This is a genomic window from Acidovorax sp. GW460-11-11-14-LB4 (genome assembly GCF_059423685.1).
Genome location: NZ_JBWKYJ010000038.1, coordinates 1 through 42,059, shown reverse-complemented (window position 1 = coordinate 42,059; position 42,059 = coordinate 1). Strand labels below are relative to the sequence as shown.

The window sequence follows — 42,059 nt, the reverse complement described above, 5'->3', positions numbered from 1 at the left end:
CCCGAAGGAAGCCGCCCCCATGACACCCGCCCGCGACGAGCACGCCATCGACACCCTGCCACGCCTGGAGGCCCTGCTGGGCACGCTGAGCGATGCCTCCGTCCACAAAGAGCTGCCGTATGTGCACCCCGCCTACCGCGCCATGATCGCGGCGTCGCCCTTTGCCGTGCTGGCCACCACCGGCCCCGGCGGGCTGGACGCCTCGCCGCGTGGCGACCCCGCCGGCTTTGTGCAGCTACTGGACGACAAGACCCTGCTGCTGCCCGAGCGCCGTGGCAACAACCGCGCCGACAGCCTGCGCAACATCGTGGCCGACCCGCGCGTGGCGCTGCTGTTCCTCATCCCCGGCGTGGGCGAGACGCTGCGCGTCAACGGCCACGCGCGCATCAGCGTCGCGCCCGACCTGCTGGCGCGTTTCGTGGTCAACGGCCAGCCGCCAAAGTGTGTGATCGTGGTCGATGTGCAGGCGGTGTACTTCCAGTGCGCGCGCGCCATCCAGCGCTCGCGCCTGTGGCATGCCGTGCCGCCCGGCACCCCGCGCCCCGTGCCCACCCCGGGCGCCATCCTGGCGTCCATCACACAGGGCGCATTTGACGGCGCCGCCTACGACCGCGAACTGCCAGCGCGCCAGCGGGCCACCCTGTATTGAACCGGCACCGCGATCCGTCGCCACAGCGTTGCCCCTGCTGCCAGCGCACACAATGGCGGCTGGATGCGCAGGGCTTGCGCTTCATGGACTCACGGGCCGAACGCGCAGATGCGTGAGGAGCGTGGAGCTCCGTGGGGCGTGAAGCCCACTCACGCGCACGTTCATACCAAGTGAGGGGGAGACATGGATTCCGTGTTGTTGATCGTGGCCCTGGGCGCAGTGGCCGCGGGGTTTGTGCAGGGGCTGTCGGGTTTTGGTTTTGGTATGGTCGCCATGTCGTTCTGGGCCTGGACGCTGGAGCCCCGCCTGGCCGCGCTGCTGGCGGTGTGCGGCGCGCTCACCGGCCAGCTGGTGGCGGCGGCCACCGTGCGCCGGGGGTTTGACCGGGTGCGCCTGCTGCCCTTTGTGCTGGGTGGCCTGGTGGGCATCCCCATCGGGGTGGCCGTATTGCCCCGGCTGGACATGGACGCGTTCAAGGTCATCCTCGGCACGCTGCTGGTGCTGTGGTGCCCGGCGATGCTGATGGCCAAGCAGTTGCCCCGCATCACGCGCGGCGGGCGCGTGGCCGACGCGCTGGTGGGCATGGCGGGCGGCGTGATGGGCGGCCTGGGCGGCTTCACCGGCGTGCTGCCCACCCTGTGGTGCACCTTGCGCGGTCTGGACAAGGACGTGCAGCGCGCCATCATCCAGAACTTCAACCTGGCCATGCTGCTGGTGACCTTCATCACCTACCTGGCCACCGGCCTCGTCACCCGCGAGGCACTGCCGCTGCTGGCCATTGTGGTGCCCGCCATGCTGGTGCCCGTGCTGCTGGGAGCGCGGCTGTACCACGGCATCAGCGATGCGCGGTTCCGGCAGATCGTGCTGGGCATGTTGACCTTGTCGGGCGTGGCGATGCTGGTGGCCAGCCTGCCCAAGGTGCTGGCGCGGCTCGCGTAGGGTTCCATTTGCGTGGGCCGCGCCCGGTGGCCATCCTGTTGTCGACTTGCCGCACATGCCCCGTTACATTGGGAGGGGCATGCACCAAAAAGATGACACCACGCGGCCACCGGACGCGGACGACCGTCTTGAGGCCGGGGCCCCGCGTCGCCGCTATCGCCTTGTCACGCCGCTGAGCCTGGCGATTGCGCTGGGCTGCATCGTTGCCGTGGCGGGCTTGTGGCTGGTCACGCTGCAGCGTGTGGCGTTCGAGCGCGAGCAGGCCGTGGCCTCCGCCATGCAGTCCAACGCCAACCTGGCCATCGCCTTCGAGCAGCAGGTGTTCCGCACCCTCAAGGCGGCCGAGCAGGTGGCGGCCTTCGTGCGCGAGCAGTACCTGCAGCAGGGCACCGACATCAACCTGCGCGACTGGGTGGCGCGCGGCGTGATCCGCGAGCCCATGTTCACCATCATCAGCGTGGTGAACGAGCAGGGCGACATCGTCAGCAGCAGCCAGGAGACCGGGGCCGTCAACTACAGCGACCGCGCCTTTTTCAGGGCGCTGCGTGCCAGCGATCGCGATGACCTGTTTGTGAGCGAGCCTGTGCTGGGCCGTGTGTCGGGGCAGTGGCGCATTCCGATGGCCCTGCGCATCGTGAGCGAGGGAGGCCGCTTTGGTGGTGTGGTGGTGATGTCGGTGGACCCGACGAACTTCACCGACTTTTACCGCCAGGCCGACCTGGGTGCACAGGGGCTGCTGGAGCTGACAGGGCTGGACGGCGTGGTGCGCGGCCGCAAGGCAGGGGGCAAGATCAGCTTTGGCGGCGATGCGCGGGGCCTGCCCTGGTTTCAGCTTCGCGCGCAAGACCCTGAAGGCGAACTGATCGATGAGAACGGCGCGGTGGACGGTGTGCCGCGCATCCTCAGCTACCGCAGCATGGCGGGCTACCCGTTGATGGTGACGGTGGGATCGACCTCCGACGAGGTGCTGGCGCCGGTGATGCAGCGGCGCGTTGACTACCTCGCCCTGGCGGCGGGGGCCAGTGTGGCGTTGCTGTGTTTTGGCGCGCTGCTCATTGTGGTGCTGGCACGCCAGCGGGCCGTGGCCGATGCACTGGCGTCGAGCGAGGGCCTGTTCCGCGCCACCTTCCACCAGGCGGCCACCGGCATCGCCCACATCACGCCCGAAGGCCGCATCCTGCGTGCCAACGACAAGTTCTGCCGCATGCTGGGCTATTCGCTGGAGGAGCTGCGCCAGCGCGACCTGTTTGCGCTGAGCGACGAGGGCGAGCGTGAAGCCCTGCGCCGCTTTCTGGCGCGGCGCCTGGTGGCGCACTCACCCGTGTTCTCCCCCGAGATGGAAAAGGCCTACCGGCGCAAGGACGGCGGCCTGTTGTGGGTGTACGAAGCGCTGGGCCTCGTCAAGGACGCCCAGGGTCACCCGGACTTTCTGGTGGTGGTGACGCAGGACATCAGCGCACGCAAGGAGCTGGAGATGCGCCTGTCGCACGATGTGCTGCACGACGCGCTCACGGGCCTGTCCAACCGCGTGATGTTCCATGACCGCCTGGCGCGTGTGCTCGAAACGGCCCGGCGCCACGGGCGGCACGCCGCAGTGCTCTATGTGGACCTGGACGGGTTCAAGTCCGTCAACGACCAGTGGGGCCATGCAGCAGGCGACCTGCTGCTGCAGCAGGTGGCTCGGCGGCTGGAAGACTGCGTGCGCGCCGAAGACACCGTGGCGCGCCTGGGCGGCGACGAGTTCGGCATCGTGCTGGCCACCATCGAGCGGGCAGACCACTGCGAGGTCGTGGCCAGCAAGGTGCTGTCTGCGATGGAGCAGCCTTTTGTGCTGGAGGGGGCTGTTGCGCACATCTCGGCCAGCGTGGGCGCGGCGCTCTACCCGCGCCATGGCACCGATGCCGATGCGCTGCTCGCCCAGGCCGATGCTGCGATGTATGCGGCCAAGCAGGCAGGCAAGAACCGCTTCAACATCGACACCGCACTGAGCCCGCTGACCGATGACGGTGTTGCAGATCCACCGGGCTGACGAGGAGCCAGCCATCGAGGGATGGCCCTGGCGTTTTACTCCTCATTTGGGAGCATTGAACGCATTATTTATAGGCGCTAGCGGCCTGTTTCATACGAATCACCGCGTCATGATCGGAAAATCACGCACCGGCTTGTCCAGCATGCCCATCAGCTGCCGCAGGGCCTGCGCATCGCCTTCCATGCGCAGCGCGCCAGAGCCGGCCAGCTCCTGCGGTGTGGCCTGGCCGTTCATCAGGCGCAGGAAGGCGGGTTTGGTGAGCAGCAGCGTGGCGTCTGCGGGCCAGGGTGGTGTGCCCGGGCGGTGGTACAGCACCGCGTTCTCAATCCACAGACCATGGTTTTCTTCGGTGTCGGTAAAGCGCAGTGCCACCGCCAGGCGCACGCCGTCCGCGCTCGGGCCGTGGAGCGAGGCGGCCATTGCATCGAGGAACTGCGGGATGGGTGTCTGCATGAGCATGTCGGCCACCGCAGCGCGCGGGCCTGAAGCGTTGCGCGGTGCAGTGCCATGCCGCAGTTCCTGCGCGCCGCTCAGGTAGAAGTTGCGCCAGGGTGCGGATTCAGCGGCGTAGCCCATCTGCTCAAAGCTGCGCGCCATCAGGTCTTTGGCCGCTGCGTTGTTGCTGTCCGCGAGCAGCACATGGCGCAGCAGCTCGGCCGCCCAGCGGTAGTCGCCCGCGTCAAAGGCCTGGCGCGCGGCGACCACCGCAGCGTCCGCGCCGCCTGCCAGGGCCACGTAGCGGCGCGCGGCCTGCACGGGTGGCAGCGGGTCGAGCGTGGAGGGGTGCGCGTCGAACCAGCCCAGGTAGAACTGCGCCACCGCGCGCACGTTGTGTTTGACGGTGCCGTAGTACCCGCGCGATGCCCACTGCGCCGCCAGCGTGGAGGGCAGTTGCACGGCCTCGGCGATCTCGCCGGGTGTCAGCCCGGCGTTGAGCAGGCGCACCGTCTGGTCGTGCAGGTAGCGGTAGGTGTCGCGCTGCGTGGTCAAGAAGGTGTCGATGCGCTCGCGGCCCCACACCGGCCAGCCATGCTGCAGGAAGACCACATCCGCACGGCGTGCGTGCGCAATGGCGCCGTCGATGTAGCGCGACCAGGCCAGCGCATCGCGCACCTTGGCGCCGCGCAGGGTGTAGAGGTTGTGCAGCGTCTGCGAGACCAGCTCGGCCGCGCCGAATGCGCGCAGGTCGGGCAGCTCGAACACCATCTCGGCCGGGGCTTCGGAGCCTGGCACGTTGTGGAACACGAAGCGCACGCCATCAATGTCGAGCGCCTGCGTGGGCTGGTCGATGAGCACGGTGGGCGGCAGGATGCCGATGCGCCCGACCGCCACGGCCATGCCCAGGCCGTTGTCCACCACGCCGCGCGCATCGCGTGGCAACTGGCTGCCATACATGAAGCCCGCGCGGCGCGACATGGCGGGGCCGAGCAGCAGGTTCTCGCTGGTCGCCTCCTCCATGAAGCCCACCGGTGCCACGATGGGCACGCTGCGTGCCTTGGCGTCCTGCGCGGTCAGCACGCCCAATGCGCCGCCGAAGTGGTCCACATGGCTGTGCGTGAACACCAGGCCCGACACCGGTTGCGCGCCCAGGTGCTGGCGCGCGAAGGCGAGGGCGGCCGCCGCCGTCTCCTGCGTGGTGAGCGGGTCCACCACGATCCAGCCCGTGCGGCCCTGGATGAGCGTGAGGTTGGCCAGGTCGAAGCCACGCAGCTGCCAGATGCCCTCACGCACCTGGTACAGGCCGGGGGTCTGGTTCAGGCGCGCATGGCGCCACAGGCTGGGGTGCACGGTGGCGGGGGCCTCGCCCTGCGCAAACTGCAGCGCATCAAAGTCCCACACCACCTGGCCCTGCGCGTTGCACACCTGGCCGCTGGGCGTGGCGATCAGGCCCCGGCGCGCGTCCTCGAAGCTGGCGGGCGCGTTCACGTCCAGTGTGCCCAGGGACGCGGTCTGGCGCGCACGCGTGGCGGCGGTTGCGTCCTGCCGGACATCGGCCACCTGCGCAAAGGTTGCAGGTGCCAGGCCCAGCAGGAGTGGCAAGGCGAGTGCCGCGAGCGTTGGGAGGTTTCGCATGGGGGGGAACCTTTTTTAAGATGAAAAAGGCCTCAAGCGCACAATTTATATGCGCTGGCAGCTATCAAAATTTAAGTAATGCGTTGCCTGGTACGGACGGGTAGGGCCCGCGCACGTGGGCGCGTTCACCCCTTCGCGCCATCACATCGGTTCCAGCCTGATGCGTTTCATCATCGCCTCGGTGAAGCCGATTTCCTTGCCGAAGGCCCGTGTGAAGGTCTCGCCGTCTTGCGGGTTGACCATGCCGCCTTGCTCTTCGAGCGCGGTCACCACGGCGGGTTGGCGCAGGGCGGCTTCGAACGCGGCGCGCACGCGGGACACGATGGCATCGGGCGTGCCGGTGGGCACGGAGACACCGCCCCACGAGGTCAGCTCCACCCCGGGCAGGCCTGCCTCGGCCAGCGTGGGCACACTGGGCAGCTTGGGATTGCGTGCGGGCCCGGTCACGGCCAGTGCGCGCAGCTTGCCGGCCACGATGTTCGAGTACGCCACGGCGGTGATGGGCGCGCCAAAAGTGACCTGCTGGCCCAGCACCGCGTTGACGATTTCCGACGCGCCCTTGTACGGCACATGCGTGGCCTGCGCCTGGCTGACGCTGAGCACCATCTCCACCCCCAGGTGCGAGGGCGTGCCGACACCGCCCGACGCGTAGTCCAGCTTGCCGGGCTGCGCACGCAGGCGCGTGAGCAGGTCGGCCAGGCTGCGGATGTCGCTTTGCGCGTTGACGATGACCACCGTGTCCGAACTGGTGAGTCCGATCACATGGCGGAAGTCCTTGAGGACGTCATAGCCCGGCTGCTTGTACATGCGCATGCTGGCCGCCATGGGCGAGCCGGCGTAGACCCAGGTGTAGCCGTCCGGCGCCGCCTTGGCCGCCTGGCGCGCACCCAGGTTGCCGCCTGCGCCGCCCTTGTTTTCGATGACCACGGGCTGGCCCAGCTCCTTCGACACGGCCTCGGCCACGATGCGGGCCGTGGTGTCCGGGCCCGTGCCCGCGAGGTAGGGCACGACCCATTTGATGGGGCGCGCAGGCCATGCCTCGGTGGCCAGCGCGGGGGCGCCGGCCAGCAGCGGCAGCAAGCCCGCAGCGATCAGTGCGCGGCGGCGCAGGTGGGGGATGGGTTGCTTGGTCATGTCTTGTCTCCTTGTCATTTTCTATGAGGGTTGTTTTGGCGCGCGGTGGGCGGCGTAGCCGCTCAGGGGGATGCCAAAAGCTCTTTCGCGATGGTGTTGCGCTGGATCTCGCTCGTGCCGGTGAGCACGCGGTACATGCGCAGCATGCGGAACAGGAACTCCACGCGCCGGCCCTGCACGATGCCCTCGCCGCCGTGGATCTGCACCGCGCGGTCGGCGATGCGAAAGGCAGCCTCCGAGCAGAACAGCTTGGCCATGGACGACTCGGCGCGCGGCTCGGCGCCCGCATCAATCGCGCGGGCCGTGGCCAGCATCAGCCCGCGCGCGGCTGCCCAGTCGGTCGCCATGTCGGCCAGCATGTGCTGGATGGCCTGGAACTGCCCGATGGCACGGCCGAACTGGTGGCGCTGCTGCGCGTAGTCGCGCGCATCGCGCAGGGCCACCTGCGCCAGGCCCAGCATGGCCGGGCAGTGCAGCAGGCGGTTCACGCTGATGCGGCCCAGCGCCAGCGCCAGGCCGCGCCCGGCCTCACCGATCAGGTTGGCGGCGGGCACGCGCGTGCCCTCCAGCACGATGTTGCCCGTGCTCGTCTGCCCCGCCATGGTCTTGTAGCCCGACTCCACGCGCACCCCGGGCGCATGCAGGTCCACAAAGAAGGCCGTGACCTCGCGCTTTTTCGGGTCGGGGTCGTCGTGTGTGGCGGTGGACGCCAACAGCACTGCGTAGTCGGCAAACGGCGAGCCCGAGATGAAGCGCTTGGCACCCGTGATGACGTAGTCGTCGCCCTCGCGCACGGCGCGCGTCTGCACGTTGCCAGCGTCCGATCCGGCCTCGGCCTCGGTCAGCGCGAAGCAGATGGCCATTTCGGCACGCGCGACCGGCAGGATGAACTGCTGCATCTGGTGCGGCGTGGCCATGCGCGCCAGCGCGCCCACGCGTGGCGGGCCACTGAGCTCGCCAAACACATGGGGAGCGAATGGCGAGCCGCTGGCGTAGATGGCCTCCTTGACCAGCACATGGTCCAGTGTGGACAGGCCCAAGCCGCCCATCTTCTGTGGCAGCGTCATGCCGTAAAAGCCCAGCGCGTGCGAGCGCTTCCACACCTGCTGCAGCAAGGCCTTGTCGGGCGCGTGCTCGTGGTCGATGCCATGCTCGCGCGCCAGCGCGGCCAGCTCGCCATACAGAAACTCGTTGATGCGAGCAATCAGCTCGGCCGCCTGTGGCGAGCCTTCAAAAGGCATGCCGGGAAACAGCGGCGCGGGAAGGGGGGATGCGATGTCATTGTTCATGTCTGGATTCCTTGTCGTTGGCTGTGACAGCGGGCTCTGGAAACTGGCGCAGGCCCAGGCGAGAGACGCCGAGCAAGGGCCGCCCCGCAGCGATGGCGTCGTCCCCCTTCCCGCAGCGCGCAGCGATGCGAGAGAAGGGGGAAGGCGCGCAGCGCCTCAGGGGGATGTACCTAATTCACCATCCGCCCACGCCCTTCCCAGTACGGGGCCTGCACGGCACGGCGCATCACCTTGCCGTTGGGGTTCTTGGGCAGGGTGGTGACGAACTCAATGCGCCGTGGCCGCTTGAACCCGCCCAGGTGCTGGGCGCAGAACGCGTCGATCGCAGCGGTGGTGTCGGCACCGGCCGCACGACCGGGCTTGAGCACCACGTGCGCGGCCACGGCCTCGCCCCATTTGTCATCGGGTACGGCAAATACGCAGGCATCGGCAATGGCGTCGTGCTGGTACAGCACGGCCTCGACCTCCGACGGGTACACGTTGAAGCCGCCGCTGATCACCATGTCTTTCTTGCGGTCCACGATGTAGACGTAGCCCTCGTCATCCATGCGGGCCAGGTCGCCCGTGTGGTACGCGCCGTCCTTGAGCACCTCGGCCGTCAGCTCGGGGGCGCGCCAGTAGCCCGCAAAGATGTCATCGCCACGCACCACGATCTCGCCGATCTCGCCGGTGGCCACGGGCTGGCCGTCGTCGCCCAGGATCTGCACATCGCATTCCAGAAACGGCCGTCCGCACGATGCCAGCCGCTCTTGCCGCGCAGCGCGGGCAAACAGATGGTCTTCCACCGACAGGCCGCACACGCCCGAGGTCGTCTCGCCCGCGCCGTAGCCTTGCTGCAGGATGGGCCCGAACACATCCATGGCCTGCAGGATGCGCGCGGGCGCCATGGGGGCGGCGCCGTAGCCCAGGCGCAGCAGGTCGGGCAGGGGGCGGTACTGGCCCTCCAGCTCGGTCAGCAGCATGTTGATCATGGTGGGCACCATGAAGGTGTGGGTCACGCGGTCGGCCCGCATGTCGGCGATGAAGCGCGGGGGCTCGAAGCCGTTGAACAGGCGGATGGTGACCCCCTGGCACAGCGCCGGCACCATCTGCATGCCCGATGCGTGGGTGATCGGGCCCACCAGCCCCAGGATGTGGCCGGGCTGCTGCCCGTCCGAACGCGTGAGGAACTTGCGCAGCTGCGCAAGGCGGTTGCCGAAGGTCTGCATGGCCGCCTTGAGCACACCCGAAGAGCCGGAGGTGTAGTGCAGCACGGCGACTTCGTCCTCGCACACGACCACCGGGGTGAAGGTGTCACTGGCCAGGGCCAGTGCCGCTTCATACCCTGCGGGGCCCGCATCGTCGGTCAGCAGCAGCCGGGGCATGGCGCCGGGCATGCATTGCGCCACATGCGGGCGGATGGTCTCGGCACGCTCGGCGGTGGTCACGATCAGCGCCGCACCGCTGTTGGCGGCAATGGCGCCGACCTCGGTGGGCGAGAGCCGGGCGTTGAACGGCGCCTTGATCAACCCGGCCTTGTAGCAGGCGATCTCGATCTCGACGACCTCGACACAGTTGGGCAGGTAGATGCCCACGCGGTCACCGCGCTGCAGGCCCAGGCCGAGCAAGGCGTTGGCCAGGCGGTTGGTGCGCTGCTCCAGATCGGCATAAGTGATGCTGCGTGCGGGGCTCTTGACCGCCATGCGGCGGGCATGGGCACGGGCGCTGCGCGCCACGAGGGCGCCGACGTTGGCGACCACGCGCGGGGGAATGGGGGGCGAGGTGGTAATGGCTGTCTCCTGAAACACCGGCCCCGTCGAGCGCGGGGCATGGGGTCACTGTTCCAGAAGAAGGGGTATCAGGGAAATACCGATTGCTGATGGGCAGGCATCACTGAAATTGATGCCCTTGCCATAGCGTGCCTTCCGCACACACTGCGTGTACGGCTGCGAGCGAGCTACGCAGCCTTCGTACGAGGGGGCGGCTTTTTTGCGGAGGATCTGGCCGGCTTGGCGGCGTTGAGTGCCACTGCCGCGCGGATGAGCGACTTGAACGCCTCCGCATCCACCACGTCGCCCTCGTGAATGTCGATGGCGCGCCGCGCATTGCCGTCCAGGCTGGCGTTGAACAGCCGCGCCGGGTCCGGCAGCGAGGCGCCCTTCAAAAAAGTGAGTTTCACGGCGGCCTTGTAGCTCTCGCCGGTGCAGAGGATGCCGCCCAGCGACCATACGGGCGTTCCCATCCACTTCCACTCCTCCACCACGCCGGGGGCGGCCTCATGGATGAGCGCACGCATGCGTGCCAGCACCGGGCCGCGCCAGTCGGCCAGGTCTGCGATGCGCTGATCAATGAGGGTGGAGGCGGGTTGGGGCAATGCAGTGGTTGTGGATGCCATGGCGGTGTCTCCTGAAGCGGAATCGTTAGAGCCTTTATGGGAATGTGATCAGTCGGCACCCAGGGGCTTGCCCGCCGCCTGCAGCACCTGCGCGATGAAGCGGGCCTTCTCCTCGCGGTAGCGGTCCATCCCCTCAGATGCGAATCGCTGCTTGAGCCGGTTGTACTCTGCCACCAGGGCGGGGTCGGCGCGCAAGGCATCGCGAAAGTGCAGAAAGCATTCGAACGGCGAGCCGCAGGCCACCACCTGCAGTGCAACGTCCATCGTGGCGCCGGGCCACAGCAGCATGCACAGATCAGGCGCGCGCAGGGTGTCGGCCTTGGCGCTGCAGCCTGCGGCTTCGAGCGCTGCCACGCCCGGTGCATGGTCTTGCGGCGGCACCAGCACGCAGATATCGAGGTCACCCTTGGAGACTGCACCGGGAATGGACGAGGCGCCGATGTGTTCGATGCGCGCCTGCGGCACGATTGCAGCCACCTGGGCAGCCACCGCGGCAAACGTGGCTGCGGCGTCGTCCTGGTACTGCGCGGATTCGAGCAAGGTCACTGCGGTCACTCGGGTCACACAGCGGCCTCCCACCTGCCCGATATCACCAGCTCCCGCACCACGGCCTCCAGCGCGTCCATCACCACCTGCATCACCCCGTCCACCTCGCGGTCCGCAGCGGTGGCCAGGGTGTAGCTGCGCGTCATCTCCGGGTTGACCACGCGGGCCACCATCCAGTCGGTACCGGAGGCAGGGGCATCCCCCAGCGCGCAGGCAGGGGTGAAGGTGAAGCCGCCCCCGCACGCATACAGCGAGCGGATCACCCGCGCGGAGTCGTGTTCGTGGGCGATGTTCAGGGCCACACCGCGCGCGGCGGCGGCTTCTTCGACCCGCTGGCGGATGGTGTAGCGGCGCGACTGCAGCACCAGGGGCTGTGCGGCCGCATCGGCAAAGTCGATGGTGGGGCGCATGGTGGGGATGGCGGCGCGCGCTGCCGTGGCACGCGCGCCGGCCCGGCGCACAGCAGGCGCTTGGGCCGTGGCCGCTGTGTCAGGCGCTGGTCGCAGCAGCGCACGCACCGTGCCGCCGGGGTCGTGCCCGCAAAAGTACATGGCCTCGCGCACCAGGGGCCGGCAGTGCAGGCCCTCCACCTGCGCAGCGTCGACCAGAACGCCGATGTCCGCACGCCGGTCCAGCATGGCTTTCCTGACCATGAGGCTGAGGTCGTCGAGCACGAACACCCGAATGCGCGGGTGCGTGTCCTTCAGGTGCGCCAGCAACGGGCCCATGAGCAGCGATGACAGCAGAAACGGCACGGCAATCGTGACCGATCCCTCTGGCCCCTGCGGCAGGCGCTGGATGCGCTCCCGCATGGCCGAGGCGTCGCTCAAAAGCCGCCGGGCGTCCTGGTAGAGCTGCACGCCAGCCTGCGTGGGCGTGACGCCCGCGTGCGAGCGTTCCAGCAGCTGCGCGCCCAGTTCGGACTCCAGCTTCTTGATCTGGGCGGTGAGGGCGGGCTGCGCAATGTAGAGGCTGCCCGCCGCCCGCGAGAGGCTGCCGGCCTCGACCACGGCGATGAAGTAGCGCAGGCTTCGGAGATCCATGGGGCAAGACTGTAGCGGGGTCCGTCCTTGGCGCGCGCCATGCCCGCCCAGGCGGCCGCGCATTCGGCGCGAAGCCCCGTGGTGGGCCGCGCAGGGCAGGCTTTCAGTCGCCCATCACCACGCCCTCGCGGCGTGGATCGGCCCCGCCCATCCACAGCTTCTTGCCATGCGCCTGGCCGCGTGTGATGGCTTGCAGGCCGCTGGTCATGTTCATCTCGCGCACCTCGGCACCCCGGGCGCGCAGGGCCTCGACGGTGGCGGGTGGGAAGCGTTTTTCTTCCAGCAGCGTAGGGCCGTTCATCGAGCCGAAGTTGGGCAGATTGATGGCCTGCTGGGGCATCAGGCCCCAGTTGAGCACGCCGTAGAGCGTCTTGGCGGTGTAGTGGATGATGGCCGCGCCGCCGGGGCTGCCGCCGCTCATCAGCAGCTCGCCCGTGGCCTTGTCGAAAACGAGGGTGGGCGACATGGACGAGCGGGGGCGTTTGCCGGGTTGCACGCGGTTGGCTATCGGCTGGCCTTGGGCGTCGGTGGGGGCAAAGCTGAAGTCGGTGAGTTCGTTGTTGAGCAGGAAGCCTTTCACCATCTGCCGCGCACCGAACTGGTCTTCGATGGTGGTCGTCATGGCGACCGCGTTGCCGAAGGCATCGACGATGCTGATGTGGCTGGTGCCGTATTCAGGCTGGTCGGGCATGGCTCCGTGGTTGATGCGGATGACGGCCGGGTTTCCGGGCGCTGCGATCTTCATGCTCTGCGTGCCGATGAGCTTGGCGCGTTCGGCCAGGTAGGCGGGGGCCAGCATGCGGTCCCAACTGTCGCCGGGCGGCTGCACAAAGTCGGGGTCGGCCACATACAGCGCGCGGTCGGCAAAGGCCAGGCGAGCGGCTTCGGTGTACAGGTGCAGCCAGTCGGCCGATGGGATGCCGTCTTGCAGGGGCTTGGCGGCGGCGTCGGTGTTTTTCAGGATGCCCAGGATCTGCCCGATGGCGATGGCCCCAGAGCTGGGTGGTGGAAAGCCGCACACGCGGTAGTCCTTGCTGGCCACCTGGTAGTCGTGGCACAGCGCCTCGCGCTTCTTGGGCTGGTAGCCCGCCAGGTCGGCCAGGCTGAGCTTGCCGGGGTTGGTGGGGTGCTTTTGCACCTTGTCCACGATGGCCTGGGCGACCTCGCCTTCGTGCAGGGCCTTGCTGCCTTCAGCGGCAATCTTACGAAGCACGGCGGCCAGCTCGGGGTTGCGCAAGTTCACACCCACATCGCGCGCGTCGCCATCGGCCTTGTAGAAGTAGGCGGCGGCCACGGGGTCCTTCTTGAGGTGGGCGTCGGCCTTGACCAGCGTGTTGAGCCGAGCGCTGACCTTGAAGCCGCCTTCGGCCAGCGTGATGGCGGGCTGGAACAGCGTGGCCCAGGGCAGCTTGCCGTGCTGCTTGTGCGCCAGCTCCAGCATGCGAACGGTGCCGGGCACACCCACCGAGCGGCCGCCCACCACACCGTCGTAGAACGGCACGGGCTTGCCGTCGGCACCCAGAAAGAGTTTTTCATCGGCGGCAGCGGGCGCGGTTTCGCGGCCATCGTAGGCCTCCACCAGCTTGCCGTTGCTGTGCAGCAGGAAGGCGCCGCCGCCGATGCCGCTGGACTGGGGCTCCACCAGCGTCAGCACCATCTGCACGGCAATGGCTGCATCGACGGCCGAGCCGCCGGCCTTGAGGATCTGGTAACCCGCATCGGTGGCCAGCGGGTTAGCAGCAGCCACGGCAAACTTCTCCGTGGCCCAGCCCGGTTTTTCGGTGTAGCCGGACGAGCCTTCAGGCTGGGCGGGCACGGTGTAGGCGAACTGGGTTGGCGCACCGGCGCAGCCTGCCAAGGCCATCAGAGTGGCGAGGGCCGCAGGGGCCAGCAGGTTGCGACTGAACGGGCGGCGCAGGTGCGACGTGGCAGGCAGGGCAGTGGGTGACATGCGGGTCTCCTGTGGGTGCAAGCAGCGAAGCGGCCATGGTAAGGGGCCTTGCTGCAGCCTGCGAGGGCGTGCAGGAGGCTGCCCCTGGGGTTTGTGCTCCGATTGAAGGTGTTTTGCGGCGGTAGCGCTAGTGCAATATGCCTGAGCAGCTATCAAAAAGATAGTTGTTACCGACCGTCAGCGGCGGTTCACAGGCCATCCCTGGGCCCTGGCGGGGCGCAACGACTGGGGGCTCGCCTGCCCGGCGGGTTGGGTCACGCCTTCCCAGGTTGCCTCAGGCCGCCTGGGGCCCCGCGCGGCCGTCTTCCACCACAAACCGGGCGAGCGTGGATGCGCCACTGTCAGCGCGCAACGGGTCGTCCACCACACGCAGCGTGGTGGACCAGCGCGTGGGGGTGATGTCGGCCAGGCCGTAGCCGCGCTGGTCGCAGCGTGCCAGCAGCACATGCGGGTTGTGGCGAACGATGGCGTCCACCTTGGCCTGCGTGGTGCCCGACCGCGAACTGATGGACGTGCCACAGAACTCGCTGGCCACCACGGCCGAGTCGGCGCGAGCGGCATCGGCATGCACGCGGCAGACGTAGTTTTGGTGGATGTCTCCGCCCAGCAGCACCGTGTTGCGCGGCGTGTGCCGGGCCACCGATTGCAGCAGACGCTGGCGTGCGGCGGGGTAGCCATCCCAGGCGTCGGTGGGCACCGTGCCAGAGGGGTAGTGGCGTGGCGAGAACAGCGTCTGCTGTGCGATCACGCTCCAGCGTGTGGCCTGTGCGCTGGCTGTGTCGGCGGCCAGGCCCGCGTCCAGCCAGCGCTCTTGCGTGCTGCCCAGCAGGGTGCGCTGTGGCTGGGCCAGCTCTGCGCAGTCGGCGAGGCGCACGGCGGGTGCGCTGCTGGCCTCGGGTGTGCGGCAGGCCTGCCAGCTGCGGTACTGGCGGCTGTCGAGCAGGTGCACGTGCGCCAACCGGCCCCAGCGCAGGCGGCGGTAGATCTGCAGCGTGTCCCAGCCGGTGGCGGACGCGGGGCCCCGGAGGCTGGTCGTGCGCAGCGGCATGTTCTCGTAAAACGCCTGCCAGGCCGCGCTGCGCTGGGCCAGAAAGGCGGCGCTGCCCGGGCTCTCGCCACGGCTTGCCTCGGCGGCATAGTCGTTTTGCACCTCGTGGTCGTCCCAGGTCACGGCCCACGGGCAGGTGGCGTGGGCCAGCTGCAGGGCCGGGTCGCTCTTGTGCAGGGCGTACCGGTCGCGGTAGTCGGCCAGCGTGGTGGCGTGGCGCAGGCTGTGGGTGCGCGCCAGATCGGTGGTGGTTTTGGGTGTGGCGTATTCGTAGATGTAGTCGCCCAGGAACAGCACCAGGTCCGGCTGGTCAGCAGTCAGATGGCGCCACGCCGCGTAGTGGCCATGCTCCCAGCGCTGGCACGAGGCAAACGCCACCCGCAGCGCCCCGGGCATGTCGCCCGCCGCAGGCGCCGTGCGCGTGCGGCCGGTGGCGCTCACCGCATCGCCCAGCATGAAGCGGTAGTGGTACCAGCGTGCGGGTTGCAGGCCTTGCAGCTCCACATGCACGCTGTGGCCCAGCGCAGGCAGCGCAGTGGCCTCGCCCTTTTGAACGATCTGGGCAAACCCAGCGTCGTGCGCCACCTCCCACCGCACGGTGTGGGTGCTCAGCATCTGCGCTGGATCGACGAGCAAGAGCCGCGTCCAGAGCACCATGCCATCAGGCGCCGGGTCACCACTGGCGACGCCAAGGGCAAAGGGGTTGTTTTGCAGCGCGGGCGGATTGCTCCAGGCCCAGCGGGGGAGGGTGGCGACGGAGGCAGCCAGGGCTGCGTTGCGCAGGAACTGCCGTCTTTGCTCGGATGTCAATTCAGCTGCCCTTTGCGTCGGGCGCCGTGCTCAGAAACTGACGCAACCCAGACCAGTGGCCGCCGCACAAGGGCCGCCCCGCGGCGCTGGTGGCGTCCCCCTCCGGGGGGATGGCGCCGAAGGCGACACAGGGGGGAGGTGGTCACGCCGCCATCACCCGGTTCTTGCCCGAGCGCTTGGCCAGATACATCGCCTGGTCGGCCCGCACGATGGCGTCGGTGGCGCTCTCGCTTTCAACCAACTGGGCCACGCCTGCGCTGAAGGTGATGAGCACCTTTTCGGTGCCTTGCAAGAAGAAGCGCGTGGTCAGTTCGCGCTGCAAGCGGGTCATGGCCGCCACGCCGGCTTCGACGGTGGTGTCGGGCAGCACGATGACGAACTCTTCGCCGCCGTACCGTGCCAGCAAGTCCTGCGGCCGCATGACCTCGCGCGTGACCTGCGCCAGGTGCACCAGGGCAGCGTCGCCCCCCGCGTGGCCCAGCCGGTCGTTGATGGTCTTGAAGTTGTCCACGTCCAGAAGCGCCAGGCACAGGGACGAGCCCAGGCGGCGGGCGCGGGCGATCTCGCGTTCCACGGCCTCGTCCAGGCCCTTGCGGTTGAGGCTGCCGGTCAGCGGGTCGTGGCGGGCCTGGGCGCTGGCGCGGTCCAGTTCTTCCTGCAGCTTGGCGACCTCGGCGCGCTTGGCCTCGGTGCGCTCGCGCAGGTCCTGCAGCTCATCGTGGGTCACGCGGCTGTCGAGCGCCATGGCGCGGGTGGCGCTCATCACCTCCTGCAGCACCGGGGCAATCTCTTGCAGCGTACTGGCCTTGCCGATCAGGTCCGCGCAGCGCTCCATGGTGCCCTGGTAGCTGGTGCTGGATGCGGTGATGCGCGCCAGCCGCTCGATGAAGGTGGCCAGCATTTCCTTCATCTGCTCTTGCGCCTCCAGCGACCGCGCCTTGGCTTCGGTCTGCTTGAAGATCACGTCCTTGAGCCGGCGCTGCACATCGTCCAGCCGCCGCAGCGTCAGGGGCGGGGTCGAGGCACTCATCAGCGCCTCGGCCTGGCCCTGCAGCCAGCGGTCGTCCACGCTGAGCACGGCGATGTTCTCGAAGATCATGTGCAGCAGCTCGAGCAGGCTCGCGCGGATGGAGGCTTGTTCTTCGGTGGCGAACGACAGGCGGTAGCTGAAGTTGCCCAGCATGAGTTGCGCGGTGGTCACCAGGGGCGTGGGTTCGCGCAGAAAGGTGATGAGCTGCTGCGCCATGTCGATGACGCGGGGATCGTCGTCACCCAGGGCGGGCAGGGTGTTGTCGATGAGGCGGGCCAGGGCTTCGGCAAACTCGGCGGGCAGTTCGCCCAGTGCGGTGGGCGCATCGGCCACCTCGATGGGTTTGGAGGCAGTGGCCGGGTGCAAACCCAGGTTGGCGTAACCCACCATCACGCTTTGCAGCGATGTCCAGTCCTTGGTGATGATGGCGCGTTCGAACTGGCCCAGCAGGCGTTTTTGCGCAGGTGTCTGGCCGGGCAGCACACGCTGGATGCTGCTCAGCGGTCCCTCGGGGAAAGGCTGCGGGCTGCGGATGCCCGCTATTTCATCGTAGATCGCGAGGTAATTGTCTGGCGTGGGGGCCAGTCGGCGAGCGGCCAGTTGTTTGAGCGTCTCGCGCGCGATCTCGGAAGGTGGTCGGTCGGCCATGGGCGGGCACCAGTGTCAGGAGGCTGGAATGCACAAGTGTGACACAGGCAAGGCGCTGTGCGTGCTGGCACACCGGGCCACACGGGTATGCCAGCCAGGAACATGGGGAGGACCCCTTGCGAGATCTGCCCACACGTTCCAAAGGGGGCGGCTGGCCGTCAGTTCACCATGACCAGCTTGCCCATCACCCCGCGCGAGCCCATGTGGGCGTAGGCGGCGGGCAGCTCGGCCATGGGCATGGTGCGGTCGATCACGGGTTTGATCTTGCCCTGGGCATACCACTGTGCCAGCTCGCCCATCATGGCGGCGTTGGCCTTGGGTTCGCGCTTGGCGAAGTCGCCCCAGAACACGCCGACGATGGACGCGCCCTTGAGCAGCGCCAGATTGAACGGCAGGGCCGGGATGGGGCCGGACGCAAACCCGACCACCAGATAGCGGCCGCGCCAGGCGATGGAGCGGAACGCGGGCTCGGCAAAGTCGCCACCCACGGGGTCATAGATCACGTCGGGGCCCTTGCCGTCCGTGAGGGTCTTGATGGCCTCGCGCAGGTTGTCCTTGCTGTAGTTGATGGTCGCGTCGGCTCCGATGGAAGTGCACAGCGCGCACTTTTCGTCGCTGGATGCGGCAGCGATCACACGTGCGCCCATGGCCTTGGCGATCTGAATGGCGGCCGTGCCCACGCCCCCGGCAGCGCCCAGCACCAGCACGGTCTCGCCCGCCTTGAGCTGTGCGCGGTCCACCAGCGCATGGTGCGACGTGGCGTAGATCATGATGAAAGCGGCTGCATCGACATGCGAAAAGCCGTCTGGCAACGGCATGCACAGGGCTGCGGGGGCAATGGTGTGGGTGCCAAAGCCGCCGGTGCCCGACAGGCAGGCCACGTTCTGGCCGACCTTGAGGTGCGTGACGCCTTCGCCTACGGCAGCCACCACGCCCGCGTATTCCGAGCCGGGCACAAAGGGCAGTGGCGGCTTCATCTGGTACTTGTTCTGCACGATGAGCAGGTCGGGGAAGTTCAGGCTGGCGGCCTTGATCTCGATGAGCACCTCGCCCGCCTTGGGGGTGGGGGTGGGCAGCTCCGTCCAGGTGAGCGCTTCGACGCCGGTGGGGTTGGTGCAAAGCCAGGCATGCATGGGGAAGTCTCCTGTCGGTCGGTCTTGTCAATGATGGCCCGCATGATAGGTGGCGCGTCGGTGTGCTGGATGTCCCACGAGCGACGGGCGCCAGGGGTGCCGTCGGCGCAATGTGGTCAACGGGCGTCCCTCCGCGGTGCAGCAGTCCGGCCACCTACAATCCGTTGCAACCGCTACCCAGACCATGAAGATCCTGATATCCAATGACGACGGCTTCCAGGCCCCCGGCATCGTGGCGCTGCATGATGCGCTCAAGACCCTCGACGGGGTCGAGGTGGAGGTCGTTGCGCCAGAACACAACAACAGTGCCAAATCCAACGCGCTGACGCTGCATTCCCCGCTGTACGTGCACAAGGCAGCCAACGGCTTTCGCTACGTGAATGGCACCCCGGCAGATTGCGTGCACATTGCGCTGACCGGCCTGCTGGGCTACCGGCCCGATCTGGTTGTGTCGGGCATCAACAACGGCGCCAACATGGGCGACGACACCATCTATTCCGGCACGGTGGGAGCGGCCATGGAGGGATATCTCTTTGGCGTTCCGGCCATCGCTTTTTCGCAGGTGGACAAGGGCTGGGCCGAGCTGGAGGCCGCCGCGGCCAAGGCGCGTGAACTGGTGGCGCAGATGCGTGCGCAGCAACTGGTCAACGAAACCCCCTGGCTGCTCAATGTGAACATCCCCAACATGCCGCTGGAGGCCTTGCGCCCGGCCAAGCTGTGCCGCCTGGGGCGCCGCCATGCGGCGGAACGGGTCATCGTGCAGGAAAGCCCCCGGGGCGAAGCCATGTACTGGATCGGCGGTGCTGGTGCTGCCAAGGACGATGCAGAAGGCACGGACTTTCATGCCACGGCCCAGGGCCATGTGTCCATCACGCCCCTCAAGGTGGATCTGACCGATCACGACAACCTCGGTTACTGGGCGCAGACCGCCGCCCGTTTGGCGGCGGGGGCGGCTGCCGCCCCCGGGGCGTGATGCAGCGCCGCCCGGGTTTTCCGGCCAGGCTGCCGGTGTCCGGTAACGCCGCCATGGGCAAGCCGGCGGTAGCGCCGTCTTCCCCCGCACAGCGGAAGCCGGCGGTGGCCGCGGCACCTGCCGGAGTGGGGCTGGATTCGTCGGCCGTCCGGGCGCGGATGGTGCAAAAACTGGCGGCGGGCGGCATCACGTTGGCCCCCGTGCTGCAGGCCATGGGTGCTGTGGAGCGCCACCGGTTTGTGGACAGTGCCCTGGTCAACCAAGCCTACGAAGACACCAGCCTGCCGATAGGCTTGGGCCAGACCATCTCCAAGCCCAGCGTGGTGGCTCGCATGTGTGAGCTGCTGCTGGGCGCAGAGAGCGCCCGCCATGGCGGGCTGGGCCGTGTGCTGGAAATTGGGACGGGCTGCGGCTACCAGGCTGCGGTGCTGAGCCTGCTGGCCCGCGAGGTGTACACGCTGGAGCGCCTGCGTGGCCTGCACGACAAGGCACGCGACAACTTGCGGCCGTTCCGCCTGGCCAACGTGCACCTGCTGTTTGGCGACGGCATGCTCGGCTATGCCAAAGGTGCTCCGTACGCGGCCATCATTGCCGCAGCCGGGGGCGATGCCGTGCCCCTGGCCTGGTGTGATCAACTGGCCGTGGGGGGGCGCCTGGTGGCACCCATGGCACTGACGGGCGGGCAGCAAATGTTGCTGGTGATCGACAAAACCCCGCACGGATTGAAACAAAACGTGCTCGAACCCGTGCATTTTGTCCCCCTAAAATCGGGGATTGCGTAAAGGGAATTGCTTATGTTCGTATCGCGTGGTCTTGTGGTGGGTTTTACCGTGGCAATGGCGGGGCTGGTGCTCTCCGGCTGTGGCACCCGCATGAACAAGGCTCCTGTGGAAGATCGGGGCACCTCTTCGTCGTCTTCTGCCCCAGCGCCCGCAGCACAGCCGGGCGTGGTGGTGGGTACCCCCGTCAAGCCTCTGCCTGGTGCAGAAAACGCCGGCAAACCGGGTTACTACACGGTCAAGCCTGGGGATACCCTGATTCGCATCGGCCTGGAGTCTGGGCAAAGCTGGAAAGACATTGCCCGCTGGAACAATCTGGAAAACGCCAACCTGATCGAAGTCGGTCAGGTGCTGCGCGTGCTTCCTCCGTCCGCTGCCCCGGCGGCGGTGGCCTCTGAGAGCGGGGTGGTGACACGCCCGGTCACATCATCCTCCGTCGCTCCAGCCAGCACGCCCGCTGCGGCTCCTGCATCGGCAGCCAGCGGCGCCAAGCCTGCTGCCTCTGCTGCGTCGGGCACGGTGGTGGCGGTGGCGCCAGCCACGCCGGCACCTGTGGCAGCGCCAGCGGGCGAGGATGAGTTGGCGTTCATCTGGCCTGCATCGGGTTCGCTGATTGCCGGGTTTGACGAGGCACGCAACAAGGGCTTCGACATTGCCGGCAAGGCGGGTGACCCGGTACTGGCGGCGGCGGATGGCCGTGTGGTCTATGCCGGTGCCGGTCTGCGCGGCTATGGCAACCTGGTCATCCTGAAGCACAACAACACGTTCCTCACCGCTTACGCACACAACCAGACCCTGTTGGTCAAGGAAGACCAGGCGGTGCGCAAGGGCCAGAAGATCGCCGAGATGGGCAACACCGACGCAGACCGCGTCAAGCTGCACTTTGAAATCCGCCGGCAGGGCAAGCCTGTCGATCCCACACGCTATCTGCCATCCCGTTGAGTCCGATGGCGGATCACTCGCCGGGCGGTGGTCCCGAAGCGTCTGAGGCGACGACAGCGCAGGAGGGCGATTCCCTCCTGCTGGCCGATGAATCGGAAGCCCTGGCCGACGCGGACAGCGAGCTGCGCTCGTTGCAGATGGGCCCAGGCCAGCACGCCGAGCGGCTGGATCGTGCGCTGGTGGAGCTGGTTCCCGAGTTCTCCCGCAGCTATCTTCAGCAATTGCTGGCCCAGGGGCTGGTCAGTCTCAATGGGAAGCCTGCTTTCAAGGCAGCCGCGCGGGTCAAGGCTGGTGACCTGGTGGTGCTGGAGATGCGGCCCACCCTCCAAAGCCAGGCCTTCCGGCCTGAGCCCATGGCGATTGATGTGGTGTACGAAGACGAGCACTTGCTGGTGGTGAACAAGCCCGCAGGCTTGGTTGTGCACCCTGCGCCAGGCAACTGGAGCGGCACCCTGCTCAACGGCCTGCTGGCCCGCGACGACAAGGCACTGCGGGTGCCACGGGCTGGTATCGTTCACCGTCTGGACAAGGACACCAGCGGTCTCATGGTGGTCGCCCGGGACCGTGCGACCATGGACGCCCTGGTGGCGCTGATTGCTGAGCGCAAGGTCAAGCGCCAGTACGTGGCCATGGCGCATGGTGCCTGGACGGGGGGAGCGACCCGCTCGGTGGATGCCCCCATCGGGCGGGACCCTCGCAATCGCCTGCGCATGGCGGTGGTGGACTTGGCGGTCCACCCTGGCAAAACCGCCCGCACGGATTTCCTGTGTCTGGAGGGATGCGAGCGTGGTTGCTGGGTGCAGTGCACCTTGCACACCGGGCGCACGCACCAGATTCGTGTGCACATGGCATCTCTGCGCCATCCTTTGGTGGGCGATGCCTTGTACGGTGGCGCGCCGGTCGGGGCCTTGCAACGCCAGGCCCTGCACGCCTACCGGTTGGCTTTTGCGCATCCGGTGACGGGGGATCCTCTGGAGTTCCGTGCCCCTGTACCCGACGATATTCGCTGGGCGCTGTCAGAATGGGGCCTGGGCTACAATGCGCCCTGAACGGCCGTGACGGCCCTAGCCCGCAGCCGGAATCCCGCCGGGCTCTACCAACGCACCGGCGCCATTGCGCGGTGCACCAATGATTGCCCCTGCTGTTGATGTGACACCCGTTGCAACGCGTGGCACTTTTCCAGGAATCGCTGAACCATGAACACGGTGGATGCCAAAAGGGTCCTCGAAACTGCGTTGATCTGCGCGCAGCAGCCCGTGCCCGTGCGCGAGCTGCGGGTGTTGTTCAATGACGCGCTGGGGTCCGACACCCTCAAGGTGCTGTTGCAGGAATTGCAGCTTGATTGGGCGCAGCGTGGGGTGGAGCTGGTACAGGTGGCGACGGGATGGCGCTTCCAGAGCCGTCCTGAAATGCGTGAATACCTGGACCGTCTGCATCCCGAAAAACCGCCCCGCTACACCCGGGCCACCATGGAAACCTTGGCCATCATTGCCTATCGGCAACCGGTCACGCGCGGGGATATCGAGGACATTCGGGGTGTGACGGTCAACAGCCTGATCATCAAACAGTTGGAAGACCGGGGTTGGGTGGAGGTCATTGGCCACCGCGAAACGGTGGGGCGCCCGGCGTTGTTCGCCACGACCCGCCAGTTTCTGGACGATATGGGCCTGCAGTCTCTGGACCAACTGCCGGTGCTCGATGACCCGACAGGCAATGCGAATGTGCTGGAAGCCATGGCCGCCGCCGCCCAGGGAGCCATTGGGGGTGAGCCTGATCTGCTGGCGGTTTTGCCGCACGAAGCCGGTGGGCAAGAGCCGGTGGAGTCTGTGGAGGCTGTGACTGATACGGGTGGTAAGCGGCCCGTGGATGATTTTTTTCAGAATGTGGAGACTGATCTCCACGACGACCATGCTGATACCCCGGGTGGTATCCAGGGAAATACTTGATGAACGACTCGACCTCCGAAAATCCGGCCGAAGTGCCTGGGTTGAATGCTGCTGATACGGTGCCCGCTGCCAAAAAGCCGGCTGCCAAGCGGGCTCCTCGCAAAAAGGCGGAAGCTGTCCTTGCTGAGGAAGCGGTGCCTGAAGCTGTGGTGGCGATGCAGGTCGGTACTTCGGTGCCTGTGTCGGAAGCTGCGGCGCCAGAGGTGCCTGTGGCCCAGGTGCAGGCGGTCGTCATGGACTCGATATCTCCTGAGGCGGTCGTATCGGCAGCCGACGGCGAGGGCAATACTCGGCATGCAGGGAGGCCCCCTCGTGGCGAATCTCGTGAACGGCCTCAGCGTCCTGATGGGGCAGGGCGCGACAAGCGCAGAGCTGCCCCTGTCGTGGAGGGCTATCAGTTTGAGGATGTAGTCTCCGGTCGTTTCGACGAAGAAGATGCCTCCGCAGACGCGGTGCCGCAGAAGCGGGTGCTGCTGCCGCAGGTCGAGACACCTAAACTGCACAAGGTGCTGGCCCAGGCAGGGCTGGGATCGCGGCTGGAGATGGAGCAATTGATCCTGGAGGGGCGGATCTCGGTCAACAACGAACCTGCTCACATCGGACAGCGCATTCAGTTTGGCGATCAGGTCAAGGTCAACGGCAAGCCGATCCGCTATCGCATCGACCCCCCTCCGGCGCGCGTAATCGCATATCACAAACCCGTGGGCGAGGTCGTGACCCATGACGATCCCCAGAATCGACCCACCGTCTTTCGCAAGCTGCCCCGGCTCATGCAGGGCAAGTGGCAGTCGGTAGGACGCCTGGACCTGAACACGGAGGGTCTCTTGCTGTTCACCAGCTCGGGCGAGCTGGCGAACAAACTGATGCATCCACGCTTTGGGTTGGAGCGCGAGTACGCCGTTCGGGTGCTGGGTGCTCTGAGCAACGAGGAAAAACAAAAACTGCTGGACGGCGTGCGCCTGGATGACGGTATGGCATCGTTTGGTTCCATCGAGGACGGTGGTGGAGAGGGTTCCAACTGCTGGTACCGGGTCACCATCTCTGAAGGCCGCAACCGTGAAGTGCGCCGCATGCTCGAGTCGGTGGGTCATGCGGTCAGCCGCCTGATCCGCATCCGCTACGGTGCCATGGTGCTTCCGCGCGGCCTCAAGCGCGGAGCCTGGCTGGAACTGGACGAGAGTGATATCCGCGCACTGGTTCAGGCCGCAGGTGCTGGGCGCCCCGAGCCTGTTGAGGGACGTCCTGAAGGGGCTGGTGCTGGCGGGCGCAATGGCAAGCCGCGCAACCGTGGCCGTGGTGGACCACGCGGTGATGGCTCGCGTCGGGACATGTCGCAGCCAGCCGTCCCTGGTGGTCCCCGTGGCCAGAAACCGCGCCGCGATGGCGGCCAGGGCCCTGCCCGTGGCAACAACGCTGCAGGGGGCGATCGCCAGCGTGGGGGCTCGGCACAGCCCGATCCGATGAAAACGTCGGTGGGCTACATCGGCATGGACAGCCTCTCGCGCCACCGCCAGGACAAACGACGCCCCGGTGGCGGCGGTCCCCGGCGCGGAGGTGGTGGGCGCTGAGTGCTCCTGCCTTCACGCTCCCCGGTTAGAATCGAGGGCTTTGTCCGGTGGACAAACGAATCACAGCAACAACCATTCAGGAAATCAACATGGCAATCGAACGCACTCTCTCCATCATCAAGCCCGACGCAGTGGCCAAGAACGTCATCGGTCAGATCTACGCTCGTTTTGAAGCTGCCGGCCTCAAGGTCGTGGCAGCCCGTATGGCCCACCTGTCGCGCCTGGAAGCCGAGCAGTTCTATGCAGTGCACAAAGAGCGTCCTTTCTTCAAGGACCTGGTGGACTTCATGATCTCCGGCCCTGTGATGATCCAGGCCCTGGAAGGCGAGAATGCCATCCTCAAGAACCGCGAACTCATGGGCGCAACCGACCCCAAGAAGGCAGAAGCTGGCACCATCCGCGCCGACTTCGCTGACAGCATCGACGCTAACGCTGTGCACGGCTCCGACGCCGCTGAAACCGCACAGGCCGAAGTGGCATTCTTCTTCCCCGGCCTGAATATCTACTCGCGCTGAGATGGTGATACTCCCCATGCCCGCACCCACCCTGGTGGGAGTCCCGTGTCATGGGGGTAGCTATGCCTGGTCTCCAGTGGGTTTGGCACCATGAGCACGACGAATCTGCTGGAATTCGACCTCGACGGTCTGGCGACGTTTTGCGAGCGGCTGGGGGAAAAGCGCTTCCGCGCCACCCAGCTGTTTCGTTGGATTCATCAGCGCGGTGCCAGCGATTTCGACGCCATGAGCGACTTGGCCAAGGCCTTGCGTGACAAGCTCAAGGGCTGCGCGCAGGTCGAGGCACTGCCCGTTATTTCAGAGCATGTGTCCTCGGACGGCACTGTGAAGTGGCTGTTTGATGTGGGTGATGGCAACGCGGTGGAAGCCGTGTTCATCCCGGAGGATGATCGTGGAACCCTCTGTGTGTCATCGCAGGCGGGCTGCGCTGTCGGTTGCCGCTTCTGTTCTACAGGCCATCAGGGTTTCAGTCGTAATCTGACGACGGGTGAGATCATCGCCCAGCTGTGGTTTGCAGAGCACTCCCTGCGTAAGCGCTTGCAGACTGAAGACCGTGTGATCTCGAATGTGGTCATGATGGGCATGGGGGAGCCGCTGCAAAACTATTCGGCATTGGTCCCTTCGCTCAAAGTGATGCTGGACGATCACGGGTATGGCCTGTCGCGCCGCCGCGTGACGGTGTCTACATCGGGCGTCGTGCCCATGATGGACCGCCTTGCGCAAGACTGTCCCGTGGCACTGGCGGTATCGCTGCATGCACCCAATGATCCCCTGCGCGACAACCTGGTGCCGCTCAATCGCAAGTATCCGATCGAGGAGTTGCTGGAGGCTTGCAACCGCTATTTGGCGCATGCCCCCCGTGACTTCATCACGTTCGAGTACTGCATGCTTGATGGTGTCAATGATCAGGCGGAGCATGCGCGCCAACTGATCGAGTTGGTCAAGCGCAGTGGTATTCGCTGCAAGTTCAATCTGATTCCTTTTAATCCGTTTCCCGCATCAGGGCTGTTGCGGTCCCCGCAAAATCAGGTGCAGGCCTTTGCCAAGATACTCAGTGACGCGGGCATTATCACCACGGTGCGCAAGACGCGCGGTGATGACATTGACGCGGCGTGCGGTCAATTGGCTGGGGATGTCAAAGATCGTACCCGGGCCGCAGAACGCATGGCAAAACAGCGCACAATCGTGCTCAAACCGGTGACTTGATCAGGCAGTTGGCAAACTTCAAGGAGGCTCTACATGGCGGGAATGGTTGGACGCTGGCAGCATATTGGCCGCTGGACACTCACGGCATGCAGTGCGGTGGTTTGCATATGGGCGCTCCAGGGGTGTGCAACAAACGCATCGTCTGCAGTCAGTGACGCCGATGCGGGCTTGGTGACTCCGTCCGATGAGCCTGAGTCGCGGCGCCGCGCTCGTATCCGGCTGGAGTTGGCCTCCAACTATTTTGAATTGGGGCAAACGGCGGTCGCACTGGATGAAGTCAAGCAGTCGCTGGCTGCAGATCCTTCTTATGCCGATGCTTTCAATCTTCGTGGCCTGATTTACATGCGCCTGAGTGACTATGCACAGGCCGAAGACAGTTTCCGCCGTGCCTTGTCGCTACGGGCAAATGACTCCAACGTACTGCACAACTATGGCTGGCTGATGTGCCAGCAGCAAAAGTATGTGGAGGCCGACCAATATTTTGTCCGAGCCATTGCCAACCCCGCCTATACAGCGCGTGGCAAAACGTGGATGGCCCGTGGCCTGTGCCAGTCAGGGGCGGGACAGTTTCCCGAAGCGGAACAGTCTTTCTTGAAGGCCTATGAATTCGATGCTGCGAATCCGGTGGTCGGTTATCACCTCGCGGCGCTCTTGCTGCGGCGCAACGAGTTGTCGCGTGCGCAGTTTTACATTCGACGGCTCAACAACAGCGATTTCGCCAACTCTGAATCGTTGTGGCTGGGCATCAAGGTGGAGCGGGCTTTGGGCGACACCGTGGCAATGAGGCAACTGGCTGCTCAGTTGCGCAAGCGCTTCCCGGATTCCAGGGAGCTGGGTGCATACGAACGTGGGGCTTTCAATGAGTGAGGTGGTGGAGAGCGGAGTGACGGCGGGCGGCTTGCTCAAGGAGGCCCGGCAGGCGGCAGGCATGCACATCGCAGCCCTGGCGGTTGCGTTAAAAGTACCCGTCAGCAAGCTGGAAGCCCTGGAGGCAGATAACTACACAGTGCTGCCTGACACCGTATTTGTGCGCGCGCTGGCTTCGAGTGTTTGCCGTACCCTCAAAATTGACCCAGCGCCCATTTTGTCTTTGCTTCCCCAAAGTCAAAGTCCTCGTCTGTCTGTGGACAGCGCGGGTATCAATGCACCCGTGAAGGGTAGTGCCGGCAAATCTTCGTCGTCCTCTTCGGCGTCATTCGCGGGTTCAGGTTCCGGCTCGCGTTCGGTGGTGTTGGTCGTTCTTGCGCTGTTGGTGGGAGCTGTGGTTTTGTTCTTTGTCCCTCGGCATTCCACGCCAGGGGATTCTTCCGATCCAGTGCCCGTTGCGGTGCCAGATGCTTTGCCGGCCAATGCCTCCGAGCCTGCACCTGCAGTGGTGCCACCAACGGTGGAGCGCCCCGCCGATGCATCTATTTCTGCATCGCCCGCCGCTGCTTCGGCGGCTTCGGTGCCTGTGTCTGCTGCGCCACCTGCCGCTGCACCTCCAGCGCCTTTTGCCGCTGGCAGTGGCGTGTCTGCGGGCGCTGTTTCGGCCGCTGATGGCGCGGCAGATGCTCCCTCCGGTCCCCTGGTGCTGCGCGCGCGCGGTGCGTCATGGGTGCAAGTTCGCGATGCCAATGGTGCACTGGCGTTGCAACGCAATCTGGCGGCGGGAGAGTCGGTATCGGTGTCGGCACCCACGCCCCTGGCAGTGATTGTCGGTCGCGCTGACGCGACGGAAGTGATTGTTCGAGGAAAGCCGTTTGATCTGACGGCAGTCGCCCGTGAAAACGTGGCGCGTTTCGAGGTGAAATAGTGGAAAACTCCCCGATTGATTTTGGGCCGGTGGCGATTGCTTCGCCCTTACCTAGACGTTCGCGCCAAGCGAAAGTTGTCTGGGGTTCGCGTGTGGTGACCGTGGGGGGGGATGCTCCCGTGCGCGTGCAGTCCATGACCAACACCGACACCGTCGATGCCATTGGGACCGCGATTCAGGTCAAGGAGCTCGCTCAGGCGGGGTCGGAGTTTGTTCGCATCACCGTTAATACGCCAGAAGCTGCTGCAGCGGTACCGTACATTCGAGAACAACTGGATCGCATGGGTGAGAACGTTCCCTTGGTGGGCGATTTTCACTACAACGGACACCGCCTGCTCACCGAGTTTCCGGACTGCGCCCAGGCTTTGTCCAAGTACCGAATCAACCCTGGCAATGTGGGCAAAGGTGACAAGCGCGATAAGCAATTTGGTCAAATGATCGAGGCTGCCATGCGCTGGAACAAGGCTGTGCGCATCGGTGTCAACTGGGGCAGTCTCGATCAGGAGTTGCTGGCTGAGCTGATGGATACGAACAGCCGCCGCAGCAATCCATGGGAGGCTCGTCAGGTCATGTACGAGGCCCTCATCACATCGGCCATTGAATCTGCGCGTCGTGCAGAGGCCATGGGGATGGACGGCAACCAGATCATCTTGTCGTGCAAAGTCAGCGGAGTGCAGGATTTGATCTCTGTGTACCGCGAGTTGGCACGCCGTTGCGACTACGCTTTGCACCTGGGTCTCACCGAAGCCGGTATGGGCACCAAGGGAACGGTTGCTTCGGCGGCCGCATTGTCTGTGCTGCTGCAAGAGGGTATTGGCGACACGATTCGTGTGTCGTTGACACCCCAGCCAGGCGAGGCGCGTACCCAAGAGGTGGTTGTGGCATCCGAAATCTTGCAGGCCTTGGGCATGCGGGTTTTTGTGCCCAGCGTTACCGCTTGCCCGGGATGTGGCCGTACCACCAGCACCACCTTTCAGGACCTGGCCAAGCAAATCGACGATTTCCTGCGTGCGCAAATGCCTGTGTGGCGCGTGCGTTATCCGGGTGTGGAATCGCTACGGGTTGCAGTTATGGGCTGCATCGTCAATGGCCCGGGTGAAAGCAAGCACGCAGACATTGGAATCAGTCTGCCGGGGACGGGTGAGGCGCCTGCCGCCCCTGTCTTCATTGATGGCGAGAAGGCAATGACCCTGCGCGGTGACGATATCGCCAATGAATTCCATCGCATCGTCGAGCAGTACATCGAAAAGCGGTTTGGCGCCGGGGTGTCTGCTGCTTGACCGGTAGTGCTGCAGCCACCCGCACCGTAAAGCCTCGGGAGGTGGTCTGTCCAGCTTATGTAAATTTCCGCCAGACATAGAAAAGAAGCGCTGTGAGTAACGAAAAAAGCAGTCCCTCGTCCAAACCAGAGAAGCTGGTTGCGGTGAAGGGCATGAACGACATCCTGCCTCCGGAATCTGCCCGTTGGGAGTGGCTGGAGGCCAAGGTGCGCGACCTGATGGCGCGCTACGCCTATCGCAATATCCGCACACCCATTGTCGAACCCACACCGTTGTTTGTACGTGGATTGGGCGAGGTCACCGACATTGTCGAGAAAGAGATGTACTCGTTTGAGGACCGTCTCAATGGGGAGCAGCTGACGCTTCGCCCCGAAGCGACAGCTGGTGTGGTGCGTGCGGTTGCAGAGCACTCCATGTTGTACGACGGCGGTAAGCGCCTGTACTACATGGGCCCCATGTTTCGTCATGAGCGTCCCCAACGCGGACGCTACCGCCAGTTTCACCAGATCGGCGCCGAGGCACTGGGGTTTCCGGGTGCCGAGGTCGATGCCGAGTTGATTCTTCTGGCGAGTGCCCTGTGGCGCGACCTTGGCCTGCAGAATGTGCGTCTCGAACTCAACAGTTTGGGGCAGCCGGACGAGCGCAAGGCTCACCGTGCTGCATTGATCGCGTATCTGGAACAGCACGTCGATGCTCTTGACGAGGAGGCGCGTCGGCGGCTGCACAGCAACCCTCTGCGCATCCTCGACACCAAGAATCCCGCGATGCAGTCGCTGGTGGAAGCAGCGCCTCGTTTGATTGACTTTCTGGGTCAGGAGTCTTTGGCGCATTTCAATGCCGTCAAGGCCATTCTTGATGCCAACGGGATAGCTTGGACTGTCAATCCTCGCCTGGTGCGTGGCATGGACTACTACAACCTCACTGTGTTCGAGTTTGTGACGGATCAGTTGGGCTCGCAGGGCACGATCTGCGGTGGGGGGCGCTACGACTACTTGATCGAACAAATCGGTGGCAAGGCCGCACCGGCGGTGGGTTGGGCGTTGGGGGTCGAAAGGGTACTGGAGTTGCTCAAGGAGCAGCAAAGTGCCACCCCTTTGCTGGTTCCGGACGTCTATGCCATTGTCCCTTCGGCGGCCGCGTTACCTCGGGCTGTGGCTACTGTCGAGCAATTGCGCCAACATGGTGTTCGTGTCCAGATGCACGCGGCCCCTTCGCTGGAGGGCATGGGCAGTATGAAATCGCAATTCAAGAAGGCTGATGCCAGTGGTGCAATGCACGCGCTGGTGTTTGGCGATGATGAGCTGTCTCGTGGCATGGTGACTGTCAAAGCCTTGCGTGATGGCGCAGGTGAGCAAACCGAGCGCCCGCTGGACTTGGTCGCGCAATGGTCGGCCACCCTACAATCCACCCGCTAACCCAATCACATTCCATGGCAAATCATCTCGACCTTGAAGAACAAGAGCAGCTAGACCAGCTCAAGCATTTTTGGAACACCTGGGGCACGTTGATCAGCTCCGTGGTCATTGTCGTTGCAGGTGCAGCGGCTGCTTGGAACGGTTACCAGTACTGGCAAACCCGGCAGGCCACGCAGGCGGCTGCATTGTTTGATGCTGTGGATGTGGCTGCGCGGTCTGCCGATAACGTCCGCATGGAACAAGCTTTTGCAGATCTGAAGTCTAAATATGCAGGGACTGTCCAAGCTGGGCAGGCAGGCTTGACCCTCGCCAAGGCCATGCAGGGCACTGGTAATGTCGAAGGCGCCAAAGAGGCGCTTATGTGGGTTGCAGAACAATCGTCAGACGAGGGCCTCAAGGCCTTGGCCAAGTTGCGATTGGCTGGTGTGCTCATGGATCAAAAGAACTATGACGAAGCACTAAAGCAGCTGTCCAGCAGTTTCGCGCCGGAATTCTCCTCTGTTGTGGCGGACCGCAAGGGTGACGTCCTGATGCTCCAGGACAAGCGTCAGGACGCGATTGCTGAGTACACCAAGGCATATAAGGGGTTCGAAGACAGTGTCGAGTACCGCCGTCTGGTGGAAATCAAGCTGAACGCGCTGGGTGTCTCGCTGCAAGGTGTGAATGTGGCTTCTGCTGTCTCTTCAACCGCAACACCTGCGGAGTCCAAATAACCATGTCGTCGCCTATCAACGCAAGGTCAGGGCACCAATTTTTTGTGCGCGGTCTGGTGGTAGCACTAGTGGCTGCCACGTTGGCCGGTTGTTCTTTGTGGAGCGCCGACAAGTCTAAGCCTGTGCCTGCCGACCTCGGAGCCAATGTGGCCGTTCTGGGCGTGCGGCAAGCATGGACTGCGCGCCTTGGCAATGTGGCTGGATTGCCATTGGAGGTCCATGTTGCTGGCAATGTGGTGACCGTCGCGTCAGCTGATGGTGCGGTGGCAGCCCTGGATGCGCGTACGGGGGGGGATATCTGGCGAGCAGCGCTGGCTGAGCCTCTGTCGGCAGCTGTGGGTAGCGATGGCAAGTTCGCGGCGGTGGTCTCGCGTAACAATGCACTGATCGTTATTGATGGGGGGCGTGAGCGCTGGCGTGAGACGCTCGCTGCTCAGGTATTCACACCACCTCTGGTTGCAGGCGGTCGTGTTTTCGTGTTGTCGGCAGATCGATCCGTGTCTGCCTATGATTTGTCGACAGGTCGTCGTCTCTGGTCCCTGCAGCGCCCCGGCGAGCCTTTGATATTGCGCCAGGCTGGTGTCTTGACCGCTGTGGGTGACACACTGGTGGTGGGGTTGTCAGGCCGTTTGGTCGGATTGAATCCTGACAATGGCAGTGTACGATGGGAGACTCCCATTGCCAGCGCACGGGGCACCAATGATGTGGAGCGCCTTGTCGAGTTGGTGGGGCGCACGAGCCGTGTGGGAGAAACAGTGTGCGCTCGATCTTTTCAAGCTGCTGTGGGTTGTGTGAACACGGCAAGGGGAACGACCGTCTGGACGCAGCCTGCTAGCGGAGCAGAAGGCGTTCACGGCGATGCAGAGGCCATTTTTGGCTCTGAGAGCAATGGCACTCTTGTTGCGTGGCGCCGCGCGGATGGTTCACGCTTGTGGGGTATCGATCGACTTAAATACCGCAAACTCACGGCGCCGTTGCTTCTAGGGCGCTCGGTAGTCGTCGGTGACGACTCGGGTTTGGTGCATTTGCTGTCTCGTACAGATGGTTCGCCCCTGAACAGGCTGGCGACAGATGGGTCTGCCATCGCTGCTGCCCCAGTCGTGGCTGCAGATACCCTGGTGGTTGTTACCCGCAATGGCGGCATTTACGGATTCCGTCCAGATTGATCGGTCTTATTCAATGAAGCCAGTTATCGCCCTCGTGGGGCGTCCGAATGTCGGCAAGTCCACGCTCTTCAACCGTCTGACCAAGTCGCGTGACGCTATCGTCGCTGACTTTGCGGGACTTACGCGTGACCGGCACTACGGTAACGGCAAGCAGGGAAAACACGAGTACATCGTCATTGATACCGGTGGCTTCGAACCCGACGCTTCCAGCGGCATCTACCGCGAGATGGCCAAACAAACGCAGCAGGCCGTCGCAGAGGCGGACGTGGTGATTTTTGTGGTGGATGCCCGTGCAGGTGTTTCCGCGCAAGACCACGACATTGCCAATTACTTGCGTCGCTTGGGCAAGCCTTGCGTGCTCGTCGCCAACAAAGCGGAGGGCATGCTCCAGGGCGTCCAACTAGCGGAGTTCTATGAGCTGGGGCTGGGCGAGGTTTATCCTGTGTCTGCGGCGCACGGGCAGGGCATACGCAGTTTGGTTGACATTGCGCTGGAGCCGCTCAATCTGCCTGAGCCTGACGATTCGGATACGGCGTTGGACAAGGGCGTAATCAAGCTTGCCGTGGCGGGGCGCCCCAACGTGGGTAAGTCCACCCTGATCAACACGTGGCTTGGCGAAGAGCGACTGGTGGCATTTGATATGCCCGGCACGACCCGCGATGCCATCACTGTGCCTTTTGAGCGCAATGGCCAGCGCTTTGAGCTGGTGGATACTGCAGGACTGCGCCGCAAAGGGAAGGTGTTTGAGGCTATCGAAAAATTCTCGGTAGTGAAAACGCTCCAAGCCATCGAGTCCGCAAATGTGGTGCTGTTATTGCTCGATGCCACCCAGGGGGTAACGGACCAGGATGCCCATATCGCGGGCTATATTCTGGAGAGTGGCCGCGCTGTGGTTCTGGCGGTGAACAAATGGGATGCCGTGGATGACTACCAACGACAGCTCTTGGAGCGCTCCATTGAGACGCGGCTAGCGTTTCTGAAGTTTGCTTCGTTGCACTTCATTTCTGCGAAGAAGCGTCAGGGGCTTGGCCCTCTATGGACATCTATTGCCCAGGCCCACCGGGCGGCCACCTGCAAGATGTCCACGCCAGTGCTCACCCGACTGTTGCTGGAGGCAGTTCAGTTCCAAAGCCCCAAGAGGGCGGGGATGTTCCGCCCCAAAATGCGGTATGCGCACCAAGGCGGCATGAATCCGCCCGTGATCGTGATCCATGGTAACTCGCTGGAGCACGTGACTGATGCTTACAAGCGATTCTTGGAAGGGCGCTTCCGCAAGGAGTTTGATCTTGTGGGGACCCCTTTGCGCATTGAGATGAAAACCTCGCACAATCCTTTTGCGGACAAAGACGAGGCTTGACGACAAAGGCTCCTCAGTCGAGGGGCCATGTGTGTTAAAGCCAGAGCGTGCGTCTGGCTGTGGTAAGGTGCTGGTTTACAACAACACTTGAACACGGAGAATATCGTGAGCAATAAAGGCCAGCTTTTGCAAGACCCCTTCCTTAACGCATTGCGTCGGGAGCATGTTCCAGTGTCCATCTATTTGGTCAACGGGATCAAGCTGCAGGGGCAAATCGAGTCTTTCGACCAGTATGTGGTGTTGCTGCGCAATACGGTGACGCAGATGGTTTACAAACACGCGATTTCTACGATCGTTCCAGGTCGGGCGGTCAATTTCTCTACCTCAGAAACCCCTGATGCTGACAACAGCAACCCTTGAGTTGTTGTCTGGTAGCGGGGCTCGCTTTCTGAGCGAGGTAGAGCAGGGAGAGGGTGGTTGGCTTTGAGTTCGGCTTCCGCATCCTCGTCCGCTATGACGCCGGTGTTGCTGGTGGGCGTTGATTTTGGTCTTCCCCACTTCGATGCTGAGTTGGAAGAGTTGGGACTGCTCGCCCAGACGGCGGGTTTACGGCCTGTTGCTCGCATTACGTGCAAGCGGAAAGCGCCGGACGCGGCACTCTTTATTGGCTCTGGCAAAGCGGATGAAATTCGCACCTTGGCCCAGATGCATGGGGCATTGGAGGTGCTGTTTGACCAATCACTCAGCCCCGCGCAGCAGCGTAATCTGGAACGTCATATCGAGCTTCCCGTTAATGACCGCACGTTGTTGATTCTGGAGATCTTTGCGCAACGTGCGCGAAGCCACGAAGGCAAGCTTCAGGTTGAGCTCGCCAAGCTGCAGTATGTGAGTACACGGCTGGTGCGGCGCTGGTCTCACCTAGAGCGCCAGACTGGCGGTATCGGTGCCCGGGGCGGTCCGGGTGAAAAGCAGATCGAGCTGGATCGACGGATGATTGGTGACGCGATCAAGCGCACCAGAGAGCGCTTGATCAAGGTCAAGCGTCAGCGCTCCACGCAGCGGCGCCAGCGCGAGAGGCGCGATACCTTCAATATTTCGCTTGTTGGATACACCAACGCGGGTAAGTCCACGCTTTTTAATGCTTTGGTGAAAGCGCGAGCGTATGCAGCGGATCAACTTTTTGCCACGCTAGACACTACAACACGCCAGTTGTATCTGGCAGATGCGGCGCGATCTGTTTCTCTGTCCGATACGGTGGGCTTTATCCGGGATCTCCCGCACGGATTGGTGGATGCCTTTCAGGCTACGCTGCAAGAGGCTGTCGATGCAGATCTGCTGCTTCATGTGGTGGATGCTTCCAACCCGGATTTCCCGGAGCAGATGGCGCAGGTGGAGCGGGTGTTGCTGGAAATTGGTGCATCGGATATTCCGCAGATACTGGTGTTCAACAAGCTTGACGCATTGCCCGAAGAGCGACGCCCCTCCCTGCTGGTAGACCAATACGAAGTGGGGGGGCAGTCGCTTTCCCGTCTGTTCGTAAGTGCTCGATCTGGAGAAGGTCTTGATGATCTGCGCCACGCTTTGGCCGATAGGTTGCTGGCTACGCGTGAGGATATGACCCCAGCAGACGCCCTTGAATTGCCGGATGTGTTGCCCTGATTGGGCACAATGCATGATCGAATGACGCCATCAGAGAACCAGAGATTTTGCGCATGAATTTTCATACTCGCACCCTACGCTGGGCTTCATTGCCGGACCGTATTCGGGGCATGTTCAATCTGAACGATCCACGCTGGGGTCGCGGGGATGATAAGTCGGAGGACGGTAGCGTGCGCCCTGAGGATCGACCTGCAGCGCCACCCGCAGGTCAGAGGGGTGGGGATCAGCGGCCAAGCAATGGCCAGCAGCCGCCTGATCTCGACGAGCTCTGGCGTGACCTTAATCGCAAGCTTGGCAGTCTGTTCGGGGGAAAGAATGGTTCTGGTCGTGGCCCGGGAGGAGGGGCTGGCGGTGGCTTTCAACCTGATATGAAAAGCGCCGGTGTGGGTGTGGGCTTGATTGCTGGCATTGCATTCGTGATCTGGATGGGCACAGGTTTCTTCATAGTGCAAGAAGGCCAGCAAGCCGTCATTACGCAATTCGGTAAGTACAAAAGCACAGTGGGTGCAGGTTTTAACTGGCGCTTGCCTTACCCAATTGAGCGTCATGAGCTGGTTTTTGTGACACAAATTCGCTCCGCTGATGTGGGGAGGGACACGGTCATCAAAAGCACGGGCTTGAGAGAGTCCGCGATGCTGACCGAAGACGAAAACATCGTGGAGATCAAGTTTGCCGTTCAGTATCGCCTGAGCGATGCCAGGGCATGGCTTTTCGAAAGCAAGAATCCCTCAGATGCCGTGGTTCAAGCAGCTGAGACCGCCGTTCGCGAGGTGGTGGGCAAGATGCGCATGGACACGGCATTGGCTGAAGAGCGGGATCAGATTGCGCCTCGCGTTCGCGCGCTCATGCAGACCATATTGGACCGTTACAAAGTTGGCGTCGAAGTTGTTGGCATCAATTTGCAACAGGGCGGTGTGCGGCCGCCTGAGCAGGTGCAGTCCTCCTTTGATGATGTCCTCAAAGCTGGACAGGAGCGCGAGCGTGCCAAAAACGAGGCACAGGCTTACGCGAATGATGTGATTCCACGCGCTGTGGGCTCTGCCTCTCGTCTGAACGAGGAGGCTGCTGCGTACAAGGCGAGGATCGTTGCGCAGGCTCAAGGTGACTCGCAACGGTTTGCTTCTATTTTGGCGGAGTACCAGAAGGCTCCGCAGGTAACCCGTGATCGTATGTATCTGGACACGATGCAGCAGATTTATGGCAACGTGACCAAGGTGCTGGTGGAGTCGCGTCAAGGCTCCAATTTGCTGTACCTGCCGCTCGACAAAATTATGCAAGGCGTAGCAAGCGGGTCCGGAGCGCTGGATGCCCCTGCGGCCACCAGCGTGCCTCCAGCGGTGTCACCAGCAACACCCGCACCAACCTTTTCGAATGACGCTCGCGCGCGCGACACTAGCCGCACCCGTGAACGTGAATCCCGCTAGGAGTAGTTCGTGAACAGAGTCGGTTTTATTGCATCTACCCTTCTGGTGGTGCTTGCTCTCATGAGCTCCATGCTTTTTGTTGTGGACCAGCGGCAGTTTGGAGTGTTGTATGCACTGGGTCAGATCAAAGAAGTGATCACGGAGCCTGGCCTCAATTTCAAGCTGCCTCCTCCATTTCAGAACGTCACTTACATAGACAAGCGTTTGCTGACTTTGGACAGCACGGACACCGAGCCCATGTTGACTGCTGAAAAGCAGCGTGTCGTTATCGACTGGTATGTGCGCTGGCGCATTTCCGAGCCCACTGAGTACATTCGCAACGTTGGGCTGGATGAGACGGCGGGCGCCATGCAGCTCAATCGGGTGGTTCGCAATGCTTTCCAGGAGGAAATCAACAAGCGCACGGTGAAAGAGCTGCTCTCACTCAAACGCGAAGCGCTGATGGCTGATGTCAAGCGCGAAGTCTTGGAGACAGTTCGTGGTTCCAAGCCTTGGGGGGTTGATGTGGTGGATGTGCGTATTACCCGTGTTGATTACGTGGAAGCCATTACTGAATCTGTGTACCGGCGCATGGAAGCGGAGCGAAAGCGCGTGGCCAATGAGTTGCGCTCTACAGGTGCTGCAGAAGGCGAAAAGATTCGTGCAGACGCAGATCGTCAGCGCGAGATCACAATTGCCAATGCTTATCGGGATGCTCAAAAGCTGAAAGGTGAGGGCGACGCGGAAGCGGCCCGCATCTACGCCGAAGCGTTTGGCAAAGATCCTCAATTTGCCCAGTTTTATCGCAGTCTCGAGGCGTACAAGGGCAGTTTCAATAAGAAAAGCGATGTGATGGTGCTGGACCCATCGTCCTCTGACTTCTTCAAGGTCTTTCGCGGCTCAGCGTCTGCATCGGCGCCTGTTGCTCCACGCAAGTAAACAAGTGGCGCTGGTTGTGAGAGGTGAATGATGTGGGACAGTCTTTGGACGGCATTTGCCTTGGTCCTGGTAATTGAGGGTTTTGTGCCTTTTTTGTCCCCCCAGGTCTGGAAACGTACGGTTGCACAGATCGCTCAATTGCAGGATGGCCAAATACGCTTTTTCGCATTGTTGGCCCTTGCTGCGGGTCTTCTGATGCTCTGTTTCTGAACGCTGTCACACCCCTTGACTAGGAGATTCCTTGGGGAGTCTCGCCCGGTCCCGGTAGAATCACGGTTTTAACAGCCTCCCCTTTTCTCCATGTCTGCTTGGGTCCTGCCGGATCACATTGCCGATGTCTTGCCGTCTGAAGCGCGGCACATCGAAGAATTGCGTCGCGGGCTGCTTGATACAGCCCGCTGTTATGGTTATGAGTTAGTGATGCCCCCGCTGTTGGAGCATCTGGAATCTCTCCTTACGGGCACTGGCGAAGCGCTGGATCTGCAAACCTTCAAGCTGGTGGACCAGCTATCTGGTCGTTCCATGGGGCTGCGAGCTGATACGACTCCGCAGGTTGCTCGCATTGATGCGCATTTGCTCAATCGCAAAGGTGTGACACGTCTTTGCTACTGTGGTCCTGTGTTGCACACGCGTCCTGACCGCCCGCATGCCACCCGCGAGCCTCTTCAGTTTGGTGCCGAAATCTACGGGCATACCGGGCTGGAGGCCGACCTTGAGGCTTTGCAGTTAGCTCGGGAGTGTTTGCGAGTTGCCAATGTACGCGACACAACCATTGATCTTGCGGACGTGCGCATCGTCCGCAGCCTGTTGGCTGGTGTGAGCGTGAGCCCGCAACTGCTCAGCGGCATTCATTCTGCTTTGGCGGCCAAGGATGCGGGAGAGTTGACAGTCTTGACGCGTGGCTTTCCTGAGGATTCTCGGCAAGGCCTTCTCGCTCTTGTCCAGCTATATGGAGACGCTGCTGTTCTGGCTGAGGCTGAAAATGCGCTGAAGCGCATTTCTGGTGTGTCTCAAGTGCTATCAAATTTGAAGTGGTTGGCGTCGCGTCTTGACGGAGCCTCTGTCACTTTCGACTTGGCTGATTTGCGTGGATATGCCTACTACAGCGGTGCACGCTTCGCGATCTATGCGCGCGGTGCCAGCGATGCCCTGGTGCGCGGCGGCCGGTACGACGAGGTGGGGGCAGTGTTTGGCCGAAATCGTCCTGCGGCGGGATTCAGTTTGGACATCAAGCAGGTGGTTGGCGTGGTGCCACCCCGTGCGCTGAAAGCCGCCATTCGTGCTCCCTGGGGCGAGGCTGCGGATGTGAATGCAGCGATTGGAGAGCTTCGGTCCGCTGGGGAAACAGTGGTGTGTGTTTTGCCAGGGCACGAGAGTGAGGTGGATGAGTTCCACTGTGATCGTGAACTGGTTCAGGTTGCGGGCCGTTGGGTCGTGCAGGCTGTTTGAGCAATTGTCATTTGAATTGGGTTTGAGATGAAAGCAACCAAAGGTCGCAACGTAGTGGTGGTCGGTACCCAGTGGGGCGACGAAGGCAAAGGCAAGTTGGTCGATTGGCTGACGGAGAGCGCTCAAGGGGTTGTGCGTTTCCAGGGGGGGCACAACGCTGGCCACACACTGGTGATCAATGGTGTGAAGACGGCGCTGCATTTGATCCCGAGCGGCATCATGCGCCCTGGGGTCAAGTGCTACATCGGCAATGGCGTGGTACTTTCTGCAGCGAAGTTGTTTGAGGAAATTGAGGGGCTTGAGAAAGCCGGTGTCGAGGTTCGTTCGCGCCTGCGTATCAGTGAGGCTTGCCCGCTGATCCTGCCTTTCCACGCGGCAATTGATGTTGCGCGTGAGGCGGCCCGAGAGCAGGGGGGGGCTGAGAAGATTGGTACCACCGGCCGTGGCATTGGTCCAGCTTACGAGGACAAGATTGCCCGCCGTGCCTTGCGCGTACAGGACTTGAAGTACCCTGAGCGATTTGCTTCTAAGCTGCGCGAATTACTGGATTTGCACAATCATGTGCTCACCACGTACCTGGGCTCTGCAAAGTTCGTTTTTGGCGATGCGCTGAAGCCATACATCCAGGATGGCAAGGTGCAATTTGATGTCGTGTACGCCGAAGCCATGCGCCATGCAGAGTTGCTGAAGCCCATGATGGCTGATGTGTCGCGAGAGCTCAATGAGGCGAATCGCGCGGGTGCCAATCTTCTTTTTGAGGGCGCTCAAGGGACCCTGCTGGATGTAGACCATGGCACATACCCGTATGTCACGTCCAGTAACTGTGTGGCGGGGAATGCTGCCGCAGGATCTGGCGTGGGGCCGGGCATGCTTCATTACATCCTCGGCATTACCAAGGCGTACTGCACCCGTGTGGGTGGCGGGCCTTTCCCTACAGAGCTGGATTGGGAAGTGCCTGGTACGCCCGGTTATCACATGAGTACAGTGGGCGCTGAAAAGGGAGTGACAACCGGGCGTAGCCGTCGCTGTGGCTGGTTTGATGCAGCTTTGTTGAAGCGCAGTGCCCAAGTCAATGGCCTTACTGGCCTTTGCATCACCAAGCTGGATGTGCTGGACGGGTTGAACGAGTTGTTGCTGTGCACAGGCTACGAGCTCGACGGTCAGCGTATTGATTTGCTTCCCATGGGCGCTGAGGACATCGCTCGGTGCACGCCAATTTATGAAACGCTCCCTGGCTGGAGTGATTCCACCGTAGGGGTGACCGAGTACGACAAACTGCCCGAAAGTGCGCGCCGCTATCTTGAGCGCATCGAAGAAGTGACGGGGGTTCCGATCGACATGATCTCAACCAGTCCTGATCGCGATCATACGATCATGATGCGCCATCCTTATGTCGCCGTCTGATCTACAGTTTTGCCTTGCTGCCATCAAGTAAACGCCAACTATTCAGGAATCATCCACTATGTTGACCGAAGACGGAAAACACCTCTATGTCAGCTATGACGAGTACCACAGCCTCATCGAAAAGTTGGCGCTGAAAGTTCATCAGTCGGGTTGGGCGTTCGACACCATTCTCTGTCTCGCTCGCGGTGGGTTGCGCCCAGGTGACATTCTCAGTCGTATCTTTGATAAGCCGTTAGCGATCATGTCTACGAGCTCCTACCGTGCCGAGGCAGGAACGGTGCAAGGACATCTTGATATTGCACGCTTTATCACCACGCCCAAGGGTGAAATTGCAGGGCGCGTGCTCTTGGTCGATGATCTGGCTGATTCAGGGCACACCTTGCACGCGGTGATCAACATGCTTAAGACCAACTACGCGCCCATCACCGAGCTACGTAGCGCCGTGATCTGGACGAAAGGTCTATCGACGTTTTCTCCAGATTACTCCGTGGAGTTTTTGCCGAGCAATCCTTGGATCCATCAACCCTTTGAGGGCTACGACAGCCTGAGTCCGGAGAAGCTGCTAGAAAAGTGGCGAGTCTGATTTTTCTTGCCGGCCCTGAAAGTCGTGCTATAGTCGAAGGCTTCGCTACTGAGACCTGAGCGCAAAAAGTGTTGGGGTCGATGGGGTGGTTTGTGGTGGTGCTTAGGTGCTGCGGCGGATGACTCGGAAGGTTGGCGAAGAAAGTTTGGTTTTGTCTTCTTGGTGGTTTAAAACCGGTATAGAATACAAGGCTTCGCTCGGTAGAGATGGTTGTTGCGGATTGCAGATGATCGTTGAGGCGGGGTGAAAAAGGGAAGCAAAAGTTTGACAGTTCTTTAAAAACTGTGCTAGAATTCAAGGCTTCGCTGATCGCAGCGAGGTTTGCAAAATG

37 protein-coding genes are annotated in these 42,059 nt (G+C 63.4%); 26 read left to right on the top strand and 11 right to left on the bottom strand.

Annotated features, from left to right (window positions below):
* Nucleotides 1–19: 19 nt before the first annotated feature.
* The 3 genes from AC07X4_RS14620 (at nt 20) to AC07X4_RS14610 (ending at nt 3,617) form a co-directional block, all read left to right on the top strand.
* Nucleotides 20–649 carry a pyridoxamine 5'-phosphate oxidase family protein gene (locus AC07X4_RS14620; RefSeq protein WP_494740481.1) on the top strand — a complete coding sequence of 210 codons (630 nt, stop codon included), beginning with the start codon at nt 20–22 and terminating at the stop codon, nt 647–649.
* A gap of 183 nt (nt 650–832) precedes the next feature.
* Nucleotides 833–1,588 carry a sulfite exporter TauE/SafE family protein gene (locus AC07X4_RS14615; protein ID WP_056743307.1) on the top strand — a complete coding sequence of 252 codons (756 nt, stop codon included), beginning with the start codon at nt 833–835 and terminating at the stop codon, nt 1,586–1,588.
* Between the two features lie 79 nt (nt 1,589–1,667).
* Complete coding sequence (locus AC07X4_RS14610; RefSeq protein WP_494740480.1) at nt 1,668–3,617, top strand: bifunctional diguanylate cyclase/phosphodiesterase; 1,950 nt, start codon at nt 1,668–1,670, stop codon at nt 3,615–3,617.
* A gap of 99 nt (nt 3,618–3,716) precedes the next feature.
* On the opposite strand, the gene AC07X4_RS14605 is transcribed toward AC07X4_RS14610, so the two are convergent.
* The 11 genes from AC07X4_RS14605 to AC07X4_RS14555 all read right to left on the bottom strand — a co-directional run bounded on the left by AC07X4_RS14605 (nt 3,717) and on the right by AC07X4_RS14555 (nt 18,696).
* Nucleotides 3,717–5,690, bottom strand: coding sequence for an alkyl/aryl-sulfatase (locus AC07X4_RS14605; protein ID WP_494740479.1), 1,974 nt, complete (start codon nt 5,688–5,690; stop codon nt 3,717–3,719).
* A 141-nt stretch (nt 5,691–5,831) separates the two neighbouring features.
* Entirely contained in the window at nt 5,832–6,824 is a 993-nt protein-coding gene (locus AC07X4_RS14600; protein ID WP_494740478.1) for a Bug family tripartite tricarboxylate transporter substrate binding protein, read from the bottom strand.
* A 62-nt stretch (nt 6,825–6,886) separates the two neighbouring features.
* Nucleotides 6,887–8,113: an acyl-CoA dehydrogenase family protein gene (locus AC07X4_RS14595; protein ID WP_494740477.1), complete on the bottom strand. Its 1,227-nt coding sequence runs from the start codon at nt 8,111–8,113 to the stop codon at nt 6,887–6,889.
* 170 nt (nt 8,114–8,283) lie between these two features.
* Nucleotides 8,284–9,852, bottom strand: coding sequence for an AMP-binding protein (locus tag AC07X4_RS14590; protein WP_494740476.1), 1,569 nt, complete (start codon nt 9,850–9,852; stop codon nt 8,284–8,286).
* A gap of 197 nt (nt 9,853–10,049) precedes the next feature.
* Complete coding sequence (locus AC07X4_RS14585; RefSeq protein ID WP_494740475.1) at nt 10,050–10,487, bottom strand: DUF1801 domain-containing protein; 438 nt, start codon at nt 10,485–10,487, stop codon at nt 10,050–10,052.
* Nucleotides 10,488–10,535: 48 nt separating this feature from the next.
* Nucleotides 10,536–11,051 carry a GrpB family protein gene (locus AC07X4_RS14580; protein WP_494740474.1) on the bottom strand — a complete coding sequence of 172 codons (516 nt, stop codon included), beginning with the start codon at nt 11,049–11,051 and terminating at the stop codon, nt 10,536–10,538.
* Nucleotides 11,048–12,076, bottom strand: a complete 1,029-nt coding sequence (locus tag AC07X4_RS14575; RefSeq protein WP_494740473.1) for a LysR family transcriptional regulator — start codon at nt 12,074–12,076, stop codon at nt 11,048–11,050. Before AC07X4_RS14575 ends, AC07X4_RS14580 begins: the two co-directional genes overlap by 4 nt.
* 103 nt (nt 12,077–12,179) lie before the next feature.
* Entirely contained in the window at nt 12,180–14,027 is a 1,848-nt protein-coding gene (locus AC07X4_RS14570) for a gamma-glutamyltransferase family protein (protein WP_494740472.1), read from the bottom strand.
* Between the two features lie 274 nt (nt 14,028–14,301).
* Nucleotides 14,302–15,885, bottom strand: a complete 1,584-nt coding sequence (locus AC07X4_RS14565; protein WP_494740471.1) for an alkaline phosphatase D family protein — start codon at nt 15,883–15,885, stop codon at nt 14,302–14,304.
* A 142-nt stretch (nt 15,886–16,027) separates the two neighbouring features.
* Nucleotides 16,028–17,563 (bottom strand): GGDEF domain-containing protein, encoded by a 1,536-nt coding sequence (locus tag AC07X4_RS14560; protein WP_056061952.1) that lies wholly within the window; start codon nt 17,561–17,563, stop codon nt 16,028–16,030.
* A 158-nt stretch (nt 17,564–17,721) separates the two neighbouring features.
* A complete protein-coding gene (locus tag AC07X4_RS14555; protein WP_274109002.1) occupies nt 17,722–18,696 on the bottom strand; it encodes an NADPH:quinone oxidoreductase family protein in 975 nt (324 codons plus the stop codon).
* Between the two features lie 184 nt (nt 18,697–18,880).
* Here AC07X4_RS14555 and surE point away from each other — a divergent pair, with 184 nt between their 5' ends.
* The 23 genes from surE (at nt 18,881) to AC07X4_RS14440 (ending at nt 41,728) form a co-directional block, all read left to right on the top strand.
* Nucleotides 18,881–19,669, top strand: coding sequence for a 5'/3'-nucleotidase SurE (gene surE, locus AC07X4_RS14550; RefSeq protein ID WP_099729832.1), 789 nt, complete (start codon nt 18,881–18,883; stop codon nt 19,667–19,669).
* Entirely contained in the window at nt 19,669–20,451 is a 783-nt protein-coding gene (locus tag AC07X4_RS14545) for a protein-L-isoaspartate(D-aspartate) O-methyltransferase (protein WP_494740470.1), read from the top strand. The genes surE and AC07X4_RS14545 overlap by 1 nt, the downstream gene beginning before the upstream one ends.
* Nucleotides 20,452–20,463: 12 nt before the next feature.
* Entirely contained in the window at nt 20,464–21,390 is a 927-nt protein-coding gene (locus tag AC07X4_RS14540; RefSeq protein ID WP_494740469.1) for a peptidoglycan DD-metalloendopeptidase family protein, read from the top strand.
* A 5-nt stretch (nt 21,391–21,395) separates the two neighbouring features.
* Entirely contained in the window at nt 21,396–22,439 is a 1,044-nt protein-coding gene (locus AC07X4_RS14535; protein WP_494740468.1) for an RluA family pseudouridine synthase, read from the top strand.
* Nucleotides 22,440–22,586: 147 nt separating this feature from the next.
* Nucleotides 22,587–23,336, top strand: a complete 750-nt coding sequence (scpB, locus tag AC07X4_RS14530; RefSeq protein ID WP_494740467.1) for an SMC-Scp complex subunit ScpB — start codon at nt 22,587–22,589, stop codon at nt 23,334–23,336.
* The gene (locus AC07X4_RS14525; protein WP_494740466.1) at nt 23,336–24,904 is read left to right on the top strand and encodes a pseudouridine synthase; all 1,569 of its coding nucleotides are present in this window, start codon (nt 23,336–23,338) and stop codon (nt 24,902–24,904) included. The genes scpB and AC07X4_RS14525 overlap by 1 nt, the downstream gene beginning before the upstream one ends.
* 89 nt (nt 24,905–24,993) lie before the next feature.
* Complete coding sequence (gene ndk / locus AC07X4_RS14520) at nt 24,994–25,419, top strand: nucleoside-diphosphate kinase (protein ID WP_008905954.1); 426 nt, start codon at nt 24,994–24,996, stop codon at nt 25,417–25,419.
* A 90-nt stretch (nt 25,420–25,509) separates the two neighbouring features.
* A complete protein-coding gene (rlmN, locus tag AC07X4_RS14515) occupies nt 25,510–26,625 on the top strand; it encodes a dual-specificity RNA methyltransferase RlmN (RefSeq protein ID WP_494740465.1) in 1,116 nt (371 codons plus the stop codon).
* 33 nt (nt 26,626–26,658) lie between these two features.
* On the top strand, nt 26,659–27,492 hold the full coding sequence (gene pilW, locus AC07X4_RS14510) for a type IV pilus biogenesis/stability protein PilW (RefSeq protein WP_056061981.1): 834 nt from the start codon (nt 26,659–26,661) through the stop codon (nt 27,490–27,492).
* Nucleotides 27,485–28,420 (top strand): helix-turn-helix domain-containing protein, encoded by a 936-nt coding sequence (locus AC07X4_RS14505; protein ID WP_494740464.1) that lies wholly within the window; start codon nt 27,485–27,487, stop codon nt 28,418–28,420. Before pilW ends, AC07X4_RS14505 begins: the two co-directional genes overlap by 8 nt.
* Complete coding sequence (gene ispG, locus AC07X4_RS14500) at nt 28,420–29,700, top strand: flavodoxin-dependent (E)-4-hydroxy-3-methylbut-2-enyl-diphosphate synthase (RefSeq protein ID WP_056061984.1); 1,281 nt, start codon at nt 28,420–28,422, stop codon at nt 29,698–29,700. Before AC07X4_RS14505 ends, ispG begins: the two co-directional genes overlap by 1 nt.
* A 152-nt stretch (nt 29,701–29,852) precedes the next feature.
* Nucleotides 29,853–31,115 (top strand): histidine--tRNA ligase, encoded by a 1,263-nt coding sequence (hisS, locus tag AC07X4_RS14495; protein ID WP_056061987.1) that lies wholly within the window; start codon nt 29,853–29,855, stop codon nt 31,113–31,115.
* 14 nt (nt 31,116–31,129) lie between these two features.
* Nucleotides 31,130–31,828: a YfgM family protein gene (locus AC07X4_RS14490; RefSeq protein WP_056743271.1), complete on the top strand. Its 699-nt coding sequence runs from the start codon at nt 31,130–31,132 to the stop codon at nt 31,826–31,828.
* 2 nt (nt 31,829–31,830) lie between these two features.
* A complete protein-coding gene (bamB, locus tag AC07X4_RS14485; RefSeq protein WP_494740463.1) occupies nt 31,831–32,994 on the top strand; it encodes an outer membrane protein assembly factor BamB in 1,164 nt (387 codons plus the stop codon).
* 13 nt (nt 32,995–33,007) lie between these two features.
* Nucleotides 33,008–34,351: a ribosome biogenesis GTPase Der gene (gene der / locus AC07X4_RS14480; RefSeq protein WP_056062205.1), complete on the top strand. Its 1,344-nt coding sequence runs from the start codon at nt 33,008–33,010 to the stop codon at nt 34,349–34,351.
* 105 nt (nt 34,352–34,456) lie between these two features.
* Nucleotides 34,457–34,711: an RNA chaperone Hfq gene (gene hfq, locus AC07X4_RS14475; protein ID WP_108500281.1), complete on the top strand. Its 255-nt coding sequence runs from the start codon at nt 34,457–34,459 to the stop codon at nt 34,709–34,711.
* Between the two features lie 93 nt (nt 34,712–34,804).
* Nucleotides 34,805–35,950: a GTPase HflX gene (hflX, locus tag AC07X4_RS14470; protein WP_494740462.1), complete on the top strand. Its 1,146-nt coding sequence runs from the start codon at nt 34,805–34,807 to the stop codon at nt 35,948–35,950.
* A 53-nt stretch (nt 35,951–36,003) separates the two neighbouring features.
* Nucleotides 36,004–37,374 carry an FtsH protease activity modulator HflK gene (gene hflK, locus AC07X4_RS14465; RefSeq protein ID WP_494740461.1) on the top strand — a complete coding sequence of 457 codons (1,371 nt, stop codon included), beginning with the start codon at nt 36,004–36,006 and terminating at the stop codon, nt 37,372–37,374.
* A 9-nt stretch (nt 37,375–37,383) separates the two neighbouring features.
* The gene (gene hflC, locus AC07X4_RS14460) at nt 37,384–38,292 is read left to right on the top strand and encodes a protease modulator HflC (protein ID WP_056061999.1); all 909 of its coding nucleotides are present in this window, start codon (nt 37,384–37,386) and stop codon (nt 38,290–38,292) included.
* Between the two features lie 27 nt (nt 38,293–38,319).
* Nucleotides 38,320–38,502, top strand: coding sequence for a DUF2065 domain-containing protein (locus AC07X4_RS14455; RefSeq protein WP_395455398.1), 183 nt, complete (start codon nt 38,320–38,322; stop codon nt 38,500–38,502).
* A gap of 90 nt (nt 38,503–38,592) precedes the next feature.
* Nucleotides 38,593–39,741: an ATP phosphoribosyltransferase regulatory subunit gene (locus AC07X4_RS14450; RefSeq protein ID WP_436077889.1), complete on the top strand. Its 1,149-nt coding sequence runs from the start codon at nt 38,593–38,595 to the stop codon at nt 39,739–39,741.
* A 27-nt stretch (nt 39,742–39,768) separates the two neighbouring features.
* Entirely contained in the window at nt 39,769–41,145 is a 1,377-nt protein-coding gene (locus tag AC07X4_RS14445) for an adenylosuccinate synthase (protein WP_056743262.1), read from the top strand.
* Nucleotides 41,146–41,203: 58 nt separating this feature from the next.
* A complete protein-coding gene (locus AC07X4_RS14440) occupies nt 41,204–41,728 on the top strand; it encodes a phosphoribosyltransferase (RefSeq protein WP_056062011.1) in 525 nt (174 codons plus the stop codon).
* Nucleotides 41,729–42,059: the final 331 nt, after the last annotated feature.

Coding starts and splice junctions, on each gene's coding strand:
- AC07X4_RS14620 (WP_494740481.1), top strand. CDS start 20: ATGACACCCGCCCGCGACGAGCACGCCATCGACACCCTGCCACGCCTG.
- AC07X4_RS14615 (WP_056743307.1), top strand. CDS start 833: ATGGATTCCGTGTTGTTGATCGTGGCCCTGGGCGCAGTGGCCGCGGGG.
- AC07X4_RS14610 (WP_494740480.1), top strand. CDS start 1,668: ATGCACCAAAAAGATGACACCACGCGGCCACCGGACGCGGACGACCGT.
- AC07X4_RS14605 (WP_494740479.1), bottom strand. CDS start 5,690: ATGCGAAACCTCCCAACGCTCGCGGCACTCGCCTTGCCACTCCTGCTG.
- AC07X4_RS14600 (WP_494740478.1), bottom strand. CDS start 6,824: ATGACCAAGCAACCCATCCCCCACCTGCGCCGCCGCGCACTGATCGCT.
- AC07X4_RS14595 (WP_494740477.1), bottom strand. CDS start 8,113: ATGAACAATGACATCGCATCCCCCCTTCCCGCGCCGCTGTTTCCCGGC.
- AC07X4_RS14585 (WP_494740475.1), bottom strand. CDS start 10,487: ATGGCATCCACAACCACTGCATTGCCCCAACCCGCCTCCACCCTCATT.
- AC07X4_RS14575 (WP_494740473.1), bottom strand. CDS start 12,076: ATGGATCTCCGAAGCCTGCGCTACTTCATCGCCGTGGTCGAGGCCGGC.
- AC07X4_RS14570 (WP_494740472.1), bottom strand. CDS start 14,027: ATGTCACCCACTGCCCTGCCTGCCACGTCGCACCTGCGCCGCCCGTTC.
- AC07X4_RS14560 (WP_056061952.1), bottom strand. CDS start 17,563: ATGGCCGACCGACCACCTTCCGAGATCGCGCGCGAGACGCTCAAACAA.
- AC07X4_RS14555 (WP_274109002.1), bottom strand. CDS start 18,696: ATGCATGCCTGGCTTTGCACCAACCCCACCGGCGTCGAAGCGCTCACC.
- surE (WP_099729832.1), top strand. CDS start 18,881: ATGAAGATCCTGATATCCAATGACGACGGCTTCCAGGCCCCCGGCATC.
- AC07X4_RS14545 (WP_494740470.1), top strand. CDS start 19,669: ATGCAGCGCCGCCCGGGTTTTCCGGCCAGGCTGCCGGTGTCCGGTAAC.
- AC07X4_RS14540 (WP_494740469.1), top strand. CDS start 20,464: ATGTTCGTATCGCGTGGTCTTGTGGTGGGTTTTACCGTGGCAATGGCG.
- AC07X4_RS14535 (WP_494740468.1), top strand. CDS start 21,396: ATGGCGGATCACTCGCCGGGCGGTGGTCCCGAAGCGTCTGAGGCGACG.
- scpB (WP_494740467.1), top strand. CDS start 22,587: ATGAACACGGTGGATGCCAAAAGGGTCCTCGAAACTGCGTTGATCTGC.
- AC07X4_RS14525 (WP_494740466.1), top strand. CDS start 23,336: ATGAACGACTCGACCTCCGAAAATCCGGCCGAAGTGCCTGGGTTGAAT.
- ndk (WP_008905954.1), top strand. CDS start 24,994: ATGGCAATCGAACGCACTCTCTCCATCATCAAGCCCGACGCAGTGGCC.
- rlmN (WP_494740465.1), top strand. CDS start 25,510: ATGAGCACGACGAATCTGCTGGAATTCGACCTCGACGGTCTGGCGACG.
- pilW (WP_056061981.1), top strand. CDS start 26,659: ATGGCGGGAATGGTTGGACGCTGGCAGCATATTGGCCGCTGGACACTC.
- AC07X4_RS14505 (WP_494740464.1), top strand. CDS start 27,485: ATGAGTGAGGTGGTGGAGAGCGGAGTGACGGCGGGCGGCTTGCTCAAG.
- hisS (WP_056061987.1), top strand. CDS start 29,853: ATGAACGACATCCTGCCTCCGGAATCTGCCCGTTGGGAGTGGCTGGAG.
- AC07X4_RS14490 (WP_056743271.1), top strand. CDS start 31,130: ATGGCAAATCATCTCGACCTTGAAGAACAAGAGCAGCTAGACCAGCTC.
- bamB (WP_494740463.1), top strand. CDS start 31,831: ATGTCGTCGCCTATCAACGCAAGGTCAGGGCACCAATTTTTTGTGCGC.
- der (WP_056062205.1), top strand. CDS start 33,008: ATGAAGCCAGTTATCGCCCTCGTGGGGCGTCCGAATGTCGGCAAGTCC.
- hflX (WP_494740462.1), top strand. CDS start 34,805: ATGACGCCGGTGTTGCTGGTGGGCGTTGATTTTGGTCTTCCCCACTTC.
- hflK (WP_494740461.1), top strand. CDS start 36,004: ATGAATTTTCATACTCGCACCCTACGCTGGGCTTCATTGCCGGACCGT.
- AC07X4_RS14455 (WP_395455398.1), top strand. CDS start 38,320: ATGATGTGGGACAGTCTTTGGACGGCATTTGCCTTGGTCCTGGTAATT.
- AC07X4_RS14450 (WP_436077889.1), top strand. CDS start 38,593: ATGTCTGCTTGGGTCCTGCCGGATCACATTGCCGATGTCTTGCCGTCT.
- AC07X4_RS14445 (WP_056743262.1), top strand. CDS start 39,769: ATGAAAGCAACCAAAGGTCGCAACGTAGTGGTGGTCGGTACCCAGTGG.
- AC07X4_RS14440 (WP_056062011.1), top strand. CDS start 41,204: ATGTTGACCGAAGACGGAAAACACCTCTATGTCAGCTATGACGAGTAC.